Here is a 48,384-nt window from a genome sequence, read left to right on the forward strand (position 1 = left end):
TATGAGTTGTATTCGGAGACGAGCGAAGGGATGATCTACGGCTGCTTAATGCATTTGATGGTGAAACGATTAGCGGGGATGGCTGATTAATATTGTCTTTATAAATCAGCTCTTAGCTTAGGAAATGGCCGCGAGGAACTCTTGAATCATGGCTGCCAACTGCTTGAGTCGCACCGGCTTGCTCAGATAATCACTGGCTCCCGCCGCCAAACATCGTTCCCGATCGCCCGCCATTGCCAAAGCCGTCAGGGCAATGATCGGCACATTGGCCAGGGTCGGATCTTGGCGAATTTGGCGAGTGGCTTCCAAACCATCCATCACCGGCATCTGAATATCCATCAGGATCAGATCCGGCGGCGCGGCCTTGGCGAAAGCAACGGCCTCCTCGCCGTTTTTGGCCAGGGTCAGGCGATAGCCCTTCGCTTGCAGATACGCCACGATCGTGCTGACATTGGCTTCGTTATCCTCCGCCAACAGAATCAACGGCGATTCCAAAGGTACGGCCGGACTGGGTTCCGCCGCCTCGATCGCCCCCGTTGCCGGTTGATCCGGCCCAGACAGCGTACTTGCACAGGGCAAATCGACCGTAAATCGACTGCCAACACCTACTTCACTCACGAGGGATACTTCTCCACCATGCAATTCAACAATTCGCTTCACCAGCGCTAACCCCAACCCTGTGCCGGTGTACTGCCGATTCAAAGCACTGTCCACCTGCATAAAGGGCTGAAAGAGTTTGCGGACATCTTCTGGCGCAATTCCAATCCCGTCATCCACCACCGAAATTTCCAAAAACTGGTGAACTTCTGTTTCCCCCAAACTACTGTTCAGTTTAGGGACTCGTCGTGATGTTCCCAAACAAACTTCCAAAGAAACAGATCCGTGGTCGGGGGTAAATTTAACCGCATTATTTAACAGATTAATCAGCACCTGACGCACCCGGCGTTCATCCACCAGCAAGTCTGGCAACTTGGGAGGAAGCTGAATCGCCAGTTGAATTCCTTTTTTGAAAGCCTGTTGCTTAACAAACGCCAAACTAGATTGGCACAGGGGCGAAACAGGAACCGCTGCAATGTCTAACTCTAGCTGTCCGGCTTCAATTTTGGCCACATCGAGAATGTCATTAATCAATGATAAAAGATGGGAGCCACTGCGTTCAATGGTTTGCAGCACGCGCTCCTGTTGCTCAGTGATGGGACCAAAAATTGACTCCTGAAGCCCTTCAGTAATTCCCAAAATGGCATTCAACGGCGTTCGTAGCTCATGGCTCATGTTCGCCAGGAATTCATCTTTTAGCCGAGTGGCCCGTGCCAATTCTTGATTAGAAACGGCCAATTCTTGGTTGCGATCGGTCAATTGCTGTTGAGCCTGCTGGCGCTCTTGAAGCTCCCGTTGTAATTGTTCAAATAAATTAGCCTGTTGAATTGCTGTGGCCAACTGGTTCGCAATTTGTTGCAAAAGCTTGGCCTCGGCCCCCTGCCACACCCGCTGTTCCTGGCAAGCATGGATTACTAACACTCCCCACAGGCGGTTATTGTGCCCCACGGAAACCCAGCGATCTTCGCTGTGAACATGCACCTCCTGCAAAATAGGAGCCACCACTTTGGACTGAATTTGTCCTGCTTGGGAATATTCCCGTAGGCAATCTGTCCACCGATCGCTCATCACATCCGGCACAATTCGTGGTTCTCCCTGCCAATAATGCTCCAAGATTTCTATAGACCAATGCTCATCAGCCCACTGGCGGTTTTTGAGAACTGGGAAACCTGGCGCAACAGATTCTTCAAAAATTTGGCTGTGGCCATCTGGGAACACCTGAAGTATGATTGCGCGATCGCACTGAAAAACTTGCCGCACTTGGTCAGTGACCACTTGCAGAATTTCAGCCACATCCAACGATTCTCGAATTCGTTGGGAAATAACGCCTAATAATTCCTGTTGATGGAGTTGGAGGGCGATTCGCTTCTCCGCTCGCTTGCGAACTAATAATTCGGCTTGCATTCGGTCATAGAGGCTGGCCTGTTGAATCGCAATTTCTAATTGATTGGCGATTTGCTTAATTAATTCAATCTCTGAAAGCTCCCAATGCCGGACTTTCATGCATTGATGCACACAAAGCAGCCCCCACAAGGCTCCATTACAAAGCAGAGGCATCACCAAATTAGCCCGCACCGCAAGCCGCTTTAAAACATCCGCATGGCAGGTGCTGAGGCTGCCGTCATAGATATCGTCAGTTGCACAATATTGTCCTTGGGCATAGCGCTGGAAATAGCTTCCGCCAAAACAGCGATCATCCATCGAAACCGCAATCACCGATGGATATTTGTCATCAACGGATTCCGCTACAAACCTGCCATCTTGCCATTGGGACTCGGGATTAAACTGAAAGATGCCAACTCGATCGGACTCCATGAGCTGCCGAATTTCCTGACAAGCCGTTTCAAACACGATCGAAAGATCCAAAGACTGACGAATTCGCTGAGTAATTTCTAATAGCAGGGTCTCGCGCTTGGCCTGCTGAACCACGATCGCTTCCGTTTGCTTGAGATCGCTGATATCCGCAAAATAGCCCACAATTTCTAGGAGCTGATTCTGCTCATCGCGCACTAAATAGAGTTCATCACGCACCCACAAATAGTAACCGTCCGCATGGAGTAATCGATATTCATACTTGTAGCGGCTGCCTTCGGGCAAATTATTGAGATCGCTAAGCACCCTGTCCACATCTTGGGGATGAATTCGGCTAATCCAGAAGTTGGCATCCTGAATAAACTCCTGGGGCGTGTAACCGAGGATGGATTCCACATTGGGGCTAACAAAAGTCGTGGTGTAGTGTTGATCGGGCTTGCAACTGTAGATCACAGCGGGACTGGAGGCTAATAGAAACTCCAACCGCTCTTTGAGTAAACGATTCTCTTGCTCTGTGCGCTTGCGATCGGTAATGTCTTGGGCAATGCCTAAAAAGCCAATGATTTGATCATTGCGATCCCTCAGGCAGCTCACGGAAAGGGCGGCGGGAAACCGAGAACCATCCTGGCGAATACAATTCCACTCGTTCTCGTCCACAATGCCTTGGCGGGCCCGGGCCACGAGCACTTCAAACCCTTGGGCGATCGGCTCGCCCAACTCTGCCGATCGCTGGGCAGCCCGGGCGGCCACCTCCTGACGGTCGTGGAAAATTTCCGGCGTAAGCTGGCGGATCACTTCGGCGGCCCGATATCCCAACATGCGCTCGGCGGCCGGGTTGAAGGTGGTAATTAGCCCCTGGATGTCGGTGGCGATCACCGCATAGGGGGCACAGTTCAGAATGGCCTTATGCAGATTGTGAACGCGCCAAAGCTCTTGGGTTCGCCGTTGAATCGTAATTTCTAGATCCTGATTGAGCTGCTCAAGGGCGTTGGTGGCTTGCTGGCGTTCCAGTTCGGCTCCAGCCCGAGCCGCAAAGATGCGCAAGACGGTTTCGGCTCGGCGGGGCGCTTGAATGGGCCCTTGGTTCAAGATGCAGAGGTGACCAATTTCCAGACCGTGGGAATCCTGGAGGGGAACGCTCAGATAGTTGTTGTCGGTGATTTGCGTCAGACCAGGCACTTGGGGAAACAAAGACTGAAGCAACTGCGGGTGGCAGTCCCCGTGCCAGGGGTAGGGCAGTTCCCGATCGAAGTGGTTGAGGGCACAGGTGGCGATCGTTTCTACGGTTCCCGCATTCCAAAAGGCCAACACTTGGATTCGATTGCCCATGCGCTCGGCCACAAAAGCGTGGGAAACATTGAGAGCGGTGGCCAGGTGTTTGACCAGGGCAGGGAAAAAATCGAGGCCAGTGGCGGCGGTTCCTTCGATCAGGTTTTGCAGGGCAAAGTCAGCCTGTTTGCGATCGGTGATGTTGGTGATGGCTCCCACATGGCCCACGATATCGCCGTTGAAATTGCGCTCCACCACCGATTGGCCATAGACCCAAAGCACTTCTCCGTCGGGACGCGCCAGGCGATATTCGGCCTTCCAGGGGCGATTAGTCTGGATGGCTTGCATCCAGCCATTGGTGACTAAGGCGCGATCGTCCGGGTGCAGGGTGAGCTGCCAACCATGACCAAGGGCGGCCCGATGGTCGAGGCCGGTCATTTCACACCAGTGATCGTTGACGTATAGGCAATGGCCGGCAGTGTCGGTGCGAAAAATCCCGACGGGGGCCACGGCCAACAGGCTGGCGTATCGCTGGCGACTTTCGCGGAGTTCGAGGGCCGATCGCTTCCGATCGCTGATGTCCGTGAGGGTTCCCACATAGCCGATCGGTTGACCCGTGGCATCCCGCTCCACCACCACCCGCATATCCACCCACGTGACAGCCCGATCGGGGTCGGGGCCGTGGCGATGATCGCGCGATTGGAACCGGCATTCCAACTGACAGGAGGATTGTTCCCGCAGATTTTGCTCCCGCAGAGCCAACACCCAATCCCGATCGTCCGGATGCAGGGTTTGCTCCCAATCCCAATCAAGACCCTCTTCAATGGAGCAGCCTAAAATTTGGCAGTAGCGTTCGTTCACGTAGGTGGGCCGTCCCTGCAAATCCATGCGGAAGATGCCCACGGGCACAACGGCCGCAAGATTGGCATAGCGCTGCTCGCTTTCACGCAGGAAGGCTTCCGCTTGCGTGCGGGTTTCCAATTCCTGTTGCAGTTGCTGGTGCGTGATGGCCTGCTTGAGGGCCACTTCCAATTGCACCGACAGGCCCTTGAGCAATTTCACCTCGTCGGGCAACCAGTTTCGGGTGGTTTTGCTTTCGGAAACGCTCAACAATCCCCACAGTTCCTCTTGATAAAGCAGGGGAACCAGAATTTTGGCGCGAGGCCGCAGCTCGATCGGTAACTGGAGGTGACACCCGCCCATGTCACTGGCGGCCACGTCGGGTTCAACCCGGATGTAGCCCTGCCGATAAACCGGTTCTTGGTCATGCTGAAACCAGGTACCCTCCAGTTCCGTGCCGATCATGGAAATGGGTAAGTCCGTTGATTCTGCCACCACCCGAGCCCGGGCCTTGTCGGCGGTTTGAAATTGCCAAATATTCACCCGATCGCACTGCAAGACCCGCCGCACCTCCTGCACCGTGGTATCCAAAATGCTCTGTAAGCTCAGGGACGATCGAATCTGAGTGGCCAACGCCACCAACAGCAGTTCCCGTTCTGCCTTGGCCCGCAGGGCCGCTGTGCGGGTTTCCACCCGCTGCTCCAGTTCCTGGTGATGCAGCGTTTCCAGGGCCTGTTTTTCCGCTTCGAGCTGGTTCACCTTGTGCTCTAGCAGTTCCGCCAGTTTGTATAGCTCCAGGGGATTCAGAACCCGCAGCAAACTGGTTTGGGTGACGATGCCCACCAACTCGCCCCGATCGCCCATGACCAAAACGCGCTGGATGTTGCGCTTGGCCATCAACTCATGAACCAACCACAGGGAACTATCGGCGGCCACGGTGAAAACCGGTGTGCTCATCACCTCTCGCACCGTGAACTGCTGAAAGTCCAAACCCAGGGATTGAAACTGCACCAAGTCCCGTTCCGTCACAATTCCCACGGGCTGCTGTCCTGCATCTGCTGCACCTGGCTCCACAATCACCACGGATCCCACCTGGCACTCAGCCATCAGCCGCGCCACATCAAGCATGGAACTGGTGACCGCGATCGCCACCACATGCTGGGTCATCACCTCTGAGGCCAACCGCATCCGCAGCAGGTCGATCGGGCGGGTGGTTTGGCAGAGGCTTTCGTGGGTCATCAAGCCCACCAACCGGCGATCTGCATCCAGCACGGGCAAATGGCGAATGCCATGTTTGTGCAACAGCGTGATGGCCGCCATCACATCCAGGTCTTCACAAGTTTTGGTCTGCAAGGTCACCAAGGGCTGGATCATGATCTGGGAGACCGTGAGTTGATCCAAGCAGGTTTGTGCGGCCAACAGCCGCACCACATCTCGCTCGGTCACAATCCCGATCGGGCGGTCTTGATCCACCACCAGCACACAGCTCCCCCGAGCCTCTCGCAGCACCTGCTGGTTGTTGTTTTCAGGATCGGTGGATTCCGCAATTCCACAGCTCGATCGCACCTGACTCATCCGATGGAGCGCCGCTACCACGGGTGTGTCCGGTGAAACAATCAGCGGGTTCTGAATCAAGGCAGCCTGCGGATCCAAAGGAGTCAGGGTGACAGACAAGGCAGCCATATGCATTGCAGAAGGGAAGTTCTTCTATTATTTACTACCCAAGGAGAAAGCGCCGGGCTGCTCATTTCGCCCATTGATTTTCTCAAAGCGATCCAACTCTTTCGTCAATTGTCAGTCAAGCGAGTTGTAAATAGATATAAATTGGCGAAAAATTTAGTAAAAAAGGAACAGAAATGCAAAGTATGTATCAAATCAAACTAAGTAATTAAAACCTGAACAATCATCACTGATCATGTTTTTGTATGATTTTCAATCTTTTTCAAGAATTAATTCTACTGAGTTTTCTTTGAAATTCATCGCAATTCCAAAAAAGCATAGCGAATCAATCTATTTGTACCGATTAATTTGCATCAATCGGGAAACGGATCCATTGTCACAGGTCACAGGTCTGCGTGATTTCGACCGCAAGCCATCTTTAAAAACACTTCAAAAAGACAGAGGGCTGTCACCCAGTTACTGATGACAGCCCTTGAAATTTAGGCAGCAAAATTTAAGCGACGAGACTTAGACGACGAGACTTAGAGGATGTCTGAGAAGTGTCTTTTGACACGAGCCAAGCATCAATAGTCGTGGGGCGAGAGGCTGAAGCCCCTTGTCTTCGTCGGTTGGTCAGACCCGCAAGGTGGCAATTTAGGCTTTTTAGACACCCTCTTAGGCCGAGGCTTCGGCTTCCGGCTTCTTGGGTTTGTAGGTCGAAGCCACTTGCAATTCCTTCAGTTGCTTGGCTTCCACCGACGAAGGCGCGTCGGTCAACAAGCAGCGGGCCTGTTGGGTTTTGGGGAAGGCGATCGCGTCGCGGATCGAGTCTTCGCCGGTCAAAATCGACACCAGGCGATCGAGACCGTAGGCAATCCCCCCGTGGGGCGGCGTGCCATATTCAAAGGCATCGAGCAGGAAGCCGAACTTGGCGCGGGCTTCTTCATCGGTCAAGCCGATCGCCGCGAACACCTGTTCTTGCACATCCCGTTGGTAGATTCGCAAGCTGCCGCCGCCGATTTCCGTACCATTCAGCACGATGTCGTAGGCCAGGGCGCGGGCGGTTTTGATGTCCGCCAAATCTTCCGGGTTGGGGGCGGTGAAGGGGTGGTGCAGGGCTTCTAGGCGCTGTTCGTCGGCGTTGTACTCGAACATCGGGAAATCCACGACCCAGAGCAGATTGATCGCTTCGGGGTCAATCAGGTTCAGCTCTTTGCCCAGGGCCAAGCGCAGGCGATCGAGTGTTTTGTTCACAATCTCCGCCGGGCCCGCGCCAAACAACAGCAGATCGCCCGCTTGTGCGCCCGTGCGTTGCAGCAGCTCGGCGGTGATTTCCGGGGTCAGGCTGTCCTTGAGCGCCCCGATCGTGTCCACTTCGCCGTTGTCGCGCACCCGGATGAAGGCCAGACCCTTGGCTCCGGCTTCCGAGGCGATCGCGAACAAATCCCCACCGGGCTTGATCCGCACGTTGGATACCGCATCGTTGCCGCCGGGGACGGGCAGGGTTTTGACGATCCCACCGGCCGCGATCGAGCCGGAGAACACCTTGAACCCACAGCCCTTGAACAGATCCGAGCAGTCCGCCAGTTCCATCCCAAAGCGGGTGTCGGGGCGATCACTGCCGTAGCGATCCATGGCTTCGGCGTAGGTCAGGCGCGGGAAGGGGCGCGGCAGGTCAATGTTCTTGACAGTTTTGAAGATGTGGCAAACCAGTTGCTCATTCAAGTCCAGGATTTCTTCCATGGACATGAAGCTCATTTCCATGTCGAGTTGGGTGAACTCTGGCTGGCGATCGGCTCGCAAATCTTCATCGCGGAAGCAACGGGCGATTTGGTAGTAGCGATCGAACCCGGACACCATCAGCAACTGCTTAAACAACTGCGGCGACTGGGGCAGGGCAAACCACTCGCCCGGATTCACCCGCGAAGGAACCAGGTAATCGCGTGCCCCTTCTGGCGTGGATTTGGTTAGGACGGGCGTTTCGATTTCCATGAAGCCCTGGGCATCTTCCAGGAACCGGCGCATGGCCTTCACCACCGCATGGCGCAGTTGCAGGTTGTGCTGCATCCGGGGGCGGCGCAAATCCAAATAGCGATATTTCAGCCGCAATTCTTCGCGAACGGTTTCGTTTTCGGAGGTGGAAACCTGGAACGGCAGTTGCTTGCTGACAGCGCTGAGGATTTCGATTTGATCCGCCAGCACTTCCACTTCCCCGGTGGCCAGCTTGGGGTTCACGGACTCGGGCGGCCGCTGGGTGACCGTGCCCGTAATCCGCACCACATATTCATTGCGGAGGGAGTCGGCAATTTGAAACGATTCGGGCAAGTCCGGGTTCGAGGCCACCTGAACGATCCCCGAGCGATCGCGCAAGTCCACAAACACGACTCCCCCGTGGTCGCGGCGGCGATCGACCCAACCGCAAAGGGTGACGGTTTTACCAACCTGTTCGGCGCGCAGTTGACCGCAGTAGTGGGTACGCATGGTGACTCAAAATGGGACTGGAACTTAACTGGACGAATTCAGGACTGACGCGGTTGCTGGACAGACAAGGGGCGGCCGCTGATTAGACAAGGGGCAGCTGCTCTCCAGACAAGGGGCGGCTGCTCTCCAAACAAGGGGCGGCTGCTCTCCAGACAAGGGGCTTAAGCCCCTTGCCCCCACGGTCTCGCGCTGCACGATCGCGCAGTGGCGAAATGGGGTTTCAGGGAATTCATTGCCCCTGGCCCCAAGCCTCTTGTGGCGGTTGCGTCAGTCCGCAAAAATCTTGACGAAACGCAAATGCGCTGGGGTGCAAGTCCAATATCCTACCCCGATCGCGCGGCTTGGCCCGCTGAGAAATGCCGCGACTTGCCGACAACCGGCGACGGTTTGGCACTGCACCCGATCACCCAGATTGATTGTAAAGGATTGTTGCGATCGCCCTGTCTCGCTACGAGTCATTCGCCCTCAAATGTCGATTGAGCCACTTAAGCCAGTCGATCGAGCAGGTGATCGCCCACACGCAGCGCATTCGCAATAATCGTCAGGGCGGGGCTAACACTGGCGTTCGAGGGGAAAAAGCTGCCATCCACCACATACAAATTATCCACATCGTGGGCGCGGCAGTTGCGATCGAGCACGGAAGTCGCCGGATCGTCCCCAAACCGACAAGTCCCGCATTGGTTGGCCATCACCTGCACCGGAATTTCCCCGCGAGGATGGATTGTGCCCACTGGAAAGCCATCGAGTTGCTTTTCTAGGGATTTCAACACATCAATCCAGCGATGGGCGAGGCGATCGTGCGCTTCGGTATTGTTCGGTTGATAGTCAATACAAAGCTTGTGTTGATCTAGGTAAACTCGGTTATTGAGATTGGGCAAATCTTCCGTTTGAATCCACCAGCCGATCGAGCGGGTCGCCAGTTGTCGCAACCCAAATCCCGGCATGAATTTCGCAAGCACCGAAAACATCGGCGGTGCTTCTGCAAAAATCACATCGGTTAGCAAGCCACCCGTATTATAAATATGACCCATGGGGTAGGGAAAATCCGCATCTCCCCAATAGAAATCATTCACACAAATGGTTTTTTGAAACGCACCGGAATTGGCTTTGCTGCTAACCTGCACGATCGCGGTCATCAGGTTTTTCATGAGGTTGCGGCCCACCAAGTTTGAACTATTGGCTAGTCCTTGTGGGTGACAATCATTGGCCGATCGCAGCAACAGGGCCGCAGAGTTCACCGCCCCGCAAGCCAACACCACCAAATCCCCCAAAAAGAGATAGGGTTTACCATCAATCTCTGCTTCGACAGCGCGAACAAATCGCCCTGAGGAGTTGGTATGCAAACCCACAACTTTTGCCTTGGTTTTGAGGGTGACGTTGGGATATTCCACCGCTGGCAACACGCCACTCACTTCTGAGTCATTGGTGGGGTCATCATCTTGGCGAGTTAACCCCAAGGGCAAGGCAGATGGGTGCAATCCTTGCTGGGCGATCGCTCCCGTAATGGCGGCAATTTGCGGATCAGATTCGATCGATGGAAAGGGATAGTCGCTGCTCCGAAATGGCTCGGTGGGGTCTTGGTCAGCCTGGCCATGCACTTTATAAAGCGCTTCGGCAGCGGTGTAATAAGGCTCGAATTCCCCATAGTCCACACACCAAGCCGGTGAAATTCCCTCGCGATGGGTAACGGCAGCAAAGTCCTGTTCTCGCCGCCGCATCAGCACAGCTCCATAGATTTTGGTGTTGCCCCCGATCGCGTAGTTCATTTGGGGCGAAAAGGGTTCGCCCGTGTTGTCGTACCACTGTTCCGGCGCGTGATATCGCTCGCGTTTAAAAACATCCACATTGCTGCGATTTTGTTCTTCGAGGGGCATAAAATCTCCCCGCTCAAGAATCAAAATACGCTTGCCGGTGGGTGCTAATTTATAAGCCAGCGTCCCACCGCCAGCCCCAGTACCAATAATAATCACGTCGTAATGGCAATCATCAATAATCATAATTAGATCGTCCTGACTACTCAACTATTGAAACGATTGCTTGCCGATTCACTGACATTGGGAAGGGTTTGATGGGCGATCGCTCATCTCATTCCAAAATCGCCGATCACCCTCATCTTGATCGGTGTTTTGGTTACTGCCAGATGTAAATCAACAGGAACAAAATAATCCAAATCACATCCACAAAGTGCCAAAACAACGAGGTCGAAGCCACGCCAAATTCGCCGCGATCGTAATTACCCGGAATGAACGATCGCACCAACATGATCAGTTGCAGCAACACACCCGCAAAAACGTGCAGACCGTGGAATCCTGTCAGCAAATAAAACGTGCCGCCAAACACCCCATCGGTAAACCCAAAGTCTAAGTGGCTCCACTCGATCGCCTGGCCATACAAGAAATAGCTACCCATGGCGATCGTCAGCAGCCAAAATGCCCGAAAGCCCCAGAGCTGCTTAACATGTAAATAGCGCTCCGCCAGATAAATCGTGAGGCTGCTAGACACCAAAATGACCGTGTTGATGGCCGGCTCGCGCACCTCCAAACCCAAAACACCTGCCGGCAACCAGGTTTGGGCAGTGGTTTTGTAGACAATGTAGCCCGCGAAGAAGCTGAAGAAAATGACACTTTCAGACAGCAAAAAAATCACAAAACCAAACATTTGATCGCCAGGAGAGCCATGGCCATGGGCCGCATGGTGTGCGTCATCATGGGTCTCAGCAATTCCCGGCAATGCATCATCTCGCAAGTCCGTTTCAGTTGGGTTCATGGGCCACCTCTAATTCGTCGGGATTAGACACCAAGGGATCAGATTTGCCATAGCCATAAGGCTCAGAAACCACGATCGGGAGTTCCTCAAAGTTCTCAACCGTTGGCGGCGAAGACAACAGCCATTCCAGCCCGATCGCCCGCCAGGGATTTTTGGGTGCTTTTTCACCCTGCACCCAAGAACCAATCATGTTCAAAATAAACGGCAGGGTAGACATGCCCAACAAAAAAGCTCCTAGGCTCGCCACCACATTCCAGAACGTAAATTCAGGATCGTAAGACGCGACCCGGCGCGGCATCCCTTGCAACCCCAAAGGATGCATGGGAAAGAAGTTCAAATTAGTGCCAATGAAAGTTAGGGCAAAGTGCAATTTCCCCAGCCCTTCGGAATACATGCGCCCGGTCATTTTGGGAAACCAGTGATAGATCGCTGCATAAATTCCCATCACCACTGCGCCGTAAATCACATAGTGAAAATGTCCCACCACAAAATAGGTATTGTTCACATGGATATCAACCGGAACTGCTGCCAACATAATGCCGGTGATGCCTGAAAACACAAACATCACCAGCCCACCCAGGGCAAATAGCATGGCTGTGTTGAGGCGCAATTTACCCCCCCAAATGGTGGCAACCCAGGCGAAAACTTTAATCCCCGTGGGCACCGAGATCAGCATGGTTGTGGCCATAAAAACCATCCGCATCCAGCCCGGTGTGCCACTGGCGAACATGTGGTGAACCCAAACAATGGCACTCAAGCCGGTGATAATTAGGGATGAAATGGCAACCACTTTGTAGCCAAAGAGGGGCTTGCGAGCATAGACCGGCAAAACCTCAGAGAAGATGCCAAAAATCGGCAAGATAATGACATAAACGGCTGGGTGAGAATAGAACCAGAAAAAGTGCTGGAACAGCACCGGATCACCACCTTTGGCCGGATCAAAAAATGTCGTACCCACGGTGAGATCCAACAACAGCATCACCGCGCCAGCGGTCAAAGCGGGCAGACCAAACAGTTGAATAATTTGGGCGGCTAACACCGTCCACACAAAAACCGGCATCCGAAACCAAGTCATACCGGGGGCACGCATGCGGGCGATCGTGGTGACAAAATTCACCGCACCCATAATCGATGAAACGCCGGAAATCGCCACCGCCAATAGCCACAGCATTTGACCATTGATCAGGTTGCCCGTGGGATTTTGAAGGCTGACGGGTGGATAGGCCCACCAACCGGCTTGGGCTGGGCCACCCGGCACCAAAAAACTCGCCATCAAAATTGTGCCGAAAACGGGCACCATCCAAAAGGCGATCGCATTCAGCCGAGGAAAAGCCATATCCCTTGCGCCAATCATCAGGGGCACGAGATAGTTTCCTAGACCCAATAGACAAGGAAATGTCCACAAAAACAACATCACCGTGCCATGCATGGTGAACATGGCGTTGTAAACAGTGCGATCGACCAAATCCGACTCTGGTGTGATCAATTCGCCCCGAATAATCATGGCGAAAATGCCACCTACTAGAAAGAAAAAGAAGGACGTTACTAGGTACTGAATTCCAATCACTTTGTGATCGGTGCTGAAGCTAAAAAAGCGCTTCCAGTTATTGGGCGCACCGGGTATGGGTGGCTGAGAAGCGGCGATCGATTCGGTAGCAAGATTGGTCATAAATCGGTTGGAGGAAACTATTCTGGAATGCTGAGAGCTTCAATCAAAACCTAATGAAACTGAGTTAAGCGAAAGTGACTAATCGCTAACTGGTTCCTTTGCCGGGATAGTTCACGAGGGGTGGCGGCGCTGGTTGCACTGTTTGCCAGCCAGTGCGTCCACCGGGGGAGCGCTGGAATTCATCAAAGGCTTGGTTATAGGCAGCGGTGGGCTTTTGGTTCGCCGCATCCGTCAGCCACTGTTGATAGGAATCAGAGGATTCCACCACCACATCGGCTTGCATGGCCGCGAAGTAAGTGCCGCTGTACTGAGAGTCACGCAAACGGTATCGGCCTTCGCGGATGGGCGTAAATTTCAGGGTAATGGCACGCCCTGGAATGATATCTTGCTTCACCCGAAAGGCTGGAATATAAAACCCATGGATGACATCTTCAGAGGTGAGTTGCAAACTGATCCGTTGATCGGCTGGCAGATGTAATTCAGCGGTTGTGACTCGCCGATCGGGGTAATAGAATTCCCAAGCCCATTGTCGAGACTTTACGGCAATCACGACCTCTGGATTTATGATCGCATTGCTATCCTTTGATTCAGCAGCAACCGGGGCGATCGCTGGAGCCTCTGATGCCATGTCATGTGCCATTGATTCATGCACATGCTCCATAGGGCCCAAGATAGAAATGCGATCGTAAATGTGGTAGCTGTAGGCGGCAATTCCAACGACGAGGATGAAAGGAATCGCCGTCCAAACTATTTCCAACGTGACGTTTCCTTCAATGTGCGGGCCGTCGCTGGTGTCATATTTACTAGCTTGTTGAAACAACGCCACATAAACGATCGTTCCGACCACGCCTAGGAAAATGAACGTCCCGATCGCCACTAAAAAGCTGAATAGGCGATCGATCAGTTGGGACTCTGCCGAGGCTTGGGGGGGAAACCAGGTATAGGACTGCTCCCCCATCCACCAACTGACGAGGGCCAGTGCGATCGCTAGGGTTCCTAAGGTGAGGATGGTGCGAATCTTCATGGATTGAATGATTTCAAAACGAGGTTAGGATTTTCACCCAAATCCAACAGGCGATCGGCGGTGATGTGCACACCAAATTCAGCGGCTAATTGTGCCCCCAAGGTTCCATGGACAAACATCAAACCAAAAATGATTAGCCCCACTAAAAGATAGCTCCATTGCACTTGGCGCGATCGATCTTTCATCCAAACAAATCGCTGAAATCCTCGCCAAACGGTCATACCTACGATTAACAGCAACAGGACAACGCCACCCACGCCATGCCACAACATGGTTTCCATGGCCTGCAACCCCCAAGCGCTTTTCACATCTGCTGGTGGCCGAGCTAATAACATTTCATAAAAGCCCGCAGCCACCGTCAAAAAGGTGACGATCGCCCCGGCTAGCATGTTGTACCAACCCACATCAAAAAAATTGGAGCGCGTGGCAGGAATCGCTAAAAACTTAAAAACCGGCTTTTCGAGGGGAAACAAAACGCCAACAATATCAAAGGCGATCGCCACAATAAACAAACCCAAGGTCAAGTGCACCAAATTGGGATGAATCGGAACCACATAGGGTAATCCATTGATCCCCAATTGGTTTTGCACCTGCTCAATCAGATCGCTATTCATTACAATATTCCCTCCCGCACAGCCTCAACCACGGGCACCGTATGGAGGCCATAGACCCAAACCAACAAATCGCCCAGATAAATCTGAAAGCACACAATTACGGTCATCAAAATCCCTACACCTAAGAAGGCTTTGGGCAAACCTTTGGGATCGCGAGATCGCAACACATAGCGCCAAGCGGTCATGGCTGCAATAATTCCCGACAGAGACCAACCCAGAAGCGTGTGCAGATTCAAAGTGGCTTCGGCAGCATTGTAGGGTTCAGCTAAGCCCGCTTCGATTTGCCCAAAAATAATGGCAATGAAGATAGAAATGGTCGCAAAAAACAAATTCCACCAGCTCACTTCATAGAGTCGTGGATTGCGCGTGAAATAGGCGATGCCATCGCATAAAACCGAAAATAACACCATCGCAATGACAAAATGCACCACGATTGGGTGCATCGTATCTGGATAAGGCAAATTATGATCGTTGAGCGGGGGGAGATACTCCAACATATTGGTCAAAAGTCTGTCAATTAATTGAATATACCGGTCTATTGGTCAATAATTATCATAGATTTCGCGATTTAGTCATTATTAACCTTGTCACCAATGGCAACGATATTTCTTGAAGGAAAAACCGTTTGCGAGCCGATTTTTCAAAATCCGATTACTCGACGAAACACAATTCATGAGGCTGATAGCCAGTGATGATAAATTCATCAAAAACTAACCGCCAAGTGTTGATCAAAGGTTTCAATGCAAAAAGTATTTTGTAAACTGGGCTACTGTTTAATTGAAATGAATGCTGATCATTTCGCCTATTAGTTTAGTGGATACATAGGAAATGTCAGTAAGTTATACTGGTTTTTTTAAGATTTTTATCAATATTATTACCAATTGCTTCACATTTTTCAGAAACTTTTTGAAGGTTGGATGCCAACTTGCTCATTTTTCTATAGATCTTCTTTCTATCAATCTGTGCGACCAAACTGTGCGACCAAACCTCAATGTCAGATTCATTGAACACTAATTCAATAATGTCTTCATACTGAAAATCAAGGTTTTTGTATATTGAATAACACTTTGATTAATTTAAATTAATTATTTAGTTCAGGCCGGAGCTAGTTTTTAGGTTTTCTTAACTGAAATTCTATTTAGTTCAAGATGCTGGTCTAGTCATTCACTAGCCTCTGAAAACTTCCAATTCTGAAATCAATCACCAGAGAGAGGAACTGAAATTTTTTAAATTTCAAGTAGTTCCGGAGGGGTCTGATCAAAAATCACATCTTCATAAAGGCGATCGAACCCGGCTCGATACTTGACGGTTTCCAAAACCAATTCCGCCTCGATGCTTTCGTAACTTTCCAAGATCCATTGATCCGCTGCGGAGCGCCGAAAAATATCCACCTGGGGCTGTTGAGCAGAAATTAAAACGTATTCTCGCAAGCTGTCGAGGTGGCGATAGGCGGCAAACTTGCGTCCCCGATCGAAGGCTTCTGTGGAATTTGATAACACTTCCACAATCAAACAAGGGGCTGATTTATAAAGCGGCTGATTGCGATCGCCCGGATCACAAGTCACCATCACATCGGGATAAAAAAACTTCGTGCCCTGATTAATCTGCACCTTCATATCCGACATAAAGACACGGCAACCAGTTCCTCTCAGGTGCGATCGCAGTTCGCTCGCCAAATTTAGCGCGATCGTCGTATGCGCATCTGTACCACCGGCCATGGCATAGGCTTGCCCATCGAGGTATTCATGCCGAATATCGCTCTGGGCTTCAAGAGTCAAATACTCGTCAGGGCTAAGGAATTGGGGAGCAGCAATCATGATTGTGGAACAATCGCGCAATTTTTTCCAGCATATCGTAACTACCTTGGGAAAGTAATTAAGATTGGTTGATGAGCCATCATGGACAACTTTCAATTACTGAATGTAGCCTGTTTTGGCTTGGAGGGCATAGTTGTGAATCACTGGATTTTGTGTGTTCGAGTTCGCTAACCATTGCTCCAAAATGGCGACGGCTTGCTGATCATGCAATGCCCAATGACCTAATCCATGCATTGCCGAGACGATCGCGTTGCCATTTTTGCGATCAAGAGCGGCACTCATCACCTCCAAGCTGGCTGCAATCACCGATGGAGAAGCACTGCCAGGGTAAACCACAAACAAATCCCAGAACATATAGCACAGAAACTCTAGGCGATCGCCCGCTTGAATTGCCCCAATTTCTTGGATCGATTGACTCGACGCAAAACAGTATCGATCAAAATAGTTTTGATAGAGATAGTTGAGGTTTTGAATACCCTTAATGATGCGAGATTCTGGGCAGCGCAAATAGCAAAAGGGCAGATCGCTACAGCTATTAGAAAAAATGTAGTTCAAGCCGAAGCCAATTTGATTGCGGGAAAATCGCTGGTGAATTTCCGCATCCACCAAAACCTGATCAATGTAATCAAAAGCGCGATCTCGTGGCAGTCGATCAAACTCGGGACTCATCTCAGCGCAAACGGGATCGGCTTGTTCCGGCTGGCCAAAGAGTTGATCGCGCCATTGTTGATAGTTCATGGTCGGGAGCGGCTGAGGAATGGGGCGGCGGCTCGATCGATTCTAGCCATTGCCCCCTGCGGACGGGCCGGGCGGTGGTAGGCTGTTGGCGATTTGTGCCGCAGGAACCCGAGATGCGATCGCCCCGCTGGACATCTATAACCTGGATCTCTAACTGGATCGCCACCACAGAGATTGCAGGTTGGTTTCGATCGATCCCCCGATCGCTCTGGTGGTCGGTGGGCATTTGGGCGATCGTGCTGTTGGTTTGCAGTGTGGTGCGCCATGAGCTGTTTCAATCAACGGCCTTTGATTTGGCAATTTATGACCAAGTGGCCTACCTGATGGGGCGCGGCGAAACGCCGTTTTCCACCGTGTCGGACATGCACCATATGGGCAACCACGCGGCCTACAGCTTCTTTGGGGTGGGGCTGCTCTACGCCATTTTTCCTAGTGTTTACTGGCTGTTTTTGGTGCAGGCGATCGGGCTGGCGGCGGGGGCGATCCCCGCTTGGGCGCTAGCGAAACAGGCGGGGCTGAATCCGGGCCAATCCCTGGCGATCGCCTGGGCCTATTTGCTCTATCCCGTGGTATTCAACGTCAATTTGTTTGACTTTCACCCGGAGGTGATGGGGATCGCGGGGCTGCTGGGGGCGATTTGGCTGGGGCGAGCCAACCGGCCGATCGCCCTGGCGCTGGTGCTGGTCTGGGTGATGGGCTGCAAGGCGGTGCTGTCGATTACGGTGGCGGCCATGGGCGCTTGGTTGTTGTTGCTCGATTGCAAACGGTGGCCCGGGCTGGTGGCGCTGGGGATGGGGGTCGGTTGGTTTGTGGTGGTGAACCAGGCCGTGATCCCCGCTTTTAATCATGGCCTGAGCCACGATGCGATCGGGCGCTATGCCTACTTGGGTTCCAGTGTTTCCGAGGCGGCGTTGAATCTGTTCCTGAAGCCACAACTGGTGCTGGGGAAGCTGTTCTCAGGGGACACGCTGATCTATTTACTGCTGATCTTGGGGCCGTTGCTGCCTTGGTTCGGGGGCGGCCGGCTGCGGGCCTGGGCGGCGGCGGCTCCGGCGATCGGGTTGAATGCCCTGTCCACGGTGGCCGAGCAGCGGGACTTGGTGCATCAATATTCCCTGCCGATTTTGCCGTTTTTGTTGGTGGCGGCGATCGATAGCTTGGCGCGGGGTCGCTGGGATTGGCTTGATCGCCTGGGATCAATGGGCGATCAGTTACGCAGTTGGATCGCCAGCGGACGGGCCATTTGGGTTTGGTCACTGATTGGCTTTTTAGCCCTGGCCAAATTCGGCTATTTTGGCTCCATTTATTTGGCGGAACTGGACACTTGGGCGGACAGTCGCGCGGCGATCACCTTGATCCAAACCCAGGAGCGATCGATCCCCGCCAATCAACGAGGCGGCATCCTCACCACCGCTGATTTGGGGCCCCACCTCAGTCACCGCACCATGCTGCGCCAAACGATCGCCACCGCGCCACCGCCCAACTGGGCCGAATACGATTGGGTGTTGCTGAACCTGAAACATCCGGGCTGGGGCAGCACCCATGAGTTTGCTCAATCATTGGATCGGGAATTGCGATCGAATCCGGCCTACAAAATCGCCTTCGATCGCGGTGGGATCGTCCTCTTTCAGCGCTAGCCTAGTACGAGCGCATCGCCAGTCAGCATCAATTTCCGTAATTGCTGTGATTTTCGCGGGCGATCGCACCCTTTTCCATTCCCCTCGCCTTTCGGCAACCAAGGATAAGACGGCAACATGCAGCGACTGATTGGGTTGTGGCAACGGTTTGGACAAGTGACCCTGGGACTAGGGGTCGTCGCTGCGGGCGCAACCCTGGCCGCGTTCGATCGCCCCGATGCCATCAACTCACAGTTGCCACCGCCGAACGATCTGCAACCCCTCAGCGTCACCCCGGGCCCCGCCAAGGACTTGGCCAACGAACTAAGGATTACGGCTTCCTTTGGCAGCAATGGCCGGCCCGTATTGTCGCCCCTGCCCCAGGCCCAAGAGGTTTGGCAATGCGAAGTGGTGGTGGTGGGCGGATCCTTGGGGGGCGTGGGGGCCGCCGTTCATGCCATGCAGTCGGGCGCACGAACCTGCGTGATTGAGGTGTCGCCCTGGATTGGAGGGCAAATTAGCACCCAAGGCGTGTCGGCGATCGATGAGTCGGCGGACATGATTTTGGCCGGCAACCTCTCGGAAAGCTGGAAAGCCTTTAAATCGCGCATCTATCGCCAACCGGTCAAGATTCCACGCTGGGCCGATCGCAACCAGCCGATCAAAACCGTGCGCGAGGTGGATAGCTGCTGGGTTGGTTCCCTATGCTTTCCCGCTTCGGCCGGCGATGTGGCCGCGCGTGAGGCGTTGGCCGCGGCCGCCCAATTGGCTCCCGGCAGCCGCTGGAGCAGTGCCACGGCCTTCAAGGGCGCAGCTTTTGATGCAACGGGCCACAATATTACGGCGATCTACGCAGTGCGGCGCACACCTCGGGCGGACTATATGCCCTCGGGGCGCTTGTCTCAGGAACTGCCGGCTTGGTATTCCTGGAACAGCGACGACACGTTTCGGAAAACACCCATTCGCCTAGAACCAGTGCCGGGCAAGCGATTCACGGTGATTGATGCCACGGATACCGGTGAGCTGGTGGCCTGGGCCCGTGTGCCACACCGGTTGGGATCGGAATCGCGCCGCACCTTGGGTGAGCCGAATGCGGCCAATTGGGACAACCCCCAATGCACCCAGGCCTTTACGTTCCCCTTTGTGGTGGCGATCGCCAATGATGAGGGTCGCAGCCTCAAGCAACTGGGCCGACTACAACCCACTTTCCCCAAGCACGAACACCAACGCACCTTTTCCCTCTGGGGCTTTCCACCCTTTCTCGATCGCAGCTTTTTCAAATATCGGCGGATCGTGAGTATGCGGCTGGATAACCGAATCACCGGCAAGCCCAGCCCCGGGGATATGGCCATGATCAATTGGGGCTATGGCAATAACTGGAACCTGATGAACCCGCCTCTGATCCTGACGGGCGATCGGCTGATGGATACGGATCAGTACCGCAACTGGATGGGCGGCGTTTCCACGGAAGCCTTGCACCACGGCGAGGAGCGGGCGCTCATTTTCTCAGAATGGGTGCTGAAAACCCTGGCCACAAAAGAATTTCCCCTGATGCATTTGGCGGGGCCCAACACGCCGATGGGGACGCGATCGGGCTTGAGCCTGATGCCCTATATCCGCGAGGGGCGACGCATTTTGGGCCGCAGTGCCTATCGCCAAAATGCCTTCATGATTCGGGAAAACGACGTGCATCGGGGCATTGAGAATATGCGCGACTTTTCCGCCACCTCAATCTCCATGGTGCATTACGACATCGATATCCAGGGCTGTGCCTATCGCAACTGGGAAGACCCCGGCGAGGCCACCAACGCCAGCGCGGATATTGCCCATGTGCGCCCGGTGGCTGTCCCGATCGAGGCACTGATTCCTCGGGGCGTGGATAATTTGTTGATTGGTGGCAAGGCGATCGCCGTTTCCCACATTGTGAACGGGGTCACCCGCATTCACTACAGCGAATGGAGTTCGGGGGCCGCTGCTGGTTCGATCGCTGGCTGGTTGCACCGGCAACCCAAGAGTTTAATTGCGGCCGAAATTGTGCCCCAAAATCGGTTTTCCTTGGTGCGTGAACATATGAAAGCCCAAGGATTGCGCTGGTGGTGGTAAGCACAAAACAGCGTCTTAGGACGTGAATGAGCCTGGGGGCGGTGTTACGGGAATGCGAATGAGGAAAGTGCTGCCCTCGCCGGGTTCAGAGGTGCAAATCAGTTCGCCCTGATGGCGATCGACAATGATTTGATAGCTGACGGAAAGGCCTAAACCCGTGCCTTTCCCGATCGGCTTGGTGGTGAAAAAGGGATCAAAAATATGCTCCATTGTTTTGGAATTCATGCCCAAACCACTGTCCGTGATTTGCACCTCAACCCAATTTTGATCACATAGGCGCGTGCTGACCTGAATACGGTAGGGAATTGCATTGCCGGAACGAGGGTGCATCAATCCCCGCTTGAGCTGCTGGTGATAGTCCTCGATCGCATCAACCGCATTCACCAAAATATTCATAAACACCTGGTTCATATTGCCCGAATAGCACATCACATTGGGCAGCGAACCATATTGCCGCAAGACTTGAATTTCAGGGCGATCGTCGTGGGCTTTCAAACGATGCCCCAAAATGGTCAGCGCACTGTCTAAGCCATCATGCAGATTTGCTAATTTCAACTCTGCTTCATCCAAGCGTGAAAACGTGCGCAACGACTTCACGATTCCACAAATCCGGTGAGTGCCCAACTTCATGGAATTCAAAATATCCAAGAGGTCGGATTCCATGAAATCCAAATCAATTTCTTCAATTTTGGCAGCAATTTCTGGCGTTGGCTGGAGATAGCTTTTGCGATATAGCTCCACCAATTGCACCAGTTCTTTCGTGTAGGTTTGGGCAGGGCTGATATTCGCCGCAATGAAATTCAAGGGGTTATTAATTTCGTGGGCAACGCCTGCCACCATTTGCCCCAGGCTCGACATTTTTTCCTGTTGCACAATTTGCGCCTGGGCCGCCTTCAAATCCGCCAGGGCTTTTTGTAGCTCCTCGTTCCGTTGCCGCAGGGCCAGTTCTGACGCTTGCAGGGCCTCTTCAATGCGCTTGCGATCGGTAATGTCCGTGCGCACTGACAAATAGCGCACGGGTTTTCCTCGCTGACTCACAATTGGCACAATGATGGTGTAAACCCAATATTCAGATCCATCCTTGGCGCGATTTTTAATTTCGCCGCGCCAGATTTTCCCCCGTGAAATGGTTTGCCACAGTTCCGTGAAAAATTCCGCAGAGTGATGGCCAGAGTTCAGAATTCGATGATTCTGCCCCATCAGTTCCGAGAGTTCATATTTTGAAAGCTTGCAAAAATAGTCATTGGCATAAATGATCTGACCCTTGTGGTCGGTAATGGCCACGATGGCTGTCCGATCGATCGCATATTCCCAATCGCCCAACCAAGCATCAAAGGTTTTATCATCCCCTTCTGCTTTTCCACCCAGACTGTTGGCATTTTGGAGGTCATGAAATGCATTTGCGTTGATATTAAACGCAGTAGCATTATTATTAGTAACCATGACTGATTCCTGAGAACAGTGCGAATTAATATCCAATGACCGAGCCTCGTTTTTAGGAAAGAGAGTGCAGAATAGGTGATGAGCAGTGTAATTAATGCTACAAGGCAGGTCTTGATAATGTTCAGACGATGTAATTAATGCTACAAGTCAGATATGGATAGAACTGGATCGATGTTTGGATCGATGTGCTGAAAGGGCTTGAACTGACTGTATTTGATGAAAACTATGAATGTCGATTATTTTAATGAACAATTAATAGGAGATCATTAGGAAATCATACTGATTTTCTCTATGAATATTTCTTGTTCTATTTGAACTTTGTTTAAACCTTTGGTTTCAAATTTGGATTCTATTCCCATAGGCATAAAACGACAAAACACCGCCAAATCTTGCGATCGGGCGGTGTTGGGATAGGGAATATCTTCAAGAAATCAGTGGGATCAGCTAGGTATTGTTGCTGACTTTCAGCCCGGCATTGGATTGGGAATAGGTCTCCAGGGACACGGGCACGGGCGACACATGCCAAATATCGCGGCAATATTCCCGAATGGTGCGATCGCTGGAGAAGCGACCCATCCGCACGGAATTGAGAATTGAGGATTTTGTCCACCATTCCCGATCACGATAGGCCTGATCGACCTTGCTTTGGGCTTCAGCATAGGCACGGTAGTCCGCCAAGACCATGTACTCATCCCGATAGAGCAGGGCATCCAGCAGGGGGCGGAACAGCTCCCGATCGCCCCGGCTGAATTGTCCCTCGGCGATCGCATTCAAGACCCCTTGAATTTCCGGATCACCGTAGTAGTAGCCCATGGGATCGTAGCCTTCGGCCTTGAGGGCCACCACTTCCGCTTCCGTGAGTCCAAACAGGAAGAAGTTTTCGGGCCCCACGGCTTCGCGAATTTCGATGTTTGCCCCATCCAATGTCCCGATCGTCAGGGCCCCGTTGAGCGCAAACTTCATATTTCCCGTGCCAGATGCTTCCTTGCCCGCCGTGGAAATTTGCTCCGACAAATCCGCCGCCGGATAGATGCGCTGGCCCAAGGATACGGAATAGTTGGCCACAAAGGCCACCTGCAACCGCCGGGCGATCGAGGTGTCGTTGTTCACCACCTCTGCTACACCGTTGATCAATCGAATGATCAGCTTGGCCAGGTAATAGCCAGGAGCCGCCTTGCCCGCAAAGATAAACACCCGAGGATGCAAATCCATGCTGGGATTTTGCTTGATCTGTTGGTAGAGCGAGATCACGTACAAGATATCTAGCAGTTGCCGCTTGTATTCGTGAATTCGCTTCACCTGGGTGTCGAAGATGGCTCGGGGATCCACTTCCAAATCGTTGTACAGCAACAGATAGTCCGCCAGTTCCCGCTTGTTGGCCTGTTTGATTTCGGCCCAGCGGTGTCGGAATTCGAGATCATCCGCCAACGGCTCCAGAGATTGCAACAACTCCAGATCCTTGACCCAGCGATCGTCCCCAATTTTTTCCGTAAACAGCTTGGACAGCCGGGGATTGGCCAACAGCAGCCAACGGCGGGGCGTTACGCCATTGGTCTTGTTCTGGAACTTTTCGGGCCAGAAGGTGTAGAAGTCGTTGAGGACATGCTTTTGCAGCAAGTCCGTGTGTAGGGCTGCAACCCCGTTGATCGCATGGCTGCCAACGCAGGCCAGATGGGCCATCCGCACCATCCGCTCTGGATTTTCTTGAATCAAAGACATCCGACCGGCGCGGGCTTCGTCGTGGGGATATTGCAGCCGCACTTCGTCTAAGAATCGCTGGTTGATTTCGTAGATGATTTCCAAGTGGCGGGGCAAGAGCCGCTCAAACAGGTTGACGGGCCAACGTTCCAGGGCTTCCATCAACAGGGTGTGATTGGTGTAGGCCAAACATTGGCGGGTGACGTGCCAAGCGCGGTTCCAACCCAGATCGTAGCGATCGATCAGTAACCGCATCAGTTCGGCCACGGCGATCGCGGGGTGGGTGTCGTTGAGCTGAATGGCAATGCTTTCGTGCAGGTATTCCAGACCCCGCCGCTGATCGCGCCGGTAGCGGTTGATTGCGTCTTGCAGGGAGCAGCTCACGAAGAAGTATTGCTGCTCAAAGCGCAGTTGCTTCCCTTGGGCCGTGTTGTCGTTGGGGTAAAGCACCTTGGAGATGTTTTCCGACAAGATTTGGTCGGCCACGGCTCCGGTGTAGTCACCCCGATCGAACACTTGGAAATTAAACTCTTCACTGGCGCTGGCTTTCCACAGGCGCAGGGTGCTGACGGTGTTGTTGTTGTACCCCGCGATCGGCACATCGTGGGGCGTGCCCAAAATGCGTCGGGCCGGAACCCAGCGACAACGACCATGGCCATGCTCGTCCACATACTGTTCCGTGTGTCCTCCAAAGCCCACTTCCACGGTTAATTCCGGGTGACGAATTTCCCAGGGATTCCCGAACCGCAGCCATTTATCGGGCCGCTCCACCTGGGCCCCATCTTCGATCCGCTGATCAAAGATGCCAAATTCGTAGCGGATACCGTAGCCGATCGCCGGGATCTCTAAGGTGGCTAGTGAATCCAAAAAGCAAGCCGCCAGCCGACCCAAACCGCCGTTGCCCAGCCCCGGTTCTGGCTCCAATTCCAACAGGTGATTAAAGTCTAAGCCCGCTTCCGTAACCACCTGCTTGGCTTTTTCGTACATCCCCAGATTGAGCATGGTTTTGCCCAACTGTCGCCCCAGCAAAAATTCTGCTGACAGGTAACAGACCGTCTTCACGTCCTGTTGCATGTAGGCGGTGTTGCTGGCGATCCAGCGGTGTAACAGTCGATCGCGCACCGTGTAGGCCAGCGCCATGTAGTAGTCAAAGGGCGTGGCGGTGAGTTCGTTTTTGCCTTGGATGTAGTACAGGTTGTCGGCAAAGGCGCGCCGCAACGTGTCAGGGGCCATCCCGGTGCGATCGTCCTCCACGTGAACGGTAATCGGGCAGTAGTTTCCCTGAATGTCAAATGATTCCGTGTAATTCGAGAGCGGTTGTCCGGTAGAGGTCATAGGGGCGGCGGTGGGTAAAGAAATCAGGTGAGAGGCCGAATGGTTGTGGGGGCCAAGGGGACGATCGGGCATGGGCAGGGAGCCGGAACGGGCCCTGGCACTGTCCAAGGTTCAAGGGAAAATGTGCTTGATCCCGATCGTAGCGATCCCCACCGGATATCCAAACTGCCTATCAACTCAATCAACCAGTGCAGTGAATCAAACCTTTGGGGTATCAACCTTCGGAAATCTCAATCTTAGGAAATCTCAATCGTGGTGATCGGGTGTGGCGATCGGGGTTCCCGATCGAGGCCCGGATTAACCAGGGCGATCGAACAGGGCGATCGGGTCGGAGGAGTCACTGGCGCTGGCTGACTGTTTTCTAACTGGATTGATGTTGTCTAATTGAGTTAGTTGATTGTGGCCAGTGGAACCCATCACCCCAAACCGGGTCTAGGGGAAAGTAACACCCAAAAGCCGGGTCTGGGAAACTCAATGGTGCGTGGGGAGCAGTTGATAACTGAAGTTATTGGCTTGGGTTATGACCCCACTCCTCAAACAAATGATGCGGATCAGGCCTTGGGATGCACTCTAACCTCGTCTTGCTTGGAAAACTAGAGCTGTGGTCAGCTCTGGCAGTCCGCAGGGAGTCAGCGGTTGATCATCCTCAGGTTGAGTCCTAGTCTAGCCGAGTCATTTTCGTCGCTTCCGTCGTGTCTAGAAGTTTTAATGGTGTCTGGAAATTTTGACTTTGAAGAGGCGATCGCCTTCGCAGAAAACCCAGAGCCGCGCTGCCCTTGCGTGCTGCTGCTGGATGTCTCAACCTCCATGCAGGGCGCGCCTTTAACCGCTCTGGAAGCTGGCTTGCAAGCTTTCCAGGCTGATCTCAACGGCGACTCCCTAGCAGCGAAACGGGTGGAAGTGGCGATCGCAACCTTTGCCGATCGGGTGGAAGTGCTTCAAGACTTTGTGACGGCCGATAGTTTTGAAGCGCCTCGGCTCCGAGCCGGTGGCATGACCTACATGGGAGCTGCAATCCATGCGGCCTTGGATTTGCTGCGCGATCGTAAAGCCCAGTATCGCAGCAATGGCGTGGCTTACTACCGTCCTTGGATTTTCTTAATTACTGACGGTGCGCCCAGTGATGATGCGGAAGTGCTGGGAGCCGCCGCCACCCGAATTCGCGATGAAGAAGCCCGTAAAGCACTCGCCTTTTTTGCCGTGGGTGTTGAAGGTGCAGACATGGAGCGGCTGGGATCCCTCACGGTGCGATCGCCCCTGAAGCTCAAAGGTCTCAGCTTCCAAGAGCTGTTTCTGTGGCTTTCGGCCAGTATGCAGCAAGTGTCTCGATCGCGCCCCGGCGAACAGGTTCCTCTCCCTTCCCCCACGGGTTGGAGCGAAGTTTAGCGATCGTCAACTGGGCAGATTCAATATTAGTCAGTACTGGTCAAGATTGGTCAGTTTGGTCAGTACTGACTGCTCAATCCTCTTTAGGCTGGGGAGGATGTCAATACTCAATTCAGATTGCCAACTACAGTCAAAATCAGCGATCCCAGACCCGATCGCTGATCCCAGAGAATCAAAATCAGACTCAAAACAAGTCCCAAAACGAATGGGGGGTGATACCAAGTTCATGGCATCACCCCCCATTTTTCAGCTCAATTTTCAAGAGCGACTTTCTGAGGCGAATTAGGCGCGGTTTTGGCGACGCTTCAGCGCCACCCAGCTACCCACCGCAGCCAAACCAACCATCAAAGACGGCTCCGGCGTGGCGGCCGGCGGTTCCGGCAACTTGCCTTGGAACTGCACCAGGTAGGTTCCGTTGTGGGACTTTCCATCACCCGCTTCCACCTGACCAGAAGCGATCCCCTGACCACCGTAGCGGACAGTTTCTTGGCCATCGTAAAGCACCTTCACCAGCTCGCTGGCTTGCAGCTTCACCCCTTGCGTTCCCAGGGCTTTGATGACGTTGCTGTACTGAGTTTTTTGAATATTCGTCAGGGTTTTGCTGGTGGCAATCAGCCCCGACACAATACTGGTCACGTCCATGTGACCCGCCAGACCCACCGAAATCACCCCGCTTACCAGGTCTTGGTTCACGAAGGCGACGTTCGGGTCACTCAGCCTGGCCAAAGCAGCATTGGCTTCCGTCGTGTTGGAGGTGAAATAACCAACCGCTTCTGACAGAAAATTACCGGTCAAAATGCTGCTAATGCCGTTTTGGGCAGCCACATCCGTCAGCCAAGCTTGGGTAAATTGGGCTGTCCAGTCGGACTTAACCAGGCTGCGGAACTCAATGGCTTGACCATTCAGAGTGCCAGTGAGGGTGCTGTAGGTACCGCCCAGGAACTTGGCTAGACCGGGTGCAGTTTCGCTGTCTGCGAATAGCTCGACGTTGCCACCCGGCGCGGTCAAATCCCCTTGCAGGGCAGTGCCGAGGTTGCTGTTATCGCACAGAAAGGTGTTGGTGCCGTTCGAGCAATACACCAGGATATTGCCGGTGGTGCTAGCACCTTGGAGGCTGGCGGCGAGGGCTGGTGCTCCGGCAAACAACCCCACGCCAGCGGCCATTGAGGCGCTTACGACCAGTTTGGGGAAAAGTCCAACCATGTTTTCGACTCCAACAGTCTTGAGCTAACTTGGGCTAAAAATTTTGGGCTTGTTTTTAAGGAGCACCCAGCTAGGACGCGCTTGTTTTTGCGCTGGTCAGCCATCAGGGTTTTGGGCGCACTGGGCTGACTTAACCTGCTACTGATGTAATCCTATGGGAAGGGCCAGGGCGATTAGGTAAAGACTGGATAAAGTTGTGCAGATGGTTCTTAAGGAGTTGATGAAGTTCTGCTAAAAGCTTCGATGATTGATCTTGATCACACCTTGCGATGGGGATCTGAGATTGATCTCTTTGATCGTTGATTTCGATCACACATCACATGCTCGGATGAATCAAACAGAATGAGGTTGCGAAAAAAATCGCAATGAATAGACCATTCCAAAGCAAGTCAAGAAAATAAGGTTGCCAATACGCATCTCGATCAAGTTGCTAAGAATGGTTAAGAGTTACCAATCGGAGTCCATCCCAACTGGTCACACCCAATCAACATCCTTGCTCAACAGACCAATCTTTAGTTCCTAATCTCCCGCTTAACGAACCAGCGCTGATTCAGGGCCCAGTCAAAGGGCTGAAGAACCGGCCAATTTGCTGATCAATAAACCAGCACCGATCGAACCGGCACGTTGGGCAGGCGATCGCGCCCCTTCAGGTCTTGGAGTTCAATCAAAAAGCCATAGCCCACTAGGGTTGCTTCGATTTGATGGATCAGTTGCCCAGCGGCGGCGGCAGTACCCCCGGTAGCGATTACGTCATCCACCACCAACACCCGTGAACCGGGGCTGATCGCATCTTGGTGAATTTCCAGGCGATCGCGCCCATATTCCAAGTCATATTCCACGCCATGGGTGGCGGCGGGGAGTTTGCCCGGTTTGCGCAGGGGCACAAAGCCCACACCCAAGGTCAGCGCCAAGGCCGGGCCGAACAAAAACCCGCGCGCTTCGATGCCGGCCACAAAATCCGGGCGTAGGTCATGACAGCGATCGTGTAGGTGATCCACGGCCTGTTGCAAACCATCCCGATCGCGCAGAAGGGTTGTAATATCTCGGAAAACAATTCCGGGCTGTGGAAAATCAGGAATAGCACGAACCAGACGATGCAAATCCGTCGGCTGGGATTGGGGTGTGGTCATCTGAGTTTTCTCCAGGAGATTGCCTAAAACTGCTTAAACTGGTGGGGATCGTTCGGCGGAATCATGGCGAAGTTCAGTGTGAAATTCAGCGCGAAATCAGTATCGCTGAATTGCAGGGCTGAATTTTGCAACCGATCGTCCGGGGGGTGGTGCTTACGGGATGATTGCAGGATTGTTCAGAGTTCGATCGCCCAAGTGGCACAGGCTGCCTGATCCTCCCCGATCGCCCCAGATCCCTGGGGTCTTCGCTTGGGCGGGATTGACCCCCAGCCCCCGCAAGGACAATTGGACGGATTGACCGATGGATCGAAATGATTTTCTAATCAATGGTTTCATTGAATTGCTGATGTGATTCTGTGCCGATGACTTCTTCGAGTGCAATGTTTGCCGATCGATCGCCTGTTCCCGCAGATTCACCGGAGATCCCGCCGATTTTGGAGCGGTTGCCCAACCCGCCCGTGAAAGATGGTGAATGTCCCCGGCGGGCCCGCCAACAACTGGACTTGATGCTCCTGGCGATCGAAGCCCTCGATCTCAGCGGGTCTGAGGCGATTCTTTACTGTGCCCAAGAGCTGGGAATCACGAGCGTGGTTGGCACAAAGGTTAACCTGTGGCGACTGCGAGCCACGAATCCTTTGCGGCGGGCGGTGCAACGGCGGCCCCTGAGCTTGAATGAGGCCAAGGCCCTGACCACGATTGTGGTTTATTTGGCCAAGCGACTGACGGTGCTGATTCGGCAATTACTTCTGGCTTGCGAGCGGCTGGAGGAGCAGGATCTATCCTTCGAGCACCATTTTCGGCTGGCGGATTATCTGGAGCGGTTCCGGGCCCACTTCCGGGCCCGGATGAATCCACGCCGATCGGCCGTGACGGTTTACAACACCGACGAGGCCCTGAATACCCTGGCCCTCCGCTTGCTGGAACAGTTACTGTACTGTTCGTCAACGGCGGGGCTGGAACGCTTTTGGATTAGTTTGTTTGACGGAGAAGTGGCGTGACAATTCAACGACAGTACAGCTTGCCCAATTGTGTCCTGACCCTGGAGGGCATGGATTCATTGGCAGAGGTGGGGGAAGCAAGACCGACTTTATCGGTGCTGTTGACGGTGAATTGTCAGTTTCCTGCCCATGGCCAGGGATTTTTGTGCGATCGCAGCTTTTTTGAGCGGTTTGCCCAGGTGGTGAGTCAATACGCCCAGGGTTGCTTCAGCGGCATTCAATCGCCCCAGTTACCCACAGCGATCGATCCCAGTCAGCCCAATGTGGCGGTTGTGGCAGCCGATGGAGGCAAACATCGATTGTTGGTGATGCCGCCGCCGAATCCGGAGGGGCCCGGCGATGGCCCGCCGCAGCCGATCGAGCTATTGCTGACCCCGCTGCAACTGTTTGACTTGGTGGAAACGATCGACCAGTTCTACGGCGATCCCAAAACCTTGCCCGACATCCAGCAGGTGTTCTCTCCGGTGTCTCGCCATGACCTGGTGCAGGCGGAACCGCTGGTGCAGCGGGCGGCTCCCGTGGCCTTGGGCGCTTCCGGGTTGGCCGTGGCGGCGGGGTTGTTGTTCATGTTGCCCGTGCCCAAGGTGCAACAACCCAAGGATCTGTTGCGGCCCACGCCCACACCCACGCCTCAAAATCAGTCGGCCTTGCCCGCGCCCTCACCGGCCACCACACCCAGCCCCGCTAAACCCCAACCCCAAACCCGATCGCTCCCGGCGGCATCCCCAGCCAGCACGAGCGCAGCCATTCCCCCCTCGTCGGTGCCAGTGCCCTCGCCCCTGGCCGGAGAAGGAGCCGATACGCTGTTGACTCCCGCTAAGCCGGTGACGGATCCCAAACAGTTGGCAGCCTTGGAGCGATATCTCCTCGGTCAGTTGGATCAGGCTTGGACCGATCGCCAGAATTTGGCCCTGACCCTGAACTACCGGGTGAGCGTGGGCGAGGATGGTTCGATCGTGGGCTATTTGCCGGAAAACGCCATGGCCCAAGAGGCGATCGCCCGTACCCCGTTGCCCAAATTGCTGTTTAAGCCCCTCGATCGGGCTAATACTGGAGAACCCCTAGCCACTTTCCAGGTCTCCTTCAGCGCTGCCCAGGGGGTGCAAGTGATCCCCATGGAATCGGTGAACGCCAGCAATGCCGCTGTTAACCGAATTCAGAATCCCAGCCTCAGCGACGCGATCGCCCGTGAAACTGCCCGCGCCCAGCTCGAAAAGAGCTTGCGAACCGCCTGGCAGGGCAAATCTGCGCCCAGTATGCCCCTGATGTATGACGTGCGCACCAACGCTGTCGGCATCGCCGTAGACGCGGATCCCGCCAATCGCAATGCGGCCCAAAAACCCTTCCCCCTGGGCCCATTGCTGAACCCGGCCGCCAGCGCCATCAAAGGTGACAACGGCAAGGTGCAACTGGCTCCCTTGGCTCAGTTTCGAGTGGTTTTTTGGCCCGACGGGTCGATCGATGTGCGTTCCTAACCTGATTCTTGGGGATTTCCTGGGTATGTTGGCCTTGGGGTTAGGTCGATCTCTGGGTTGATCGCTGGGTTAATGGCTGGGTTGATTTGGCTCAAGCACCCACACCGACTCGATCGCCCCAATCCCAATCCTCCATTCCCCTGGTGTTCCTCGCTATGGCTGGTCTTTCTCCCGAAGGATTTTTTGATCTGAGTACCGGTAACGATAACTACACCGTTCCGGCCAACTTGCTCGCCACCGCCCCCCAAGGATTGCGGGCCCTGGAAGGCGCAGACAGCGTTCAAGGTTCCGAAGGGGGCGATTTTATCTATGGCAACTTGGGCAACGATCGGCTGCGGGGCAACGGTGGAAACGACAGCCTGTTGGGCGGTCGCGACCAAGACGACCTCGATGGCGGGCTGGGGGATGACCTCGTGGCTGGGAACTTAGGTAACGATTGGGTCGCGGGTGGCGACGGCAACGATACGCTAGTGGGAGGGCGCGATTCCGATCTGCTCCTGGGCGGGGCGGGCAATGATTTCCTGAGCGGCGATTTGGGCAGCGATGTGCTGATCGGCGGTGCAGGAACCGATACCTTTAGCCTGCGGGGTGATGCCACCGGTCTCAGCAATGTGGACGTGGTGTTGGATTTTGATCCCACGGTCGATCGCCTGCAACTCAACAATCTGAATGCCAGCGATATGCGCTTCCAAGCCACCAGCTATTCCCTCAGCTTCCTGGTCACCCTCCTGCAAGGCAGCAGCGGCATCTTGCCTCCGGGTTTAACCCTGCCGGCCAATGCCACCGCCGCCACCATTCGCCAAACGATTCAGAGCACCGTGGGCGTGGACATTGATCCCGACGGCGACGGCTCCATTACCGGCACGCTAGTGACCAATGCGGCCGGTCAAGAAATTGCCTTCTTTTTGGGGGCTGCTCCCGATGCTGTGGCCCGCGCGGCCGGTACTACTACCAACGGCGGCGGAACCAGCGGTGGCGGAACCAGCACCTTCACGAACGACATCCTCACCACCCACAACAGCTATCGATCGGCCGTGGGCGTTGCTCCTCTCACTTGGTCAGACTCCTTGGCCAGGGATGCCCAGGCCTGGGCGAACCAGTTGGCATCCACCGGAGCCTTTAACCATGCCCAAAACACCGGCCAGGGCGAAAATTTAGCCCGAGGAACCAGTGGGGCCTATTCCACCAAAGCGCTGGTGGATTTGTGGGGAGCCGAAAAGCGGTTTTTCAAGCAGGGAATTTTCCCCAACGTCAGCACCACCGGCAACTGGGCCGATGTGGGACACTACACCCAAATCGTTTGGCGCAACACAACGCAAGTGGGCTGCGGTTTGGCCTCGGGCGGTGGTAACGATACCTTGGTTTGTCGCTATTCACCGCCGGGGAATTTCACCGGTCAAGCTCCGTTCTAGTCGCACGGCAAGCGGATTTTGATAGGTCAGGCCCAATGACTGTTGCCGCCACCAAACGGTTAGGCAGCAAGGAACTTAAGCCCCTTGTGATGACGACTGATCCCGCAACCTTGACCCTATGAACTAGGGCAGCCCCGTTCTAGCCTCTGCCACTCATTCAGGATTCAGAACCTTATGTTTCAAGTTGAAGAATTAGCTGAACAGTGGCCGGTCTTTCGCTTGACCGATGGGGCTGCCCAGTCCGTTTTGGAAGTGGTTCCCGATCGCGGCGGCATCATCACCCGCTGGGCAATTCAGGGCCAAGAGTTGCTTTATCTCGATCTCGATCGCTATCAAGATCCCAACCTCAGCATTCGTGGCGGGATCCCCATTCTGTTTCCCATTTGTGGGAACTTGCCGGAAAATCGCTATCAGCTACCCAGCGGAGAAACGGGCATTCTCAAGCAGCATGGTTTTGCGCGCGATTTGCCTTGGATGGTCACTGGCTCCGACTTGCGCGACGCAGCGAGCATTACCCTCACCCTCAATGCCACGCCCGCCACCCTAGCCGTTTATCCCTTCCAGTTTCGATTGGATTTCACCTATCGATTGCAGGGCAATCAGTTAGAAATTATTCAAAACCATCACAACTTGGGCGATCGCCCCATGCCCTTTTCTTCTGGGTTGCATCCCTACTTCAACGTGGCGGATAAATCGGCCCTGGTGATCGATCTTCCTGTTACTGAATATTTTGATCAAAAGCGCCAATCAACTGGGGCGTTTGATGGCACTTTGGATTTTGAGCAAGATGAATTAGATCTGCGATTTCCTGTGGTCGATCGCCTGTCGGCCACGGTCACAGATCGTCAGCAACAACAAACCCTCAGCCTGGAGTTTGATGCCAGTTACCGCACCTTGGTGTTTTGGACGTTGAAGGGTAAACCTTTCTATTGTCTGGAACCCTGGACAGGGCCACGCAATGCCTTAAACACGGGCGAACAATTGCTGTGGCTTGATCCCGGTTCGACTCACACCAATCAGGTGCGCTTACAACTGCAACATAACTGCTAGAATTATGGCCGCTCAGCGGCTCTCTATTTTCTGTTGATGTCGTCAGTTCGCGATGAGTTCTTGATCGATGATGCTCACGCCCGAGGAGTTTCAGCAACAGTGGACAGCCCTGCTCGATCGGGTGGAAACCTGCACCACTGAAAAAGCCCTAGAAGATCGAGTTTTGACCCCGCTGCTGATGCTGCTCGGCTATGACAAAGCCGATGTGGCCCAACAGGTTCCCTTTGGGCGAAAACGAGTTGATTTTTTAGTCAAGGCCCAGCAAGCGGCTCCCTCTAGCCACTATTTGGTCATTGAGGCCAAAGCGCCCCACAAATCGATCGCCCACAATAGCTGGCAACTGCGGGAATATCTCCGTGAATCGGGCAGTTTGTTGGGCCTATTAACCAATGGCAATCAGTTCAAGTTGCTCTATAACGATGGTAGGGCAATTCATGTTCTGTGGGAGTTTGAGCGAGCCGATCTTTACGATAACTATCGGCTGCTGGGATCGTTGCTGTGGCAGCGCAATTGCGATCGGGTCATGGCCGCCTTTGCCGATAGCCATCGAAAGGTTCATCACCAATTCATTCGGGCGATCGCGCGGCTTTCTCACGATCCCAAAATAATGAGCCTGTTGGCGATTCACGATCGCCAAACCTCAGACCCAGAACCTCAACGGCGAGAGTCTATGATCATCACGGTTTTTAACAACAAAGGTGGAGTCGGTAAAACGACACTCACCATCAACTTAGCCGCTGCCCTAAGCCAAATGGGCAAGCGAGTTTTGCTGATTGATATTGATGCTCAGGCGAATTTAACCACTGGACTCGGAATTGATCCCCTGGAAGATATTGAAAAAGCGGGACGCAAGGATATTACCCATCTGCTGACGGAACCCAAAACCACGGCCGCCTCCGTCACCATCAGCAAACGTTGGGGCAATGTGACTTTGGATGTGATTCCTTCCCATATTCGGCTCAGCAATATGGAGAATCAGCTCATTCAGTTAGTGGATAGCGATCGAATCCTGGCCAAAAAACTCAAAAACCATGACTATGATTTTGTATTCGTTGACCCACCGCCCTCCTTTGGGAAAGTGAACCGAATTTCTCTGATGGCTTCGGCGGGCGTGCTGATTCCCACGCAACTTTCCCCCTATCCCATTCGCGCCTTGGAATATGTGCTCAGCCAAGTGGAAGAGGTGGGACAATTCCGAGAAACACCCCTGCCAATTGTGGGCATTGCCGTCAGTATGTATGATCGCCAGTCCAAGACTTTTAATCAAGCGATGGTGGATGATTTGAACGCCAAGCTCGATCGGCTCCCGGGGGGCGATCGCACGGCGCTTTTTCGCAAGGGCACCTGGGTTCCTCGGTTAAATGTTTTGTCCAAATCCCAGTCAAAAGGCTATCCTCTTTGCGCGGCTGATTTTGATGAGGATCTGGGATCTCAGGATCGCGATTCCGTTGAAAATGCCCTGGCGGCCTTTGAAAATTTGGCCAAAGAATTAATTCAAAAAGTTAGTGTTGACGCTGAACCTAACCCATGAGCGATTATCAAGAACGTCGCCGCCTGATTCGCGAAAACCTAAAGATTCAACCCGTTAACCATGGTCAGGTTCATACCTGTTTGGTGGGGATGCGATCGCAACCGGAAATTTCACCCGATCGCTATGAGGAACTGCGGTGGAGTTTGCGGAATCACAACAGCAATTTGATCCCGATTTTGGTTCGTCGCACCGATCAGCTTGGGGATGAAGTGGAATATGAGGTAATCCACGGGGCTGATTGGGTGGTGGTGGCCAATGATTTAGACATTGGGATGCTTTGGGCTTGGGTTTTTGACCTGAGTGATGCGGAAGCGGCATTAGCCCAAGAAGAGCTGGCGGTTTTGTTAGAAGGCGATCCCCCGTCGGCCTCGATTGCCAACCCCGACCCAATCCCTCAGCCAGTTGTGGAACCAGGCATCGATCCAACTTTTGGCCAACGCCTGGAAGAACAATTAACCCAACGGTTGGAGCAACTCCTCGATCAAAAACTAACCCAATCTCTTGCGGGAGTGACCGTTGCCGATCGCCATGCTTTGGGGGATGCCAACTCAGCGCAAACATTGGCCAAGCTAGAAAGCCAAATGACCGATCTCAGCCAACAGTTGGCAAACCTCAGCCAGACTGGGAACCCGATCGCGCAGCCACCCAGCCCCACAAGCGAAACCAGCTCCAGCAGCGCCGCACAGGAAATAGTTGCTTCTTTGGAGCGATCGATCCATCGCCTTTGCGAAGTGGTGACCGAAGGATCAAAAATCACCCTGACGATCGAGCCGCCGGCCAAGTCGCCAGCCCCAGTTGTTGATCCCCAGGAAGCCGAACTGCGGAAAATTTACAGTGTGGTTGCGTTGGCCAAGCTCAAAACCCTCGCCAAAGATAAGGGGATTGCGGTCAGCAGCAAGGCGAAGGCTGAGGAAATTATTGAGGCCCTGATTGAATCCCATCGCCCATCGGTCGCGCCCTAGGCTCAATTACATCTAGCCTTGGGCTAGGGCTGAGTGAGGACGGGCAACACTTGGCGCGCAAGACTTGGCGAGATCGATCGGGGCAGTTTCCGCAAACTTCATCAAACTTCATCAAACTTCATCGCCACCCTTGAAGCGTGATCGGTTGTGGGTTAAAGTATCAAACGTCATCCCCAGGATGGCCAATCGCTGGCGTAGCTCAGTTGGTAGAGCAACTGACTTGTAATCAGTAGGTCAGGGGTTCAAGTCCCCTTGCCAGCTTCTAAATCGGGTTAATCAGGTAGCTCCACGATCAGGCTGGTTTAGGAATCCTTGGTGGCTTCTAGCAGTTGTCCTCGCTCAACGGTGGGGGCAATTTGCCAACCCCGGCCCTGTAGGGATTCCAGGATCTCGCGGGAGGGGCGATAAAGCCAAACCCGATTGCCCAAGGGCTGGCCCGCCAAATCAGCGGGCGATCGCACGAATAGAAACTGCACGGCGGGATTGGTGCGATAGCCCAGGCCGATCGCCCGGCCCACCTTTTCCGGCCCCGTCAGCACCCATTGGTTAGGGCGGTTGGCCAGGGCGGCGGCCACCTGACCATCGTAAAAACTGCTGTATTTGTTCCACCAAGTATCCGCTCGCACCATGGCGATGCTGGAAGCAAGGCTAACCGACACCAACAGCACGGTAACGACTTGACCCACTCGCCGGCCATACTGCCCCGCCAGGGAACGGGAAGCGCGTGGCGTGACCCAAAATTCCGCCAAACTGTAGGCCACCGCCAAAATTACCCCGATCGAGGGGCCCAACAAAAAACGCGGCACGGTCGATCGCTGCCCCCCATCAATCAAGTCGGGAATTGCCAGGGCCAAAAAGGGCACAGCCAACCCACAAAGCACCAAACATTTCGCCGCTTCATTGGCAAATTGGCAGAGAATTCGGAAACTCCAAACCACCACGCCGCCCACTGGCAACAGCACGCCCCACCAAACCCAGCTTGCCAACTGGGCTTCGTCCTGGCCCGTTTCCACATTCACCAGCCGATCGCTCGTCAGGCCCTGCACATCCGCAAACAAACCCACCAAGCCAATCAACCAGCGCCGGCCGATCGTCAGCCAACCCACATCGCGCCCCACCCAAGCCATGCCGTCAAAGTGGATCAAATAAACCACCAACCAAGGCAAAAAGGCCGCACTACCCAGCGCCGCCGCGATCGCCCAAGCACGCATTTGACGATTCCAACGAAACCGTTCCAGCCAGGTCATCCACAGCCCATGGCCAAAAATCGTGAGCGCAAAGGTGGGGTGAGCATACAAACCCAGGGCGATCGCCCCACCATAGGCCAGCCATCCCCGCTGCACCCGTCGCAGTCGGCCCGCCGGGTCAAAGGCGCGGGACTCATGCCAGGCCCGCTGCACCCGCACCAACAGGGCCCCGGACACCAACACCAACAACACCACTAGGCTATATTCCCGGGCCTCTTGGGCATAGACCAAGTGCAGCGGCGACAGACTCAGCAGCAAAACTGCCAGCAGCGCCACGGCCCAAGAGCGGAAGAGTTCCCAGGCCAACCAAACCATGGCCGGAAAGGTGAGCCAACTGATCAGGGCGGCAGTCAGGCGAATTTGATTGATCGCCCGGCCGCCAAACCCGGCCAACACCCTGGCAAATCCATAGAACAGGGGGGGATGTTGGGGATTGTCCGTGGCCAGGGCCACGGTGGTGGCTCGCAAGCCCTCCAGCAAATTTTGATTGGCGGGCAGGGTTTGGAACTGCATCAGGTCGGCCATGGTCACCGGCTGGCGATCACTGGCGGCCCGAGTGGCCCAAGCCACGGCGGTTTCCTTGCCCACACCGGCCACCCGCATGGCGCTATGGATTTCATCAATCCAGTGAAATTTCTGGGACAAGTTGGTGACCCGCAACCCCAGGCCCAGCCCGATTGCCAGAACCAAAACCAGGGACAGCAGCCAGCTCGATCGTCTTAGGGCATACATGGCAAGGTTAGGGGCAACGGCAAAGGGGCAAAATCGCTCATGTCTAGCGGTGCTCAGCGAAATCAGGCGGGTGGCCGAGGGCTAATCAACGGCTGGCCGCGACGGCCACCTTGGCTAGGCATTTCGCATCGAGAACCACCAAATCCGGTTGTTGATAGGCCTGGCAGGGGTGATCGGGGGCTAAAAAGCTGCTCAGGGCTGGCTTTTCGCCGCGATTGAGGCGATCGAGCGCCTCCTGTTGCACCGGTTGAAATTGGCGTAACCAGCGGTTGGCCCGCCGCTCCTTTGCGCTCAGGTAATCGATCGTGAAGGTGTCGCGATCGAGCAGCCAAAAATCAATGCTGTATTGCCGATTGAAAGCCAACACCACCGACAGATTTGGGCTATAGAGCGCTTGCAGCAGATCCATCATCCGTTGCCGAAACAAGCGGTAATAGCCCCAGTGGTAAGGAATGGCATATTCACGGGCCACCAGAACCGATCGCCCGGCAAAGGTGGGCAGATTATCGGCCTCTTTGGCCAAGGACGCAACCCGCAGATCCACCGGCTGGGTCGCAAAAAATTGGTACAGGCCCGGCGATTCTCCCGCGACGTAGTTGGCCTTGGGGAAGCGTTTCAGGCTGAGGGGATAGAGCACTGCACCGCTGAATAGCCCGATCGCCAAGAGCACCGCTAACAAGCGCTTAACCCCTCGGCCAGCGCCTGAGGGCATGGTTGGGGTTGAGTCTGGGCTAGGGAATGGGGCGTGGGCTTCGGGGTTGGTGAATTGGGTGCTGATCACTGGATCGATCGAGCCAGGACGCGATCGACCAGCACCCAAGAGTTGATCCAGCAGCAGCGTCAACACCAAGGCCGCTGCGATCGGCAACATCATCCGAATGCTGTGTTGGGTGTAGCGACCGGGTAAATGGAGCCGAAACAGCAGCAGATGGGCCAAGGTATAGCAACCGATGCCAGAGGCGAGCCAAATGGGCAACAGGGCCAGGCGATCGCTCAGTTGTTGACCCAAACGCCAGCGATCACGCTGCCACCAGACCACCGGCAACAGCAACCCCAAAACCAAGGTGGCCGGTGTGAATGGATCCTTGGGCAACAGGCTGCTGCGTTGCCCCAAAATCCAAAAGTCAAACCAGTTGTCATCAAAAAAGTTGGCCCGGCCACTGGAGAAAAATTCCGGGAGCGATCGTGCTTGGCTGACGGTCACCACGGGGCCATAGTCCGAAGCTTGCAGGGCATAGAGACCCAGAACAGCGATCCCCGCAATCCCACCGCCCAGGGCCAGGCGATCGCGCCGCTGAGTCAGGGTGGCGGCGGGGCCCCAAGGGCTGACCATTAGCGCTCGCAATCCGGCCGGCCACTGCCAGCGCCAGCGCCAACACCAGTCGATCGCCAAGATACCCAAGGCCACCAAGACGTATTGGGGATAGAACAGGCCCAGCAGCCCGATCGTGCCCAAAACCCAACCCAGGCTGGAGCGTACCCAACCCCAGGCAAAGGCTAAAAACAGTGGGTAGAGGAACGATCGGGGGGTGGCGGAGGCCAAGTCATCGGTCATGGCCAGCACTTGACTGGTGAGCACCGATCCCAAAAATCCAGCCACCGGAATCGGCAACAGGGCCGTGGTTAAACCAAAAGCCAACCCCGCCACCACCAACCCCAGCCCGATCGGCAGAATTTTGCTCACCGCCAGCGGATTCAACCCCGCCCAAGCCAGTAACCGGTAGAGGGTGCGATATCCTTCCGGGGCCACGGATTGGAAATAGTCCGCAATCCAATCCTGAGGAAAGAGGGTGGGGTCTAGCCAGCGCTGCATCCAAAACACATGCTGGCGGGCATCGTCTTGGACAATGTAGGGGCCACCTGTGGCCTGGCGATAGCCGGCCCAGCCAATGGCCAGGGCGATCGCCCCGCTGGCCAACAGCCAGCCCCACCAATCGCGCCGTTGGGGCTGGGCCGGAAACAGCCAGCACCGGAGCCGATCGCTCCAAGGGGTGAATCGTGGGGCCGTCATGGGCGGCGGGCTGCGCGGTCGATCGCCGCCGTCATCAACTGGGCCAACTGGGCGGCACTGTCGGGCACAGCCAGGGCGCGGGCCCGCTGGGCCATGGTGTCCAGGCGCGATCGATCCGCCAGCAGCTCCAAAACCAAATCCCGCAGGTGATCGGGAGACAGTTGCCCCTGAGGAAACACCTGTGCTGCCCCCGCTTCCACAAAGACTTGCGCATTAAACGTTTGGTGATCATCCGCCGCAAAGGGATAGGGCACCAAAATCGAAGGGGTGGCGGTGGCAGCCAATTCCGTTAGCGTGCCTGCGCCCGATCGGCTAACGGCCAAATTGGCCCGCCCCAACAGGCTAGCCATATCGTCATAGAAAGGAAGGGCAATGTATTGGGGATGTTCCAAGCTGGCCGCATCCGGATCCCGATCGCCCGTTAAATGCACCACCCAAGCCCCCATCGCAAACCAAGCCGCTGCCACTTCCCGCACCAACCGATTCAGGGCCACGGCCCCTTGGCTGCCGCCAGCCACCACAATCAACGGCGCATCCTCCGGCACGGGCAAGGCCAGCGGTTCTGGCTTCCAGAATCGATCGCGGGCCGGTGTGCCGGTACAGAGGGCGGCAATTTTTCGTTGGCGTAACCGCTGGGCCGCCGCCTCAAATCCCACAGCTACCGTGTCGCACCAGGGGCCAAACCAGCGCGTGACCCGGCCAGGAATGGCGTTGGACTCGTGCAACACCACGGGCAATCCGAGCGATCGAGCGGCCACAATGGCCGGCCCGGCAATGTAACCCCCGGTGGTCAGCACGCCAGCAAACTGCCCTCGCTGCAACAGCCGACGCACCGCAAAGACAGACTTCACCAAGCCATAGGCCGTGGCCAGGGTTTTCCAGCCCAATCGCTCCTGAAAACCGGTCACCGGAATGGTATGCAACGGGAAGCAATCGGGCACCAGCTTGGTTTCCAGGCGATCGGGCACACCAAGCCACTCGATCGTCCATCGATCGGTCAACTCTTGGGCCGCCGCCAGCGCCGGGAACAGATGCCCCCCCGTGCCACTGGCAGCCACTAACAATCGCTGCGGGGCGGTTGCTGTCAAACCGTTTCTCTCTTTCAACCGCTACAATCGGACAGGCAAGGCGGGACTTGATCCCAAAGCGACGCGATCCGGCCGATCGCCCCCTTTGAGTCATCAATGCCGGCCACTTCCCGACTTCCTAAATTATCATTCCATGCTTCTTCGCGCTTGTTACGTCTTGGGAAATCCGCAACCGATCCAGCGGGCTAGCCGGTGGGGACTCGCCCTCGGAGCCAGTCTGCTGATGGCCATGGGCACTGCCGTCAACCCCGCCGCCGCCGTGACGATCGATCCCAGCGTGCAAGCCCTATTGAGCGACATCGATCGCGCCGCCAGCGCCAAAGATGCCGGCTTGCTGCAACGGTTCGCCCCCAACTTCCGCAGCGCCGATGGCCTCAGCCGCGACGAGTTGGGCCGCTCCCTCAGTCAGTTTTGGCAATCCTTTGATCAGGTGACCTACAGCACCACCGTTGAAAAGGCCGATCGCGATCGGGACACCTGGATTCTCGAAACCCGCACCGACATCACGGCCACCAAAGCCAACACCACCCTCGGGCCCGCCAAATTGGTCACGGAAGTGCGGGCCCGCCAAACCATTCAAAACGGCCTGGTGATCCGTCAAGAACTGCTTGATGAGCGCACCACCACCCAATGGGGCAGCAAACCACCCCGCGTGAGGGTGCGGCTGCCGGAGCGAGTGCGCCCGGGGGATACTTACACCTTCGATGCGATCGTTCAAGATCCGTTGGGCGACACCCTGTTGGCTGGCAGCGCGATCGATACGCCTGTGCGCCCGGAACTGTATGCCATTCCCCAAAATGCAGCCCTAGAACCCATTTCCGCTGGAGGGTTGTTCAAGGTGGGGCGCGCGCCCAACAGCCCAGGATCTCGCTGGATTTCCGCTGTTTTGGTGGGCCCCGAGGGCATGACTTGGATTACGGAACGATTGGAAGTGCGCTAGGTAGAAGTGCGCTAGGGATTTGTAGGTATTGGGCAACTAGCCTGATGGGGATTGGGTTGGATTAGTGGGGCTGGCGGAATTGGCGACAGTTCAACGGGAAACCCAACTGGGGCGTTGCCGGATTGGCCACAAGGGCGATCGAACCGTTGGCCCGAGTTACCCAACCCTGGGCTTCAATAATTGGCTCAGAAACTGGCTCAGATGCTGACTCAGAAACTGGCTCAGAAACTGGCTCAGAAAGCGCTGCGGTAGGCACTGGGCGATCGGGTGGATTCGGGGCGATCGCCCGATCAGGAGTACCCGTCGCCTCCCCCGTCAGATTACCGTCCAACCACCGCACATCATCCCAGTAGGCCCCCGCGCTGCTGGCTGGCTGATCGGGTTCCGCCGGTACCCCCCCTCGCCCCGTCACCACAAATCGGTTACCCTCATCCGCTGCGCAACCGATAATAATCGCCGCCGTTGGATCCAAAGTATCTTCCGGTAAGTCAATCAACCCCGACTCATCATTGAAATTTTGGGTGTTGATTTGCACCGCCCCGCTGAAATTTGCTCCCAGCCCCGAAGTGGCCGTGATGTCGCTTTGGGGGGTGAGCTGCTGTCGAAAGGCTGTTCCCACAACCGTATCCGCCTGAATTTCAACGCGCCCGCCCCGCCCCGCCTGAGCATTGGCCGTAATATCGCTGTTTTGCAGGGCCGCCAGGGAAGAGACCTGAAACCGGATGTTCCCGCCATCACTGCGCACGGCGTTGGTGGCGATCGAACTGCCGGCCAACATTTGCAGCGTGTTCACCTGCACATCAATGTTGCCCCCACGACCGGAGGCGGTGTTGGCGGTGATGTTGCCGTTTTCCAAACGTAGGCGATCGCCCGTGATGCTGAGGCTGCCCGCATCCCCCGTTAGGCTGCTGTTGACGGCAATTTCTCCTTGGTTGCGAATCACCAAATCGCCCACCTGTAGGTTCAAGCTGCCGCTGTTGCCCGTGGCAGTGATTTGGGGCAAATCTGCCCGCCCGGAAACCGCCAACAGCCCGCTGCGGAACCCATCAGCTGATCGCCCACTAATTTCCATGCGATCGGCTTTGATGGTGATGTCTCCCCCTTGGCCCAACCCCAGCGAGGAACTAGAGAGGGTTGCGCCGTCCAAAACCCGTAGGAATGGCGTTTCAATCAACACGTTGCCGGCCGGATATTCCGTGAAGGTATCGGTGGCAATCCCACTGGAGAACAAGCGATCGCCGGAACTACCAATCAGGTCAATTTGGCGGGCGGCCCGAATCGTGATTTCACCGGGTACTCCTCCCATTGCGAACACCCCGATCCGAATGTTGGCCCCGCTCTGCCCCCCAATAAATGCCCCATCACGCACCGTGAGGGTATTGGTTTCAATGAGCATGGCTCCGCCCCGACCATTGCCAGCGATGGTGTTTGTAAAAATCCCACTGGCCACGGAAGCAAGGGGCACTGCATCTTTAATTTCAATGCTGTCTCGGGCTTGCACCGTCAAAGCGCCGCCGGGGCCATTGCCTAAATTCACCGTCACCAGTAGCGCTCCCCCCTGCACCAGCAAGGATCCAGCACGAATGGTGAGGGTGCCGCCTTCGCCCGTGGACTCGCGAGCATTGCCCGTACCAATCAGGGAGCTAGCCGCATTCGTTTGCTCGGCATCGATGATGATGTCGCCGCCTCGGGCTGCGCCAAAGGTAGGCGCAAACACAACGGCCCCATCGGCAACTGTGAGGTTGCTGGTATTGAGCCGAATGGAACCCCCATTCCCCAGACCGGCGGTGTTGATGTATAGGCCAGCGATGCGAACTTCGGGGGTAATTTGCCCCACCAGGCTGCCGCCAACAATTACCTCGTTCACAAACTGCAATCCTAGGCCGCTGAGGGTGATGGCATCGGTGGCACGAATATCAATGTCGCCGCCCTGGCCGGAGGCAAAGGTGCTGGCGGAGAGGAGGGCGGGCCCTTGGGTGTTGAAGCGGTTGGCTTCAATGACGATCGAGCCACCTCGGCCGGAGCCGCTGGTGTCGGTCACGATCGCACTGGGCTGTTGACCAGTGGGATCAATGCCCGCCACCACCACTTGATTAGCCCCGATCGCGATTCCTCGGCCGTTTATTTCTCCTTGCGTGAGGGCCGTGACCGTGGAGCCGTTGAGAATCGCCACTTGACCCGCCTGAAGATTCAGCAGGCCACCGCCGGGGCCGCTGGCATCGATCGCGGCTTGCTGATCCAAATTGATCACGCCGCTGCGTTGGGCAGTACCCAGGCCGATCGGCCCGTTGGTTTGCCAGCGCACCGTGCCACCGGCCGCACTGATCAGATCAATTTGCCCTTGGGGAGCCACGGCCCGCCCACCCGCCAAGTCGATCGCCCCGCCCACCAACGACAACCGCTGGGTCGGAGCCACCACCAAGCTCCCCAACAGCCGAATCGGAGCCGGTTGCTGACCTAACTGCAACCCCAAGGGAACCTGGGAAGACAACAGCGGGGGCCCACCCGATCGCCCCGCATCAAAGGTCACCCCATCACCAAACACCAACCCTTCGGCCGTGCTGGCCCAAAATGCGCCCCCCAGTTGCAACTGGGCATTGGGCCCAAACAGAATTCCGTTGGGATTCAGCAAAAAAAGATTGGTGGAGCCATTGGCCCGAAGCGTGCCCAAAATCTCCGACCCTTGGCCACCGGTCACCCGAGTGATGGCGTTTTGCACCTCCGCGCCCGTGTTGAACCAAGCGGTCATGCCCTCAGGGACCGAAAAGCGCTCAAAGCTGTGGAACAGATTCCCACCCGATCGGGTGCCCCCGTCGATTTGGATGGTGTCGCCCGTGGTTTGGATGCGCGACGGTTCCGGCAATGTGCCATCAGGGGCGATCGGCCCCACTTGGGCCCCGGCAGCGCCTCCCCAAAGCCAAGCACAACAGCCCGCCGCCAGCCATCTTCGCCGCAAATTTCCCATCGTTTTTTGGATCGGTTTTGGGCCTATCTGACCCATTTGGCCAAGGCCCCTCCCCAGGAAGATAGCAAACGGCCACCGGGTGCTGAGGCTCCCCGCGTTTGCTGTGTTCACCCGATCGCCAGTTATGAAACAACGCATCCAAAACGCCTCATGGGCGGTCAAGCAAGGAGTCCGCCTTGCTGTGTTATACCAACGGCCCGAGACACACCCGCAAAATCAACCCACTTCAAACGAGCAAATAACGATCAAATCATGAAAACAAATTATGAAAATTCATGATCGAAGATTCATGCTCGAAAACGCATGATCGAAATCCATGATTGAAATTCATGGCCAATCAACCATCAAACTAACCGACTAACCGACTAACCGAGCTACCGCTTGAGGGCCCGTTCCATATCGCGCTGATCTTGCTTGCGCTTGAGGTCTTCCCGCTTGTCGTGCAGTTTCTTGCCTCGGGCCAGCCCGATCGCCACCTTGACCCATCCCCCCTTCAAATACATGCGCAAGGGAACCAGGGTCAGCCCCTTTTGATCCACCTGTCCTACCAGTTTGCGGATCTCTTCCTTGTGCAACAGCAGCTTGCGCGTGCGGCGAGGGTCGTGGTTAAAGTAGCTGCCCGTGGTGTCGTGGGGCGAAATATGCACATTCAGCAGCAACGCTTCGCCATTGCGGATGAGGGCAAAACCATCCCTGAGGTTCACCTTGCCAGCCCGAATGGACTTCACCTCAGTGCCCTTGAGTTCAACCCCCGCCTCGTAGGTTGCCAAAATTTCGTACTCGTAGCGGGCTTGGCGGTTGTCAGCGACAATTTTGTACCCACTTTGCTTGTCGGCCACGCTGTTGATTAACCCTCCGTCGCGCTCTGAACCCAGTCGGAAATTTGCAGGTTGGTCACTGGACTCAAGCCTGACCGGGATCGATAGGAGGTCTATTCTAACCGCTGATTCATCTCAAGCGGCGCAGTACCGGGATTTTGCAAGATTTGCGAGCCGATGGCGGTGGTGATTAGTGGCGATCGGTAGAGATCAGTAGAGATCAGTGACGATCCGTGGTGGTGATGAGTGGGATTGCCCAAAAACTAGGCAAGCAATTGGGCAAGAAATTAGACAAGCAATTTAGACAAGAAAGGAGGCAAGGCGGGAACCAATCAACCTTTCAGCCAACTTTCAGCAACCTTTTCGCCAAACTTTCAGAAAACTTTTCGCCAGACCATCGCGATCGAATCCTCAACTTGCGATCGATCCATGATGCAGTTTCCAAGGTTCTCGATCGCCCTCAGCAGTTTCCAGGCAAGGGTTTTGGGCGAGGGCCAACGGTTCGATCGCCGCCCATTCATCAGCCCCAGCGATCTTTGCTTCACAAAATATTAAGTGCCCCTTGACTATTTTGGGCTTAAACCGTATCTTTAGATACAGAAACCAATCGTTCATCTTTCCCCGCTAACACCACAGCTCGCAGGTCACCCTTGCAGCCGTTAGTTAGAAAGAAAGACGGAAGTAGGGATTCTAGGTCAATGTCGATTTTGGGTTAAGTCCTAACCACCGATCCACAACCCGCAAATCCCGAAGGAACGCGCCTCAGTCAGATCCTGAACGCATCTCCTGGAGGCGATCCTCATGAAACTCATTTATCGCGGTGTCCGGTACGACAGCACAGAAACCCCTCTGCCCACGGTAGAAACGGGCCACACTGGTCGATATCGCGGATTGGAAGTGCATTTTCGCCATGCCGAAAGCATTCCGCCGCAACCAGTCAATGATCTGACCTATCGGGGTGTCGCCTATCGCACGGGCGCTGAGGCCTTCGCGCCCAGCAGCGTCCCCGCTAGCCGCCCCGTCACTTCGCCGATCAGCCAACCCCTTACCGCAGGTTCTGTTATGTCTACCCAATCGATCTCCGCTCGTGCTCGTGTCCAAATGATGTCCCGTCATCATCAAGCCGCTGCTCGTGAACAATTGGCACTCGATCGCGCAGCAGCCGAATTGGGTCTGGGCCACCTGTCGTCTACTTTCAGCCGCATCCAAGGCAAAATGCAGCACGACATCGCCATCTCCTGCGAACCCAGCTCCGTCGCCATGAGCTAAGCAACCCTCGCTGGGGTTTGAGCCACCCGGAAGTCATTTGGGTTTCGTTGAGTGGTTCCTAAGCTGAATTGTCTTGAACTTGTCTCAAACCTTTTTTGTTGTGAACTCTTTCTCGAATGCTGTTCGGTAGAGCAGGGTATCGGTTGAATGAAAGGTTCTGATCCAAGGTAGTTGGCTTGCGGGCTGGCTGCCTTGGACTCTTTCCTGAATTTGTTCTGGCTGATATTTTGCGAAACTCGAATATTTCAGTGAGCGTTAGCCCCATGCCCCCAGTGCTCCTTGAGCAGGTTGGGGGTATTTTTTTGGGTTTTTCGGTGGGACAAAACCCTTGCTAAGATGCGGGTGGGAATGGGGCGATCGCCCGTTGGGGCTTTTTCTGTCCCTATCTTTCGGGATTTATTTCGGGGTTTACAGCCTTTACCTAAATAATTGGCACGCCATATCACAGACGCTATGAAGCAACGATTCGGTGGGTGTTTCGGTGGGCAATGCCCACCCTACGGGTTTTCGGCATTTATTTCGGAATCTCTTTTTGAAGATTGATTTTTGGGAAATTTCTGAAAATCTATTTTTAGAGCTGATTTATAAAGACAATATTAATCAGCCATCCCCGCTAATCGTTTCACCATCAAATGCATTAAGCAGCCGTAGATCATCCCTTCGCTCGTCTCCGAATACAACTCATA

32 protein-coding genes, 1 tRNA gene and 1 riboswitch are annotated in these 48,384 nt (G+C 54.9%); of the genes, 13 read left to right on the forward strand and 20 right to left on the reverse strand.

Translation table 11 applies throughout. The annotated features are described in order from the left end of the window. Window positions 1-117: 117 nt before the first annotated feature. From H6G52_RS17295 to H6G52_RS17345, 11 genes are all read right to left on the reverse strand, one after another. The gene (locus H6G52_RS17295; protein ID WP_190529952.1) at window positions 118-6,201 is read right to left on the reverse strand and encodes a PAS domain S-box protein; all 6,084 of its coding nucleotides are present in this window, start codon (window positions 6,199-6,201) and stop codon (window positions 118-120) included. Between the two features lie 651 nt (window positions 6,202-6,852). Further along, the gene (aspS, locus tag H6G52_RS17300; RefSeq protein ID WP_190529954.1) at window positions 6,853-8,658 is read right to left on the reverse strand and encodes an aspartate--tRNA ligase; all 1,806 of its coding nucleotides are present in this window, start codon (window positions 8,656-8,658) and stop codon (window positions 6,853-6,855) included. 267 nt (window positions 8,659-8,925) lie between these two features. Further along, entirely contained in the window at window positions 8,926-9,117 is a 192-nt protein-coding gene (locus H6G52_RS17305) for a hypothetical protein (protein ID WP_190529956.1), read from the reverse strand. A gap of 26 nt (window positions 9,118-9,143) precedes the next feature. Then, window positions 9,144-10,655, reverse strand: coding sequence for a GMC oxidoreductase (locus H6G52_RS17310; RefSeq protein WP_190529958.1), 1,512 nt, complete (start codon window positions 10,653-10,655; stop codon window positions 9,144-9,146). Between the two features lie 133 nt (window positions 10,656-10,788). Then, the gene (locus H6G52_RS17315; protein WP_190529960.1) at window positions 10,789-11,424 is read right to left on the reverse strand and encodes a heme-copper oxidase subunit III; all 636 of its coding nucleotides are present in this window, start codon (window positions 11,422-11,424) and stop codon (window positions 10,789-10,791) included. Then, entirely contained in the window at window positions 11,411-13,093 is a 1,683-nt protein-coding gene (ctaD, locus tag H6G52_RS17320; protein WP_190529961.1) for a cytochrome c oxidase subunit I, read from the reverse strand. Before ctaD ends, H6G52_RS17315 begins: the two co-directional genes overlap by 14 nt. Window positions 13,094-13,178: 85 nt before the next feature. Further along, entirely contained in the window at window positions 13,179-14,117 is a 939-nt protein-coding gene (locus tag H6G52_RS17325; protein ID WP_190529963.1) for a cytochrome c oxidase subunit II, read from the reverse strand. Continuing rightward, window positions 14,114-14,731 carry a DUF2231 domain-containing protein gene (locus H6G52_RS17330; RefSeq protein WP_190529965.1) on the reverse strand — a complete coding sequence of 206 codons (618 nt, stop codon included), beginning with the start codon at window positions 14,729-14,731 and terminating at the stop codon, window positions 14,114-14,116. The genes H6G52_RS17325 and H6G52_RS17330 overlap by 4 nt, the downstream gene beginning before the upstream one ends. Beyond that, complete coding sequence (locus H6G52_RS17335; RefSeq protein WP_190529996.1) at window positions 14,731-15,228, reverse strand: DUF2231 domain-containing protein; 498 nt, start codon at window positions 15,226-15,228, stop codon at window positions 14,731-14,733. Before H6G52_RS17335 ends, H6G52_RS17330 begins: the two co-directional genes overlap by 1 nt. Window positions 15,229-15,957: 729 nt before the next feature. Next, window positions 15,958-16,548, reverse strand: coding sequence for a Uma2 family endonuclease (locus tag H6G52_RS17340; protein ID WP_190529967.1), 591 nt, complete (start codon window positions 16,546-16,548; stop codon window positions 15,958-15,960). A gap of 96 nt (window positions 16,549-16,644) precedes the next feature. Further along, entirely contained in the window at window positions 16,645-17,286 is a 642-nt protein-coding gene (locus H6G52_RS17345) for a hypothetical protein (RefSeq protein WP_190529969.1), read from the reverse strand. A gap of 95 nt (window positions 17,287-17,381) precedes the next feature. Here H6G52_RS17345 and H6G52_RS17350 point away from each other — a divergent pair, with 95 nt between their 5' ends. Both H6G52_RS17350 and H6G52_RS17355 read left to right on the forward strand, forming a co-directional pair. Next, window positions 17,382-18,923 carry a DUF2079 domain-containing protein gene (locus tag H6G52_RS17350; RefSeq protein ID WP_199312484.1) on the forward strand — a complete coding sequence of 514 codons (1,542 nt, stop codon included), beginning with the start codon at window positions 17,382-17,384 and terminating at the stop codon, window positions 18,921-18,923. 117 nt (window positions 18,924-19,040) lie between these two features. Continuing rightward, entirely contained in the window at window positions 19,041-21,005 is a 1,965-nt protein-coding gene (locus H6G52_RS17355; RefSeq protein WP_190529971.1) for an FAD-dependent oxidoreductase, read from the forward strand. A 15-nt stretch (window positions 21,006-21,020) separates the two neighbouring features. Here H6G52_RS17355 and H6G52_RS17360 read toward each other — a convergent pair whose 3' ends face one another. Together H6G52_RS17360 and H6G52_RS17365 are read right to left on the reverse strand one after the other, a co-directional pair. Then, window positions 21,021-22,448, reverse strand: a complete 1,428-nt coding sequence (locus H6G52_RS17360; protein ID WP_190529973.1) for a sensor histidine kinase — start codon at window positions 22,446-22,448, stop codon at window positions 21,021-21,023. Window positions 22,449-22,892: 444 nt separating this feature from the next. Continuing rightward, window positions 22,893-25,481 (reverse strand): glycogen/starch/alpha-glucan phosphorylase, encoded by a 2,589-nt coding sequence (locus tag H6G52_RS17365; protein ID WP_190530000.1) that lies wholly within the window; start codon window positions 25,479-25,481, stop codon window positions 22,893-22,895. A 708-nt stretch (window positions 25,482-26,189) separates the two neighbouring features. Here H6G52_RS17365 and H6G52_RS17370 point away from each other — a divergent pair. After that, window positions 26,190-26,867 carry a VWA domain-containing protein gene (locus tag H6G52_RS17370; protein ID WP_099532458.1) on the forward strand — a complete coding sequence of 226 codons (678 nt, stop codon included), beginning with the start codon at window positions 26,190-26,192 and terminating at the stop codon, window positions 26,865-26,867. Between the two features lie 282 nt (window positions 26,868-27,149). Here the strand turns inward: H6G52_RS17370 and H6G52_RS17375 are convergent, their stop codons facing one another. Then, a complete protein-coding gene (locus H6G52_RS17375; protein WP_190355767.1) occupies window positions 27,150-28,070 on the reverse strand; it encodes an NF038130 family PEP-CTERM protein in 921 nt (306 codons plus the stop codon). 593 nt (window positions 28,071-28,663) lie between these two features. After that, window positions 28,664-29,200, reverse strand: a complete 537-nt coding sequence (locus H6G52_RS17380) for an adenine phosphoribosyltransferase (protein ID WP_190529975.1) — start codon at window positions 29,198-29,200, stop codon at window positions 28,664-28,666. Window positions 29,201-29,562: 362 nt separating this feature from the next. Between H6G52_RS17380 and H6G52_RS17385 the strand changes: the two genes are divergently transcribed. The 7 genes from H6G52_RS17385 to H6G52_RS17415 all read left to right on the forward strand — a co-directional run bounded on the left by H6G52_RS17385 (window position 29,563) and on the right by H6G52_RS17415 (window position 36,889). Next, the gene (locus tag H6G52_RS17385; protein WP_099532463.1) at window positions 29,563-30,198 is read left to right on the forward strand and encodes a DUF3038 domain-containing protein; all 636 of its coding nucleotides are present in this window, start codon (window positions 29,563-29,565) and stop codon (window positions 30,196-30,198) included. Then, window positions 30,195-31,673, forward strand: coding sequence for a DUF4335 domain-containing protein (locus H6G52_RS17390; protein ID WP_190529977.1), 1,479 nt, complete (start codon window positions 30,195-30,197; stop codon window positions 31,671-31,673). The genes H6G52_RS17385 and H6G52_RS17390 overlap by 4 nt, the downstream gene beginning before the upstream one ends. 86 nt (window positions 31,674-31,759) lie before the next feature. Beyond that, window positions 31,760-33,085 carry a CAP domain-containing protein gene (locus H6G52_RS17395; protein ID WP_190529979.1) on the forward strand — a complete coding sequence of 442 codons (1,326 nt, stop codon included), beginning with the start codon at window positions 31,760-31,762 and terminating at the stop codon, window positions 33,083-33,085. 174 nt (window positions 33,086-33,259) lie between these two features. Continuing rightward, window positions 33,260-34,135: an aldose epimerase gene (locus H6G52_RS17400; protein WP_190529981.1), complete on the forward strand. Its 876-nt coding sequence runs from the start codon at window positions 33,260-33,262 to the stop codon at window positions 34,133-34,135. A 67-nt stretch (window positions 34,136-34,202) separates the two neighbouring features. Then, window positions 34,203-35,666 (forward strand): AAA family ATPase, encoded by a 1,464-nt coding sequence (locus tag H6G52_RS17405; protein ID WP_190529983.1) that lies wholly within the window; start codon window positions 34,203-34,205, stop codon window positions 35,664-35,666. Further along, window positions 35,663-36,628, forward strand: a complete 966-nt coding sequence (locus H6G52_RS17410) for a hypothetical protein (RefSeq protein WP_190529985.1) — start codon at window positions 35,663-35,665, stop codon at window positions 36,626-36,628. Before H6G52_RS17405 ends, H6G52_RS17410 begins: the two co-directional genes overlap by 4 nt. Window positions 36,629-36,816: 188 nt before the next feature. Further along, a tRNA-Thr gene (locus tag H6G52_RS17415) sits at window positions 36,817-36,889 on the forward strand. A gap of 41 nt (window positions 36,890-36,930) precedes the next feature. Here H6G52_RS17415 and H6G52_RS17420 read toward each other — a convergent pair. The 3 genes from H6G52_RS17420 to murG all read right to left on the reverse strand — a co-directional run bounded on the left by H6G52_RS17420 (window position 36,931) and on the right by murG (window position 41,706). Beyond that, window positions 36,931-38,607, reverse strand: a complete 1,677-nt coding sequence (locus H6G52_RS17420) for a glycosyltransferase family 39 protein (RefSeq protein WP_190529987.1) — start codon at window positions 38,605-38,607, stop codon at window positions 36,931-36,933. A gap of 85 nt (window positions 38,608-38,692) precedes the next feature. Further along, entirely contained in the window at window positions 38,693-40,618 is a 1,926-nt protein-coding gene (locus tag H6G52_RS17425; protein WP_190529989.1) for a hypothetical protein, read from the reverse strand. Further along, a complete protein-coding gene (murG, locus tag H6G52_RS17430; RefSeq protein ID WP_190529991.1) occupies window positions 40,615-41,706 on the reverse strand; it encodes an undecaprenyldiphospho-muramoylpentapeptide beta-N-acetylglucosaminyltransferase in 1,092 nt (363 codons plus the stop codon). Before murG ends, H6G52_RS17425 begins: the two co-directional genes overlap by 4 nt. 133 nt (window positions 41,707-41,839) lie before the next feature. Between murG and H6G52_RS17435 the strand changes: the two genes are divergently transcribed. Continuing rightward, complete coding sequence (locus H6G52_RS17435; protein WP_190355775.1) at window positions 41,840-42,646, forward strand: nuclear transport factor 2 family protein; 807 nt, start codon at window positions 41,840-41,842, stop codon at window positions 42,644-42,646. A gap of 61 nt (window positions 42,647-42,707) precedes the next feature. Here the strand turns inward: H6G52_RS17435 and H6G52_RS17440 are convergent, their stop codons facing one another. Together H6G52_RS17440 and smpB are read right to left on the reverse strand one after the other, a co-directional pair. Next, window positions 42,708-45,611: a filamentous hemagglutinin N-terminal domain-containing protein gene (locus H6G52_RS17440; RefSeq protein ID WP_190529994.1), complete on the reverse strand. Its 2,904-nt coding sequence runs from the start codon at window positions 45,609-45,611 to the stop codon at window positions 42,708-42,710. Window positions 45,612-45,985: 374 nt separating this feature from the next. Next, complete coding sequence (smpB, locus tag H6G52_RS17445; protein WP_099532473.1) at window positions 45,986-46,450, reverse strand: SsrA-binding protein SmpB; 465 nt, start codon at window positions 46,448-46,450, stop codon at window positions 45,986-45,988. Between the two features lie 408 nt (window positions 46,451-46,858). Here smpB and H6G52_RS18865 point away from each other — a divergent pair, with 408 nt between their 5' ends. Then, window positions 46,859-46,984 (forward strand): hypothetical protein, encoded by a 126-nt coding sequence (locus H6G52_RS18865; protein WP_255508558.1) that lies wholly within the window; start codon window positions 46,859-46,861, stop codon window positions 46,982-46,984. Between the two features lie 51 nt (window positions 46,985-47,035). Continuing rightward, window positions 47,036-47,191, forward strand: a riboswitch (Glutamine riboswitch). A 39-nt stretch (window positions 47,192-47,230) separates the two neighbouring features. After that, window positions 47,231-47,698, forward strand: coding sequence for a DUF4278 domain-containing protein (locus tag H6G52_RS17450; protein ID WP_099532475.1), 468 nt, complete (start codon window positions 47,231-47,233; stop codon window positions 47,696-47,698). Window positions 47,699-48,384: the final 686 nt, after the last annotated feature.

The sequence above is a fragment of the Limnothrix sp. FACHB-881 genome (assembly GCF_014698135.1).
GTDB lineage: Bacteria > Cyanobacteriota > Cyanobacteriia > CACIAM-69d > CACIAM-69d > CACIAM-69d.

What these genes read in the sequence shown, in the direction of transcription:
- H6G52_RS17295 (WP_190529952.1), bottom strand. Translation starts at nt 6,201, where the DNA reads ATGGCTGCCTTGTCTGTCACCCTGACTCCTTTGGATCCGCAGGCTGCC.
- aspS (WP_190529954.1), bottom strand. Translation starts at nt 8,658, where the DNA reads ATGCGTACCCACTACTGCGGTCAACTGCGCGCCGAACAGGTTGGTAAA.
- H6G52_RS17305 (WP_190529956.1), bottom strand. Translation starts at nt 9,117, where the DNA reads ATGACTCGTAGCGAGACAGGGCGATCGCAACAATCCTTTACAATCAAT.
- H6G52_RS17310 (WP_190529958.1), bottom strand. Translation starts at nt 10,655, where the DNA reads ATGATTATTGATGATTGCCATTACGACGTGATTATTATTGGTACTGGG.
- H6G52_RS17315 (WP_190529960.1), bottom strand. Translation starts at nt 11,424, where the DNA reads ATGAACCCAACTGAAACGGACTTGCGAGATGATGCATTGCCGGGAATT.
- ctaD (WP_190529961.1), bottom strand. Translation starts at nt 13,093, where the DNA reads ATGACCAATCTTGCTACCGAATCGATCGCCGCTTCTCAGCCACCCATA.
- H6G52_RS17325 (WP_190529963.1), bottom strand. Translation starts at nt 14,117, where the DNA reads ATGAAGATTCGCACCATCCTCACCTTAGGAACCCTAGCGATCGCACTG.
- H6G52_RS17330 (WP_190529965.1), bottom strand. Translation starts at nt 14,731, where the DNA reads ATGAATAGCGATCTGATTGAGCAGGTGCAAAACCAATTGGGGATCAAT.
- H6G52_RS17335 (WP_190529996.1), bottom strand. Translation starts at nt 15,228, where the DNA reads ATGTTGGAGTATCTCCCCCCGCTCAACGATCATAATTTGCCTTATCCA.
- H6G52_RS17340 (WP_190529967.1), bottom strand. Translation starts at nt 16,548, where the DNA reads ATGATTGCTGCTCCCCAATTCCTTAGCCCTGACGAGTATTTGACTCTT.
- H6G52_RS17345 (WP_190529969.1), bottom strand. Translation starts at nt 17,286, where the DNA reads ATGAACTATCAACAATGGCGCGATCAACTCTTTGGCCAGCCGGAACAA.
- H6G52_RS17355 (WP_190529971.1), top strand. Translation starts at nt 19,041, where the DNA reads ATGCAGCGACTGATTGGGTTGTGGCAACGGTTTGGACAAGTGACCCTG.
- H6G52_RS17360 (WP_190529973.1), bottom strand. Translation starts at nt 22,448, where the DNA reads ATGGTTACTAATAATAATGCTACTGCGTTTAATATCAACGCAAATGCA.
- H6G52_RS17365 (WP_190530000.1), bottom strand. Translation starts at nt 25,481, where the DNA reads ATGACCTCTACCGGACAACCGCTCTCGAATTACACGGAATCATTTGAC.
- H6G52_RS17370 (WP_099532458.1), top strand. Translation starts at nt 26,190, where the DNA reads ATGGTGTCTGGAAATTTTGACTTTGAAGAGGCGATCGCCTTCGCAGAA.
- H6G52_RS17375 (WP_190355767.1), bottom strand. Translation starts at nt 28,070, where the DNA reads ATGGTTGGACTTTTCCCCAAACTGGTCGTAAGCGCCTCAATGGCCGCT.
- H6G52_RS17380 (WP_190529975.1), bottom strand. Translation starts at nt 29,200, where the DNA reads ATGACCACACCCCAATCCCAGCCGACGGATTTGCATCGTCTGGTTCGT.
- H6G52_RS17385 (WP_099532463.1), top strand. Translation starts at nt 29,563, where the DNA reads ATGACTTCTTCGAGTGCAATGTTTGCCGATCGATCGCCTGTTCCCGCA.
- H6G52_RS17400 (WP_190529981.1), top strand. Translation starts at nt 33,260, where the DNA reads ATGTTTCAAGTTGAAGAATTAGCTGAACAGTGGCCGGTCTTTCGCTTG.
- H6G52_RS17405 (WP_190529983.1), top strand. Translation starts at nt 34,203, where the DNA reads ATGATGCTCACGCCCGAGGAGTTTCAGCAACAGTGGACAGCCCTGCTC.
- H6G52_RS17410 (WP_190529985.1), top strand. Translation starts at nt 35,663, where the DNA reads ATGAGCGATTATCAAGAACGTCGCCGCCTGATTCGCGAAAACCTAAAG.
- H6G52_RS17420 (WP_190529987.1), bottom strand. Translation starts at nt 38,607, where the DNA reads ATGTATGCCCTAAGACGATCGAGCTGGCTGCTGTCCCTGGTTTTGGTT.
- H6G52_RS17425 (WP_190529989.1), bottom strand. Translation starts at nt 40,618, where the DNA reads ATGACGGCCCCACGATTCACCCCTTGGAGCGATCGGCTCCGGTGCTGG.
- H6G52_RS17435 (WP_190355775.1), top strand. Translation starts at nt 41,840, where the DNA reads ATGCTTCTTCGCGCTTGTTACGTCTTGGGAAATCCGCAACCGATCCAG.
- H6G52_RS17440 (WP_190529994.1), bottom strand. Translation starts at nt 45,611, where the DNA reads ATGGGAAATTTGCGGCGAAGATGGCTGGCGGCGGGCTGTTGTGCTTGG.
- H6G52_RS18865 (WP_255508558.1), top strand. Translation starts at nt 46,859, where the DNA reads ATGATGCAGTTTCCAAGGTTCTCGATCGCCCTCAGCAGTTTCCAGGCA.
- H6G52_RS17450 (WP_099532475.1), top strand. Translation starts at nt 47,231, where the DNA reads ATGAAACTCATTTATCGCGGTGTCCGGTACGACAGCACAGAAACCCCT.